Below are 57,190 nucleotides of genomic sequence, written 5' to 3'. Positions count from 1 at the left end.
GCAACAAATCCCGCCGTTAACACATGAGCATTTCGTTCGTTCAAAACATGTAGATGACTATCCGATGATAAAAAAAATAAACGCGTCATCTATGATTGAATCAACAGAACACTTCCAAACATTTACCTGTGAAGAACGACAACAATATAGTGCACACGCTATGCAGCTACCTAAAGTAGAACGTTTATCATATGATTTTTTACAACTTTGTAAAAAACGATATTCACCTGATTCTGACTTCATTTTAACGAAATGGGATGCAGCCGAGCTCGCTACTTTACTACAAGAAGCGAGCCTCTCCTTCCCTTATTACAACGACCTTGATGGCAAGTATGTAAATGAAAACGCACGAGTCTCACTATATGGATGCTTTTATAACGTAAAAGACATAGAAAACGGCGCTTACGCTTATAACAGTAGGACACATTCCATACAGCCACTTCGGTACGGAGACCTTCGTTATTCTCTGCAATCCAGTATGACGATGGATAACGTAAATCTTTTTCAAGTACCACTTTGTCTACATGTAATCGGAAATAAAGATTACTATAAAAATAAATTAGGTTATAGAGGATATCGAATTCATCAAATGGAAGCTGGCATGCTCGTTCATAAACTCGTTTTTGCAGCGACTGCGATGGGAATGGGTGGGCATCCTTTACTTAGTTTTGATACAAATTCATGCGATCAATTGTACGGGATAGATGTTGGAAAAGAAACGTCACTTATTCAAATTCCTGTTGGGGCGTATCGAGCGCGAAATTGGCTAAAAGGGTCCTTGCATAATTGAAATTGCACCCTTTGTTCACACAAAGGGTGCAATTCAAATATACACGCGTTCAAAATAATTTTCTTTATTAAACTCTAAAAAAGAATCGAATTTAACATGTGCATGGTTAAACAATAAGTTTTTCGTTAATTTTGTTGGTATCACAATACAATTTAATCCGGCCCTATAAGCTGATTCTAAACCTATTGGAGTATCTTCAAAAGCAATCGTATTAGAAGCAGAAACATTTAATTCAGATAAAGTTTTTATATAGACTTCAGGATTAGGTTTAAAATTCGTTACATCATTTGCAGTATTTATAATATCGAAAAAATCTAATAATTTTAAATACATTAAAAAACTAAGTACCCAATCTATGTCTGAGTTAGATGCTAAACCTATTTTCACGTTGCTAGCTTTTAACGATATTAGTAAATCTTTCACACCCTCTCTAGGTTTTTCATCGCTTAATAAAGAATAGAACAACTTTTTACGTTCCCTATGTAATTCTTTTATATTTACATTGTAACCTAATTTTTTTTCTAAAAACATATAGGGATTAGTTTTGTGACGTGAGCCTATATTGTTTAACCATAAATCTTTTGGAAACTCTTCATCAAAACATTTATATAGCTCTTTAAAGCTTTTATATTCATGTTTTTCCGTATCAAAAATAATACCATCAAAATCAAATATAACTGCTCTTTGCATTTCTATTCCTCCACAGTTTTTAAATTCATATAATTATTTAGTTCTTGATAGATAGATTGAGAAGTGGCTAATACTGAGCTTTTATTATTGATAGTAAGTTTCTTACCATACGCTGTTGTTATAATACCCCCTGCTTCTTCAATCAACAATTTTCCTGCTACAAAGTCCCAGGGTTGTAACCTGTCATATAAAAATATATCTAATCTACCAGCCGCAATATAAGCTAATTCTAAAGATGCACTTCCTAATTGCCTGATTCCTCGTACGTTAAATGGTTGTTTAAATGGATTGTTTTTTTGATTCCAACAAACATTAAGCAAGCACTCTTGTAGCGAGTTTTCATGTTTCATGAAAATTTTTTTATCATTTAAAAATGCCCCTTTATTTTTAATAGCATAAAAAAATTCATCTCTAGAAGGATCGTAAATTCCCGAAATCATAGGTTCATTATTTTTACATAAAGCTATGGCAATTGTAAAATTTATTTTTTGATGTACATAGTTTACTGTTCCATCTAAAGGGTCAATAATCCAAGAATAATTAGAATTCTGTACCACACTCAAATCTGTATTATTCTCTTCTGAGATTATGTTATGATTTGGATAATACCTATTTATGCTACTCTCTAAAAAACAATTAATATCTCTGTCCATACTCGTAACAATATCATTCAGCCCTTTATTTGTTACTTCTAAATTTTTTTTAGTTTCTAATGACATTTTTCCTGCCTTTTTAATAATTCTCCTTATAAATTCAATAAATTCGATATACTCCATACTTCTCCATCTTCCTTACTTATAAATTTTATAGCAGTATTATAGAGTTCTTGGATAAATTCAATTGACTCACTTATTCTGTTTGGGGTAGATAAAATTAATAGATACGCCAATTCCAACTTATATATTTGCAAATATATAAGCATGTTTTTTTGAAAAATTTCAGGATTTATACCATATCCTCGATAAAATATTTCTTTATATTTAAATTGAGGAAAGATAAACATTTCCAGAACTCTAAAGTCATATATAGGATCTCCAATTAAGGACCATTCAAAATCCAAAATACCTATTCTTTCTTCCGAGGCAAAATCAACTACGATATTATTTGGATAAAAATCCCCATGTAAGAGAGCTAAATTATTAGATTCTCTCATTTCATCTATTAAATAATGAAAATACTTTCTAAGAACAACTAAATAATTAGACATACCATTTATACAAATTCTTTGTTTCTTTATTTCACATATCCATTTATCTATTCGTATCCTTAGAAAATCTTTCCAGTTGAATACTGTAGAAGCATTTATATAACCGATTTTTTCATTTGTCCTAATAGAATGAATCTTTTTTAATGTCTTCCCCATCTTAAAAAAGATTCTTGGTAAGTTCTCTACATTATTTTCTAAATATATTCCTAAATTAGATCCTTTCATCCCTTCTGTAAGTATGAATTCAGTAGATTGATTATTATATTGAAAATTCCCATGTTGCAATATCTTAGGAACAATTAGACCATTTTCACCTAAGATCTCCAACATGAAAATTTGGCGTTTCTTTTTATGTGAAATATGATACTTATTTAACCATAGGTAGAGAATTTTATTTTTTAACTGAATTTTAAAAGCTTGATTTGAATAACTGCCTTTAGCTAATTGAATAGATTCTATTGGTTCATCTACCATTCCATTTAATAATTTTTTTAAGTCGTCAATCATCTTATCCCCCTTCTAAAGAATAAATAAAGTCCTCCCATTTCTTTTTGTAATACTCATGGTGCTTGTATATGGTTAGAGTTATCTTTATTTGGTTATTTATTACCCTTAATAGTACATCTACATTTTTATCATTGAACCATCCTTGCTCTTTTAAACTCTTATTAACCTCTAGTTCAGCTTTTCCCTCAATTTTTTTTTCTATTTTATGAATTTCTTTCACAGTTAAATACGGTTTGTATTTGATAGATATATATTGACTAATTGATGTTTCAATTAAATTTTTCACTTCTTTCGGTACCCCTGGCAAGAAAATAAGCATCGTACTATTAATAAAAATTGAAAAAGCTGGCGAAGTTCCTAAATCATTTAAGAATATTTCTGCTTCTTTTGGCACTACAAGCTGTTTAGAAATCCCTCTAGGCCACCTACAATTCCATTTTGAATAACATTTTTTGATTTGATCCCTATACATTTTCCCTAAAATCTTTGGTGGCGTATTAGATAGTTCCAAAGCCACTTGTCTTGTAACGTCCAAATCACTCCCTCCCATCCCACCTGTAATAATCACGAAATCGTTACATCTAGAAATATCAATTATAGTTTTTCTTATTAATTCAATTTTGTCATTAATAATTCTAATTTCTTGACACTTATAACCGCAGCCTGAAAAATAGTTCGTTAACCAATAACCATTTTCATCACGTACTCCAGTAAACAATTCTTTCCCCGTAATAATTATTGAAAAATTCATCATACTAGTTCTAGCTCTCTACTACTGTCTGATTGTATTTTAATTAAATGTTCTATGGCCTTTTCTAATGTATTCCCTACCACTATCTCACCGTGATCTCTAGCAATGGCAAAATTACTTTGCAGGGATTGCATTTTATGTATAATTCCTTTCCCAAATTGGAAAGTTCCATATCTTAAATATGAATTGCTTCGATATCTATCTAAAAAAGTTGCGTATGTTAAAGACGGACAATGACTATGTATGACAGATTTCATCTCAGTATTAGCATAAACTTCATAGTGCAAAGGTGTTTCACTCGAAGGTGAATTAATGCCTTTCCAATATACTTCATTATTTAAATGATCTACATGTTGTACCCATACAAGTTCTTCCATTTTAATATTTCCAAGCTCACATCCTGAGGAAGTGATTACAAATCCTTTTTCTACTCTTTTACTAATACACCCCTTTGAACCATTAGTTAAACCATACGTAACTAATTTTCCACCTACTTCTTTAAATTCTTCATATACATTCTTTATGGTACGATGCCAAGTGAAAGATTCATCTGTATCATCATTCAATACCTGAATTGATTTAAATCTAATTTTATTAAAATCATATATTATACTATCATTTACCTTTTCACCGAACGCCATCGTACAGTAAGACCCTTCTATTCTAGGATGGATCATTTTCACACCAATTTTAATTAATTTTTGAAGATTTTGTTGTAAAATTGGACTTCTCCATAGATCAATATTCATTGAAGGCGCTAAATAAATAGGTGTATTTCTTCCAATTGCTGCTGCAATACAAGAAGTAGCAAAATTATCAGCAATTCCTCCTGCTATTTTGTTTATTGTTGAATATGTTGCAGGTGCAATAACTATTAAATCTTCAAGCGGAAGTGATTCACCGTCTTTTTTATCAAATGAATCTCTGATGAAGTTTCCACTGGCCTCTTTTAACAACTCTAAATCTACCATCTGATGCGCAGAAGGAGTTAAAATAACAAATACATTCGCACCTAAATCCGATAACTCCTTTATATATCGATAAGACTCCTTAGATTTTCTAGCCCCAGTTAAAATATAATATATATTTTTACCCTTAATAGACACTGTTCTCACCTCTCCCAAGTTCTAATCCCCCATTAGAAGGAATATATAATGTATTCCCTAAAACTTCCTCTATTTTTTCAGTCCATTCTATTGAACCACCCGGTATCCAAAGACTATTAATTAGGCTGTCTCGAAATTTAATTATATTATTTTGATTCAATTCTCTATATTGACTTTCAATTGACCTTGCAATAAAGAATGCTATGAGTCTTGCTTCAGAATATTGGTTTTTAGTTCCAATTAATTCCTGGTAACTCCATCTCATTTCATTTATATCCTGATTTACTAGCAGAAATTTAAGATCATTTTCAAATTTTATTTGATTTATATTCTCGCCACCATTTTCATATATCTCAATTTTAGTCATAACTGCTGAACAGATGCGCCTAATAAATAATAAATAGTACTTATTCCATATTTCAAGGGCTTCATAATATTCATTTTCACTTAGTCCTATATAATGAAGTAAAAATTCACGACTCTTAGCCAGGGATTCTATTGTTTGTGCCATCCCTTCTGTAAAGGCTGTACTTTCTCCTTGAAATAAGAAATTATCATACCTTATATATTCTGCATGAAGGGCATGACCAAATTCATGAAAGATAACTTCTAGAATATTTAGATTTTTCAATGAAGGGTTTATTAATATTTTAATCTCAAATTTATTCTTAAACATTGTGACCGCAGGAAAATTCGACTTACCCAAATATTCTATTTGAATATTTGATTTATTTTTCAAAAATCCATAATCAGATAAAAAGTTTTTTATTTGTAATATTATTTCTGTTGAATCTATATTTAGTAATGGGTGTTCAAATTCTTTTCTACTAAATAAATGCATCAAATCAAAATGTCTTACTTTTTTCAAGCCAAGATTATCAGATTCTTTTTTATAATAATAGGTATATAGCTCTCGAGTCCGTTCTTCAAAACTCATTATTAACGCCTTGAGTTTTGGGATTTCCATCCCCTGATTTTCTAATAATAAATTAGAATAAAAATCGAATTTATTCTCTTTTGCTATTTGATTTTGAGTCTGAACTAGCTCTTTAATATGCTTCTCTAATTCTCCCCCCATCATAGGTAAATTTCCATATAAGCATTTTCTTTTTAAAGCGCTGGCTTGAAATCTCATCTCGTTTTCAAATTGATTTACAGTAAGTTTTATTTTTTTATAGTGATTACTAGCTATTAAATTTATTTTTTTTTCTACTCTAAATAAATATTCAGAGTTCAAAACTTGCTGTTCAACATATAACCTTTTAAGTGCCTTTACTTTCTGTTTCACATTTACATCTATATTACTAAATTTACACTCTACTATATTTTTATAAAAACCACTTGAATTAATTAATTCGGCTTTAATTTTTTGTAGTCTTCTTGTTTTTTGAATATCAACTTCCTCATCCTTAGCAAAATTATAATAAATATCAATATGAGCTTCTTTAATTTCAGAAAGTAAATTTTCCACATGATCAACATAACTATATAATTGTTGGTGACTATTTGGTGAGAAATCTAATAACTCTTTATATGGCATATGCATTATTTTATTATCTTTCAACAAAATCATTCCTAACTAATTTTCATATTATTAGTAGTAGCTGCATCCAAGCTTCTAAACAATTTAGAGATAACTCTTTCAATATTTTCTTCTGAAACCTCCATTTCTTGTATAATATTTCTTTCAAAGAAAGGTATTAAAACATCAGATATTTCTAAATCTTTTTTAGAATAAAAAATTTCTATATTATAATTGGATTTTTTATTAATTTCTAAAACATCCCTAAATTCATCTGGAATGATAACAGGGTTTTGAGTAATTAAATTTATAGATTTCATCCCCCCGTATAGTTCTTTAAGCTCATTTTGACTACCGTCAAAAAATATTTGTCCATCATCAATAAACATAATTCTACTACAAAGCTTTTCAATATCTGACATATCATGTGTTGTAAGGATAACAGTGACCTTTTTTTCACGATTCATTATCTTTATAAACTCTCTGATTTCCTCTTTTGCTTCAATATCTAATCCTATTGTTGGCTCATCTAAAAACAATACCTTTGGATTATGTAGCAAACTAGCTGCTATATCACAGCGCATTCTTTCGCCAAGACTCATAAGACGAACCGGCTTATTTAAAAGCGACTGCAAGTTTAAAACATCATCAAATTGTGATATTTTCCTTCTAAATTCTTGTTCCGATATTCCATATATATCTCTTAAAAGTTTGAAAGAATCTATAAGAGGAAGGTCCCACCAAAGTTGTGTCCTTTGACCAAAAACAACTCCAATTTCTGATGATATTTTTCTTCTGTCAATGTAAGGGTCAAAACCATTAATCTCAATAGCACCGTTTGATGGCATTAAAACACCTGTTAACATCTTAATAGTCGTAGACTTTCCTGCCCCATTTTTCCCAATGTAACCAACTATTTCTCCCTGTTCAATATCAAAACTAATATTTTTGACGGCATCAATTTGATTATACTTTCTATAAAATAAACTCATTGCTTTTTCAATTTTATTGGTTGTGGGTTTTGGTACCTTATAGCTTTTACTCAAGTTCTTCACTTGAATGACCTTCATAGTAACACACTCCTCTTTTATACTATGATCCTGTTGCATCGTATTTTCGTAACATTAAATTCCATATTTTCCATGTGAATATTAAATAGAAAAAACCCAATCCTGGAGATATACCAATTAATATATCGGGAAAATCTACCAATTGTTTTCCTAATATAAAGTGAATCGGTATGTACGCTACTATCCCATATGGGATTAATAAAACAAGAATCCATTTCAGATACCAAGGATATATCAACAGTGGAAATCTACTCATTTCTTTTGATACCCCAATTGTATTCTCAAATGTTTCAGTAGTATCTATTTGTTTAAAAGCCATACTAGAGTTTAAAATAAATGTACCTGCAATTGTAGCTGCTCCACCGATAGTACTATATATTAAGAAAATAACATCTATTATTGTAAAATTTATACCTATAGATAAAACTCCCCATATAAACATAATGATAGAGGATAAAGCAACACCAATCGTACTTATGGGTAAATTACTTGAAATATAATAATAAAGTGGTGAAATTGGACGAATTAAGTATTTTATAAAATTGCCATCTCTTACTTCAAAAATTAAAGTTGCCACATGAATACAAAAAATCGAGGCTATTGCCCATGACATATAGAATAATGAAATCAATAACAATATTTCCGAAAATTCCCACCCTCCAATTGTTCCATACTTAACCATCGCAAATTTTATGCCAAATAACCAAACACTTACTGACGAAAATACCCCTATCAGCTCAAGTATAAAGTTAAAATGAAATGAAAATCGGCCTTTCAAGTGAGCTAGTTTCAATGTAAAAAACAACCTTAAATGATACCTCACATTACTATCCCCCTTGAATTATCAACTTTTTAAACATTACTCTCCATAAAATTATATTTGTAATATATAACACTACTATCCATATAAATCCTGTCACTAATTCTGAAAGTACGTCCTCTTGCGATATAATTCCATTAAATATACTTGTTGGAACATAGTATAAAAATTTAAGTGGTAATAGTTGTATTACATATTGTATTTTTTCTGGATATATCCAAATTGGAAAAGGCATTCCTCCCAAAAAAAACGTCAGTGAATTAAAAAGTACCCAAACTCCACTTGTTTCAACATATTTCATCATAAGCAGACAAAAATTAATATTAATAAAGAAACCTACAAGTATACTAATTATTGTAGCTACTAAAAAAGATAAGAATACTTTAGCTTCCGGGATATACCCAGTACTTAAAAACACTACAAAACTATAAATTGGAAGTACAATAAAGAAAAAGAAGATTAAAACTGTACCTATTCTTTCAAAAAAAAGTTTCCTTATAAAATTACCTGGTCTTAAAATATCAAAGACAATATTCCCATTTCTAATTTTCTCATTAAATGGATGTCGCATTCGCATACTATGTAATTGTGGAATTAATATTGCATATGATATTGCCATATACGTAATCATCTGACTAATTGAAATTCCATCGATTTGTTCTTTTCCTTGATATAATCCCTTCCAAAAAAAGATCCAAAGGACAAAGGCTATTATCATCCCAAATACATTTAGCCAAAGATCACCTTTATATACTAACTGTTGCTTTATTCCTATTTTTGAATAAGCTATATACTTTTTCATAAACTTCACCCCATGTAACCATTGTTTTAATTAGTTACATATTCTCTTTTTATCTCTTGATATTTTTCTAAGCTATGTATAAGAGCTTTTTCTTTTCCAAGAAAATACGTATTATATTTCATGAAGCTTTCCCATACACTATCTAAAACTTCAAATTGTTTTATTTCGTGTTCTTCTTCATCTTTTAGTTGTTCGACTATATAACTTAAAGTTTCTACTGTAAATTTAGCTAGGTATTTATTCCACTCTATTAATTTCTTTAACTCTTCATGAGATTGTTGATGATTTGGATTTTCAGAAATTCGCTTTAAGCAACTAGTTCTATATTTTTGATTAATTAATATTTGGCGTCCTATTTCACCTCGAACAAGTCCACATGCATGAGCAATTGTAGCCAATTTAGAATTTTGATAAATAAAAGCTTCGCTATGATTTCGCTTTAGAGCATGTTTATCAACATTTTCAATATGTTCAGCACTTTGGTTATACAGAAATCCCTTTTTTGTGTATTCAAGATGGGATGGTGTTCCTTCAGTAACAAAAAGCACCCCACCTATCAATTTTTCAGGTTTAGAAAATAGCCATCCTTTAGTCTTACAAATTTCTTTAAGATTCACAATATTTTCTTCTAGTTCTTCAATGGTTGTTTCAGCATCAAATAATATAAATCCAGGATGTATATATATATCATATTTCTTACAAATATCAATCGCTCGCATATTAGTTTTTACTTTTGTTCCTTTGGTATATCTGTTTAATTGCGTTTGGCTAAATGATTCTAAGCCTAACAGTATGGTAGTTAATCCTGCTTCTTTTAGTATTTTGATTGTTTCGTCATCTACAGTATCAGCACGCGCGTAAAGGAAAAATTTGACATCTATATTTCTCCTCATAATTTCTCGCGCAATTTCTTTTGCGTATTTTTTCCCCTTTTTTCCTGGTCCAATAAATAGTGGATCACCAAAGTAAAAAAATTTCACACCATACTCTTTATTTACATTTTCTATCTCATCTACTACGCGCCCTGGTGACATAATTCTCCAATTATAACGTTCGTAAAAATCTGCGAAGGACTGGACCTGACAAAACGTACACTTCCCATAACATCCATAGCTACTTCGAATAAGACATAGTAAATTGTTGAATGGCTTCTTTTCTTTCTTTAAGTTTTCAAATTGATATCTTTTGTAGTAAGGTAGCTCATTCAATTCTTCTTGGCTTGATAATGGTAATGGCTTATTAATTTTAATAGATCCATTTTGTAAAAATACAGTGGCTGGAGAATCTTTCACACAATTCTCCAAAACACTACTGACATATCTCACAATTGATTGTTCTTCACCAATATTACCTAAATATAGAGAATCTACTATTCCATCTATAAGATATTCATGAAAATGATTTGGGCTTTGGATCCAAAGAGAGAGATGTGTCTCTTTAAAAGCCTCTTCTTTACTTATTAATTCAATTAATTTTTTGTTAGGTTCCCAATCATAACTATTTAGATGTGTAAATACAATAATTAGTTTGGGCTTCTCATTAATCAAATCTTGAATATTATATTCTTGAGGGTTCAAATTAAAATCATATACTTTGACGTCATAATTATGCTTCTCTAAAACTGCAGCGCCAAAAGATAAATAATGATTTTCTACTTGGAACACCTCATTTTCTACATAATGTCTCCCTGATACAAGCATTAAAATATCAGCCATTCCCTATCACCTTCCATTCCTTATTTTAACAATTTATTGATATTAATTTCTTAAACATCGTAAGCCACAACACACCTAAAACTCTCCTTATGATGTGGCTTATGATAATTTATGAATTTATGTAAATCTCAATTGATTACATAGATGTCATTTCACCCGCTAATACAAAGGCTAAAGTATGCATTGCTGTTGCATCTTCTAATGACAATTCTTCTTGACTATTCGTTTCTACTTCCTCAAGAATCGATTCTAAGTACTCTTCCATTTCTTTCACCTCCCTTCACTTAGAAGATACAACACTACATAGATGTCATTTCACCCGCTAATACAAAGGCTAAAGTATGCATTGCTGTTGCATCTTCTAATGACAACTCTTCTTTACTATTTGTTTCTACTTCTTCAAGAATTGATTCTAAGTACTTTTCCATTTCTTTCACCTCCCTTCACTTAGAAGATACAACACTACATAGATGTCATTTCACCCGCTAATACGAAGGCTAAAGAATGCATTGCTGTTGCATCTTCTAATGACAACTCTTCTTTACTATTTGTTTCTACTTCTTCAAGAATTGATTCTAAGTACTTTTCCATTTTTTCACCTCCTTTCAATAAATAAATAGTTTTATGAATTTGAATACGCCACCAATACACATTAAACGCATGTGTATAATATGAATTAATTGTACATATATCTCTTTTTTATCATTTTTATAGTATTTATGGTAATAATAAAAGACGCTAATAAAAAACCCTTCTCTAAATAAGGAGAAGGGTTTTTTTATTAAAAATACTTCTTCTTATTTTTTAGGATATACATCCTACAGGAATTAGCACCTTCTTTTAAACACAAGGTTGCTGAGGTGTCATAGGGCCAGTCCCTCTACCTCTCTTAATAAGAATTAATCTTTATATTCAATTTTATAGCTTACAAAATTTAGTATATACAAAATATAAAGAAATTGCAATATCTTTAGAAAATTATTTTTAAATAAATTTTCAGATATATATAACCTATGAAATTTTATTTTTTTATTTAATAAACTCTACTCACTCATTATTCCAGGCATTATAAATCTAACGTTAAAACTTAATACCATTTCATTTACTTTTAGGAAACATTTGTTCGAAATCGTTACTTATACCCTGAAGTATTATCAGCACTTGTTTCTTTATCTACAACCTAAAAAAGCAGCCCCCTTTGAGGCCTGCTTTTTCACTAGATTACTTTAAAAATACTCTTAATTTGTCTCGCAAATAACCAATTTTTCGTACCGTAGTTATCATTTAAACTATCTAAATTGATAGATTGTCCATTAGCAAACTTTAATTCTAACGTTGTATTTTTGTCATTTGTTTTTAAGTTGCTATTTGTAATGTTATCATACTTTAATTTTTCAATCTCAATATACTCTTCCTTCTCTTCTCCGATAACGACGTGATCTTGGAAGAAGAACAATACTTCTACTTTCTTACCGAAACAAAATACGTTTTTCGTATAAATTAATGTCGCGTTATCAAGTCCGACACATACTTCTTTCATCTCTTCAACAACGTTTCCTAAGTCTTCTTCGTTTCTTGCATTTGATTCAGCAATCCATTCTTCGATTGTATTCATGTTAATTGCCATACTGTGCCCCCTGGTTCGTTCATTGCTTTATTAAAAAATAAATACTATATGACAATATAAGCGATACGCACTATGTTTTCAAGGGTGAACGGTATATTCACAATAAAGTGAAACTTTATTTATTCCCCTTTCACAAAAAAAATAGCACTTAAAAAAGTGCTATTCCGCTCTCCTTGCTGCTTGTTGAATTGGATCCCAAACGCTGTTATATGGTGGTGCGTAACTTAAGTCGACATCTTCTAAATCGTGAATACTCATTTTATTGAAAAGTGCCATTGCGATAACATCAATACGTTTATCTACACCTTCTTCTCCAATTACTTGTCCGCCTAATAATTGTTTCGTATCGGCGTGATATAGTAATTTCAAGTGAAGTGGCGAAGCACTCGGGTAATAGCCTGCCATATTTGTTGAATCTACTTTGACCGTCTTATACGGGATGTTTAGCCCTTTTGCTTCTTTTTCATTTAAACCTGTTCTTGCGAGCGTCAGATTCATAAATTTAATAATGCCTGTGCCGAGAGTGCCTTTAAACGCTCTTCGTTTATCAACCATATTGAGTCCAGCAAGTCGCCCTTGTTTATTCGCAGTCGTTCCAAGCGGGATATGGTCATGAATTTCCTTTATTACATGGTAATGCGTTGCACAATCCCCTGCTGCATATACGTCTTGTACATTCGTTTGCATATAAGCATTTACTTCAATTGCACCTTTATGAGTTTTACGTATATTTGTCCCTTCAAGAAAATCAGTATTTGACTGTACACCGACAGATACTAAAACGAGATCTGTTTTATACGTACCTTTATCTGTTTCAATTTGTTCCACTCTCTCTTTTCCTTTAAACGCTTTTACATTTTCATTTGTTAAAATTTCAATATTATGTTTATCTGCTTCTTTATGTATATATTCCGCCATATCCGCATCATAAATTGTGCCAATATGATCGTTTCTCTCAATCATTCTTACTTTCTTTCCTAGTTCTACAAATGTTTCTGCCATCTCTAGACCAATTGCACCGCCGCCAATAATAGTTACATCCTTAACTTTATTCGTTTCTAGCGTTTTTAATATGCGCTCAGCATCCGGAATTGTTTTTAAAAGATGAACGCCTTGCAAATCTCGCCCTTCCCATTCTGGCATAACAGGACGCACTCCAGTCGCAATTAATAAACGGTCATACGGAAATTCAAATACATCTTTTGTCTTCGTATGCTCCGCATACACAATTTTCTTTTCCGTATCTACTTTCGTTACTTCATGACGTACTTTCGCATCAATTCCATATTTATCACGAAACGTCTTTACATCGCGTGCAATTAACTTTTCAGTAGAAGCAATAACACCACTAATCACATACGGTAATCCGCACTGAGCGTATGAATAGATTTCACCTTTTTCTAACGTTACAACATTTGCAGTTTCATCGTTTCTAACAATTTGCATTGCTGCACTCATACCAGCGGCATCTCCGCCAATAATGACATAGTTCACTTTACCACTCCTTCTTTTTTACATACTCTTTACGATTTCCATATTTTATAGAAATAACACCTACTTAAATTGTAAAGAAAAAGAATTTAATCTACAAGTTTGGTGCACAAAACTATGCCTTAATAGGTATCCGTCGTGTCTTATAAACAAGATGTTTAATATGCTATAACAGCAACTATTGAAAGTAGGTGAAATATACATGTGCGCCGGCCTTCTCGTCCAGCTTCCAGAGGAACCGATAGAACCGGGACCCGCCCTCCCGCTTGAACAAGAGTTTACCGTTAGTGTAACTTTATACAGTGCACGTGCTTGGTTATCTGATAATGACACTTTCTCACAAACTATTTGGAAATCGACTCGCTTTGCTTCTGCCTCACACGCTCGCAAATCCATCTTCCCAGTTGGTACTGTTAAAATTGTGAACTTTTCTGAGGATACAATAACGGTTACTATATCATCAGAATCAGATGATGCACTCAAAATAGTCGTTCCCCCTCGTTCTGAAGCTGCTTTAACGTCTAGTTCTTTATCTGATGTGCAAGCAAGTACATCAGGAGGAGCAAGTAAAGTCACATTCCTCTTTCACATCTTTTTCTCAAGGGATCCTGGTCCAGCTAAACAACCATAGAAAAGGTACAGTAATATACACTGTACCTTTTTCATGCACTCTATTCTCTTGATTTAATCAGTTCAACATTATAAGATTCCACACTCGTTAACGTTCCTGTAAAATACGGATTTTCTCTGTACCAAGACTGTTTTAAAAAATACGCTTGCATATCTTTCGTTTGAAAGCAACGTCGTATAATACGTCTTCGCTTTCAATTTATACCGATCAAATAAAAAGAAATACTTCCCGTCTTTCGTTAAAGAAAAATCTGCTCTTTCTATTCCATCCCCTCGTTTTTCACCTTGCCTCAAATATTCGTTCAATTCATTCACTTGAGACTCCCACGACTAAAGTCGCAAGCCCGAATCCTTATGGAATTACGGGTGGGATTCTTGAATGACTAAACGTTCGCAGTCCATTTCTGTTTTGAACAGCCTTCAAGATGAGGGCATCTCATTGCCCCTCCTAAACCAGACCATATAGGTGCTTAGGCTGATTGACTGTTACCATCAATCACAGTTGCATAGCGAATATTCATCGCCCCAACGATATCACGATGTGTCTCAAACCTACATGGACACTTGTATTTTCTGTCTTGTGCCTTATTCTTTTCAGCACATTTCGGACAGCTTTGACTTGTATAAGCCGGATTCACATATTCAACCTGAATACCAACTAATGCTGCTTTGTATGCAATAAATCGTGATAAACGATAGAATGACCAAGTGTGTAGGTTTTTTTCGTTTTTACGGCTTGTTCTTGCCGTCTGTCTTATATTCGTTAATTGTTCTAATCGAATGACAGAAATATGATTTGCAATCGCAAAATTAATAATTTCACGACTTATTTTATGATCTTTATCTTGCATCCATCTTTGTTCTTTATCATCCAATCGCCGAATCGCATTCACTTTTTTGTCTTTTCCTAACTTCTTACGCACACTACGAAACTTACGCTTCCTATATTTGTTTTGCCTACCATTTCCAAAGAAACGAACCTTGTCATCATCTGTAATCGCTACCGCAGGGACTTTGAGGCCTAGGTCTACTCCTAAAATTTTAGTCCCTGCTCTTTCATTTGTAGGAACCATGACAGATATTTGGGCCATCCACTTATTCGATTTCTTTGTGATGCGAAGTGTACCTAACTTATGTTTTAGCAAATCCAAATTGCGATTGTTTTTATCGATTAATAAAGCTCGGACCTTTAAACGAGTGGCCTTTCCATTTACCTTAAACGGGATTGAAATATGAGTGGCGTCAAACGAATAATTTTGATTGTTCCATATACAAACAGGCCTCTTTAAAATCGGAATGATTTTATAATTGCTTTTCTTTACTTTTGTAGCAAACAAACTTTTCGCGTCTTTGATTGCTTGATTCTTCACCGCACTTGGGATATTTGCTTCAATATCTTTTGTGCTTTTTTTCGTACTTGTCTTTGCTTTAACCATTTCCGATACAAGTGTATTTATAACTTTGATATATTCATGACTACTTTGTTCTAATAAACGGATTTGCTCTTTTGTTGGAATCAATTTCACTTTCACTGTTAGGGTCTGTGACATGCGTTTCATCCCCTTGTTTTTTGATTTTCAACATCGTGCATTTGATACATTTCTAGCAATAGAAACAAAATGAGAACGTGTCCATAAACTTTACAACTACATGAGGTGAGGAGATTTTCCTCTCAAACACTTTGAAACGTACTGCTATCATCATTGATTCTAGTTACAATGTATCATTTACTTTCGAAAAATTACAACAAAAAGACTCGAAGAAACTCCCTATATTTTGGATACTTAAAGTACCACGAACCTTGCGATTTTTAGTGGTACTCCGTATCCAACCTCACTTTCATCCCATGCCTAAAGGCAATGCTTTCTCGTTCGGAAAGGGCTGTAAGATGGATTTTCTTTTATATATGAAAATAGAGGCGTTACACTCTCTCTTGTGACAATAACGGCTGGATCATCTGCCGTGGTGATCTCAGCTAATTTCTCCCCGTCCCTCTCTTGTAAAACAGTAATAATTCTCTCTACTTGCGATGATTGTGAGTAATATGAAGATCCATACGCATATAATCCGCCCAATACTATAATAAAAAATGTTAAAAGTGTAATTCCAATTATTGTCCCTTTGCTCATTTTCTGCTTCTTTACTACAGGATCCCGCCTCTTCGTCCCGCAGTTTTGACAAAATTGCACACTGTCTTCAAAATGAGTCCCGCACTTTGTGCATACATTCATCCGTTCAACCACCTTTTCGTTAGAAGCCTGTTAATCCCCCGATAAAGGTTTGGATTATCGTTTTAATGTAAGACCAAAACACGATAAACGTTGCAATTCCGATTAAAACATTTGCGATAATAAGTGTGTACACAGGATCTAATCCGCCGTTGTCTAGTTTTAATATAGCTACAATTATACTAATTACCATATACGTTGTAGCTATCCATAGTAATATTGGTAAGAAAAAGATTAATAAAAAACTAAAAAGAAAAGAAAGAACTAGTATAGCAATAGCTGGCGTCGCTATCGTCCCCCATATACCGAATGCTTCAAGAAAAGAAAAAGATGATTTCATCATCTTACCACTTACAAAAATAATAAATCCGACAAATAAAGTTAAAATTAATAAAAAGAAAAAGACCATTACAGATTCTCCAAAGAAAGTAGGAGTAGATACATCTGGCACTAATGTCCTCGTAACAGTCGCCGCTGCGCTCATCATTCTATAAAAAATACACGCTCCTAAAAAACAAATAAGCACAAGACTTACAATTCCATTTCGCACTTCAATATTTCCACTTTCCATAATGGCCGATGGTGATTTAAAAGCATTTTTAAAGAACTGAAAATAGCCACTTGCAAATTGTTTCGCTTGCTCTACCGTTTCATTCGGACGAGTTTCCTTTACTCGTGCCGGGCGCGATAGCTGCCCTTCTTCCTGCCCACCACTCGCTACCACTTCTTCCGTTAACGAATGTCCACAATTCCCGCAAAACCTTGCTTCCGCTGCATTTTCAGTATTACATGCCGGACATTTCATTCTCTCATCCCTCCTTAAGCATATACCTTATAGGGTGTTACAAATTCAATATATGACTTTGTACATAAAACATGACTACAAGAAAAAGAATATGAAATCCTTCTTTTAAACGAAACTATGTGTGCTAGTATTATAGAAAAATAATGGTATTATGAAACAGAGCAAATAAAGTGAAACTTTAAACAGATTGGATGAAGACAGTGGAATTTGTAAACTCGATTTTTCAAACACTCCTTACAAGCGTGATCCAATTATTTTCTTTAATTGGTGTCATCATTGTAATTGGATTTATATTAGGTTATTTAGAATCTCTCACACGAACGTATTGGTCGAGAGCTTTTGGTAGGAAAGGCTTTCTTTTGACTGCGTGGATTGGTGTTCCTATTCATGAACTTGGACATGCAATTATGTGTCTATTATTCCGCCATAAAATTGTAGCAACGCAGTTCTTCCCGACAGATACAAGTCAAGGAGCTTTAGGTTACGTCCAACATCAATACAATCAAAAAAGCGTATATCAACGAATCGGTAATTTCTTTATCGGCATCGGTCCTATTATTTCTGGTATTACTGCCTTAATACTTTTAATGCGCTATTTCGTACCAGAGTCATATTATTTATTTAATACGAATCTGGAAAAAACTGTTGCATCGACTTCTATTAACTTAGACATGATCCAAAACATGCTACTATCGACATTTGTATTATTGAAAAGCTTATTTACATTTAACAATTTATTGAATCCTTCATTTTGGTTATTTTTATTTATCGCTATTTGTATTTCTGCACATATCGCTTTAAGTAAACCCGACATTAAAGGATCAATAGACGGTGTTATCGTCATGTTTATCATGTTATTTTTATTCAATATAATTGCAGGACTTTTTCAGTACGATAGTAACCAACTCATCGGAAAAATGATGAAGTATAATATGTATCTCATCGCGTTTTCTAGTGTGGCGCTTCTTTTCTCTTGTATTTCTACACTTGTGAGTTTTGTGTTTTATAAAATAAGAGGAGGGCGTTCATTGTGAACGCCCTCTTCCCATCAATTATTTCTCTTATAATCACAATGCTCAACCGGAACACGAGCATGCCCTTCTTCATCCGTACACCATGACTGTGACTGAAAGGCAAGAAAAATACCAATCCACTCTTCCTTCTTCTCAAAGTGAATCAATATCCCACCGTCTTGCCATTTGCCATCATCACCTTGCCATTTCTCTACATTCCCTTGATTCATATGAATATCGTGTATACCGTTTCCAGGTGTAAAGTGGAAATACGAATCCGGAACCTTTTCTTCTGGTCCCCACCTTTCACCAAACGCATAAATAATCGCCTTTTCTTCTATTGCTCGCTTTATATAACGCTCTATCTTTTCATTTAAATCATTATCAACTCCTGCTTTTTCAGCAGGTAAAGGAATCATTTGCTTTGAATCAAATAAATTACCTCTTACATAATCTAAAGCTATTTTCGGTTCATTATTTTTTATTTCTGTAAAACCGAACGGTAATGTCGGTAAAATATGAATCGCCTCTGATCGAATATCGTCGCTCGCAAAATATAAAACTTCCGATGGATAACTTTGCGATTTCACGTTAATTGCAATGCGATAATCTACTCCTGCTTCACCTTGTAAATGAACTTGATAATGAGGTGTTTTGCCTTTTCCAATCTTAGATTGTATAACTGTACCTTTTAATACACCGTAGTTTTTTAAGGGCATACCTTTCATCTCCTATTCATTTAGTAGAAGCTTTTCATATTTAAAACATTATCCAGTCATAAAGAAAATCCTCCTATGTTAGGAGGATTTTTAATTTCTCAATATATACCAAAAGAAAACTTCCACTACTACAAGTAACACCGCACCAAAAATCATTAACGTCGTCTTCTTTAATAGTTCATTTTCACGATACGGGATATTGCATAAATACGCGCCTAGTGTAATCCGTGATGGACAAGCGATTGTCGCTACTGATGATGCGGTGTTTTGGAGCGTTGTGACGTATTGCCACGGGAGTGCTACGTTTTGGGCTGTTTGCATTTGTAGCTTTATAAACATCGCATTTGATCCTGCGTTACTACCAGTTAAAAAACCGCCAATTCCGCCTATGAATGGAGCAACGAAAACGAAAAAGGTACCAAAGGTTTCACCAGCTGTTTTTGCGAGTAATGAATGCATACCAGATGCGCCCATTAGTTCTGAAATTGCAATGAACATCGTCGTTGTAATAGCGAAAGGAATCCATTGTTTTATCGTTTGCGAGAGTGATTGTTTAATAACATTAGATGGAATGCGGAAGAAAATAATTGTAAATAAACAAGTCATGGCGAGCCAAAATCCTGGCGAATATAGTAGCTCTAGTTTGTAAGAATATGATTTTAAATCGAGAACTGCATATGACCTAAGAAAATCATGTAATGCTGGAACGAGGCGAGAAAGTAAAATACAAACTGTTAAGAATATATAAGGACTAATAATTTTTATAATCGATACTTCTCTCTCCGTAGCCGCCGCATGTTCTGTTAAAAGGTTTTGCTCATCTTTTCCTTTTAACTTAATGATTAAAAAACCAAATGAAATGGTAACGATAGAACTTAATATCCCTGCTAGTTCAACACTTACGTATGCGTTAGAAAGATAGATTCCGAGAGAAAATAATAGAAAGAATCCTACTCCTTCCTTCCACTTTTCTATAACTGCCTGCCAGCCACCGACAACGTATAAAGAAAGGAAGATAAAGTATGCGAAAATCGGGATGCTTAATAATGCTGTATTTGTACCAAGAGTTGTGAGCGGCATGTTAATAAGCTGAGAACCGATAATCGTACCCGTTGCCATTGCGCCCCATGAACTTGCAAGTAAACCGATAAACGATAGTAGCACAGCTTGAAACGGTTTATAACCGAGCGAAAGAAAAATAGGTGCTGCGACCATAAAACCAATTCCGAATCCACTCACTGATTCAATAAGTGGACAAATACCAAAACACATAAGAAGCATTTGCAATAATCGATCGCGCGTGACTTGTTCTAGAAATCGTGCTACTTGATCGATGTATCCCATTTTGTTCATGAGGTGAAATAAAAAAATACCGAAAAATAAAACGTATCCGACAATGAAACAAATTAACCACCCTTTAATTGTTGCGTGTACAGTTTCACTTATCCCTAATTGAAACGTTGGCGAGAGTAAAACGATTCCGACAGAAACGGTATAAGAGATTAATGAGGCTCTTAATGACGTTTGTTTAAACAAAAACAAACAAATAAAAATCATCATAATCGGGATAAGTGCCAACAATATGGCCATGCTATCATCTCTTTTCGTAAAAATTGCAATTTTTAACTATTATATAACAGATGTTATGATTTTCAATTATTTTTATAACAGATTTAAAAAAGGAGCCGCTTGGCTCCTTTTTTGAATAACTAATATTTTATCTTTTATCCTGAAAAACAGTCTGCTGTCCAATCATTTTTTCTAGCACAACAAACACAATATAAGCACATATTACTTGCAATACAATATTCCCAAGTTTTATTAATTCAAATGAATGGATCCATTGGAATAATTCACTTAATAATACAATCGAAACGATACTAAATAGTTCTATACTAACCGAAAATATACATACTTCTAAAATAGATTGCTCTTGTATTCGATTTAATTGGGAAAAGATGAATACATATCCTAAAAACAGAGCCATCAACTCTATTTTCGTCATGCTAATGAGCCAAGCGTATAATGGTACAGTTAAAAGAAGATATAATAGTTTACGTCTTAGCATGCCTTCTCACCCTCTAAGTTATAAGTATTTTCTGTATATTTTAACATTTATTACACAAAAGAAACAGAAGAGACTTAAGCCTCTTCTGTTTCTTTTACTGCATGTATTAACTCACAAATTTCTTCTCGCTTTTCATTTTCTAACAGCTCAATGACTTTACTTCCAACGACAACGCCGTCACATATTGTAATCATTTCTTCAATTTGCTCTCGTGTTGAAATACCGAATCCTGCGACTACTGGTAAGTGGACGTGTGCTTTTACTTTTTCTAAGTAACTACGAATCTCATCTTTAAAATTTTGACGTACTCCCGTTACGCCCGCTACTGTAACGGCGTAGACGAATCCTTGTGATTCACTCGTAATTTTTTCGATTCGTTCAATAGGGCTCGTTACGGTAACGAGTGGAATTAAAGCGATATTCGCCACGCGAAGGAGCGGTGCAATAATGTCTTGTTCTTCATACGGTAAGTCTGGAACGATAATACCGTCCACCCCTGCTTCAAGACAGCTCTCAATGAAACGTTCCTTTCCGAATGCGAGTACTGGATTTAAATATGTCATAAGTACAAATGGAATTTGAACTTCTTGCCTCACCTCTATTAATGCTTGAAAAATACCTTTCAATGTTACACCGCTATCTAATGCTCTTTTTCCTGCCCTTTGAATAGTTGGACCGTCTGCGACTGGATCTGAAAATGGGATACCAATTTCAACGATGCTTGCTCCTGCTTCATCAAGAAAACGAATTCTTTCTTTTAACTTTTCAAGTCCACCATCTCCGCCCATTACATACGGAATAAATGCTTTCTTGCCATTTTCAAACGCTGCTATAATTTTTTCTACTCCCATTTTTTACACCTCTTCCATATAACGTTTTATACTCTCTACATCTTTATCACCGCGGCCGGATAAACAAATGACAAGTCCTTCGTCTTTCTTCATTTGCGGCGCTAGTTTTAAAGCGTATGCAACAGCATGTGAACTTTCTAATGCCGGGATAATCCCTTCTTTTTTCGTTAATAATTGAAATGCTTCTAACGCTTCTTCATCTGTAATGGAATGATAAGAAACGCGGCCAATATCTTTTAGCAAGCTATGTTCTGGCCCAACACCTGGGTAATCCAGCCCTGCCGAAATAGAGTGTGCTTCTTGAATTTGCCCTTCTTCATTTTGCAGAAGGTACATCATCGATCCGTGTAAAACACCGACACTTCCTTTCGTTAAAGTGGCTGCGTGCTTTTCTGTGTGAACACCTTTTCCAGCTGCTTCAACACCGTAAAGAGCAACTTCTTCATCGTGTACGAACGGATAAAACATTCCCATTGCATTACTACCACCGCCAATACAAGCAACGACTGCTTCTGGTAATTTTCCTTCTAACGCTTCGTATTGCTTTTTCGTTTCTTTCCCAATTACACTTTGGAAATCACGAACAATTTGCGGGAATGGATGTGGCCCGAGAACTGATCCCATAATGTAGTGCGTATCGTGTACATGTGAAACCCAGTAACGAAGCGCCTCGTTTACCGCATCTTTCAACGTGCCGCTACCTGCCGCAACGCTTTCTACTTTTGCTCCGAGTAATTCCATTCGAAACACGTTTAATTTTTGTCGTCTCACATCTTCTTCTCCCATGAAGATGACGCATTCTAAACCGAAAAGTGCACATACAGTAGCTGTTGCAACTCCGTGTTGTCCTGCTCCTGTTTCAGCGACAACTTTCTTCTTACCCATTCTTACCGCAAGAAGTGCTTGACCGATTGTATTGTTAATTTTATGAGCTCCCGTATGGTTCAAATCTTCACGTTTCAAATAAATCTTTGCTCCGCCGCAATACTTCGTCATATTTTCAGCGAAATAAAGCGGTGTTTCTCTTCCAACGTACGTTTGTAAATAATGATCTAATTCCTTTTGAAACGCTTCATCTTGCATCGCTTCTTTATATGCTTCTTCTAGTTCTAATACGGATTGCATTAACGTTTCTGGAACGTATCGTCCTCCGTATATACCGTAATGCCCTTTTTCATCTGGATATGCATAATTCATTTGGAACACTCCTTCGCTTTTTTAATAAATTGTTTTATTTTCTCCAAATCTTTCTTTCCTTCTGTCTCTACTCCGCTGCTCACATCGATCATATATGGCTGAACGGTTCGAATTGCTTCTTCTATATTAAGGATGTTTAATCCGCCAGCTAATATCGTTTTCTCTCGCAATGCTTTTGGCATATGTGCAAGTAACTCCCATGAGAATGTCTTTCCGTTTCCTCCGTGGAACTTTTCTTTCGGGCTATCAAATAACAAATAATCTGTATCGTATTTTTTCGCACATTCAATATCTTTCTCTAAAGCTACTCCTACCGCTTTTATAGACGGAATATTCAATCTTACGATTTGATCATTGTCTTCATCCCCATGTAGTTGCACATGCGTTAACCCGCACTCCTCTGCAATTTTCTGGATCACTTCTACTGATTCATTTACGAAAACACCGACCTTGAAAACGTGGGCTGGAATTTCCCCAATAATTTCTTTCGCTTGCCCTGGAGTGATTTGGCGTTTACTTTCTGCAAAAACAAATCCGATTGCATCTGCGCCATATTCACACGCACTTTGCGCTGTTTCCATATCAGTGATGCCGCAAATCTTCACTTTCATATGCTCACCTTACAGTCTTCGAAAAAGTTACTTATAGAAGATGATGTCATAAGCGCTTCTCCGACTAATACGCCTTTTGCACCAGCTCGTTTGACGCGAATGATATCTTCTTTTGAATGAATGCCGCTTTCACTAATCCAAAGTAGGTTTTCCTCATTCAGCCGTTTTCCGAGCTTTTCAGTTTGGCTTAAATCTACTTCAAATGTTTTTAAATTACGGTTGTTAATACCGATAACGTGCGGATTTAATCGGATTGCAATTTCTAATTCCTGTTCATCATGAACTTCAACAATCGCTTCTAATCCTTTTTCTAGCACGTAGTTATAAAGCTCGTTTAATTTCTCTTTTGACAATGCTGCAACAATTAATAAAATAAGATCTGCACCAGCTTCATACGCTCTATCAATTTGGATTTTATCGATTATAAAATCTTTACATAAAAGCGGAATGTTACTTTCTGCTCTTGCCGTTTGTAAGTCGTGAAACGACCCTTTAAAAAATTGACCGTCTGTTAAAACCGAAACTGCTCCAGCACCGCATTCTTCATATGTTTTCACTTGTTTTGGCACATCAACGTGTAAATTAATATCGCCTTTTGATGGAGACGCTCGCTTTACCTCTGCTATTACAGTAAACTGCTCTAAAGCTTTTACAAGTGAGTGTGTTTTCCTTTTTTCTTTCACTGGTGAATATGTTTCATATAACTCCGCAACTTCTACTTTCTTTTGCACTACAATTTTGTCTAAAATCGTCCCCATTTTAATTCACCCTTTCTAATTTTTCATGGCTTGCTGCAATTAATAAGTTTAGTTTGGCTAATGCTTTTCCAGAGTCAATGCTATGTGCCGCTAGTATAATTCCTTCTTCAATCGTTTCTGCTCTTCCATTTGCGAAAAGGGCTAGACCTGCATTTAATAAAACAGTATCGCGATAGACACTCTTTTCTCCGCTTAATACTCCGAGCGTAATCTTTGCATTTTCTTTTGAATTCCCACCTCTAATTTCTTCATTTTTCACTCTTGAAAAACCATACTTTTCTGGATCAATACTCATTTCTACTATTTCATTATCTTTTAAAACGACGACATGATTTTCTCCCTGTAATGATGCTTCATCTAAAAAGCCACTTCCGTTTACGACGAGCGCTTGTTTTCTGCCAAGTTTCTGCAATACTTCCGCTACCGGCAATAACATATCTCGCTTATAAATACCGACAAATTGTGTTTCTAAATTAACCGGATTCGTCAACGGTCCAATTAAGTTAAAGATCGTCGGAACGTTTAATTCTTTTCTTATTTTCATAATGCGTCTTAATGCTGGATGCATCGCTGGTGCGAATAAGAAGGCAATACCTACATTCTCTAATAAATAGTCAATCTCACCCGGCGTGCAGCTTATGTTTACACCGAGTTCTTCTAATAAATCAGCACTTCCTGTTTTACTAGAAACAGCGCGGTTTCCATGTTTCGCAACCTTTACACCAGCTCCGGCAAGTACAAATGCCGATGTTGTACTAATATTGAATGTTTGTGCACCGTCACCACCCGTTCCGCAATTGTCCATCGCGCCTTTTATATGATTTGAAAACGGTAATGCCTTTTCTCGAAGAGCACGAACGAGACCGTATATTTCTTCTGCTGTTTCGCCTTTCGCTTTCAACAATACTAAGAAAGCTGCAACTTCACTTTCCAATATGTTGTCACTTAATAAAAGAAGTCCCGCTTCATACATTTCTTCTTCTGTTAAATGTTGTCCCTCTACTAATTTTCGAAGATAACTGTTCATACTCTCTCCTCCTCTTTCACTTCTGCTAAAAAGGCACGTATTAACTTTCCGCCTTCTTCTGTTGCAATTGATTCTGGGTGAAACTGTAATCCGAAGAGCGGATAATAGTTGTGACGAACTGCCATGATTTCTCCGTCATCCATCGCTGTCGCAAGTATGTCAAAGCATTGTGGTAAACTATTTTGCGCTGCGACGAGTGAATGGTAACGCATTGCCGTTAGCGGCTGCGTAACGTACGAAAAGATTGACGTTCCGTTATGTTTCACACGCGACGTTTTTCCATGTTTAATGCGCTCTGCCCTAACAATTTTTCCTCCAAATGCGGATATGATTGCTTGATGGCCAAGACAAATTCCTAAGATGGGAACGTTCTTATAAAAGTGACGAATAACATCGATACAAATTCCAGCATCTTCTGGTTTCCCAGGTCCTGGTGATAGCACAATTCCTTTCGGCTTCATCTCCTCTAATTGTTCAATTGTTATTTGATCATTTCTTACGACAACAATTTCTGCCTCGTACTCGCCTAACAGTTGATACAAGTTATATGTGAATGAATCATAATTATCGATAAGTACAATCATTTCATAACCTCCAAAAGCGCTCTCGCTTTATTTAATGTTTCTTCATACTCAGCAACCGGGTCTGAATCGTAGACGATACCCGCTCCTGCCTGAACGTACGCTTTCTCATCTTTCACAACCATCGTTCGAATTGCTAGCGCCATATCAAGATTTCCTGAGAATGAAATATATCCAACTGCTCCGGCGTATACATTTCTTTTTTCATGCTCTAACGTATTAATAATTTCCATCGCTCTAATTTTCGGAGCACCTGATACTGTACCAGCTGGTAAACAATACGCTAATGCGTCAAATCCACTCGTTTGTTTTCGCAATGTTCCGTAAACTTCAGATACAATGTGCATAACGTGAGAGTATTTTTCTACTTTCATATATTTATCTATCGTCACAGAGCCAATTTCACTTACTCTGCCAATATCATTTCGTCCTAGGTCCACAAGCATCATATGCTCTGCTCGCTCTTTCTCATTTCCTAACAGTTCTTTTTCGATTTCCTCATCTTCCTGCTTCGTTTTCCCTCTCGTCCTCGTACCGGCAATTGGGTTTGTCATCACCTTATCGTCTCTTACTGATAGTAAACTTTCTGGTGAAGAGCCAAGTACAACATAATCTTGAAAATCGATATAGAACATATATGGTGATGGATTTGCAATTCGAAGTTTCCGGTATAATGCAAATGGATCTCCAATACATTCACTTTGCAAACGCTGGGATAATACAACTTGAAAAATATCTCCGGACCGAATGTATTCTTTCGCTGTTTCTACCATTTCACAAAATTCTTTTTCAGTTATGGACGAAGTGAATGATAACGTTGATTGTATTTCATTTACTTCCGCTTCTTCTCCCTTTAACACTTCCTCTTTGTATACTTGCAATCTTTCGTATACTTCTTCATAAGAAGCTGAATCGTCTTCCCTGCATACATATACAAACGACAACTTTTGGCGTAAATGATCGTAAACGGTAGACTCACGATATAGTAAAAGGTGTACTTCTGGAATATTTAATGGATCGTGTAAATCTGCTCCAATGTTTTCATACTGCCGAATGACATCATAGCCAATATAACCAACTGCTCCTCCGCAAAATGGGAACGGACTGTCTACTTGCAATGGTGCGATTACCTCTTCTAACACTTGCAGTACGTTAGCTTGCAACTTTTCTGTTTGCCCATATGTCGTTCGTTCGACTTCCATACCAACGCTTTTCACTTCTCCATAAGGATTACACCCTAAGTAAGAATAGCGCCCTTTATCTTGATGAAGCTGCGAGCTTTCTAGTAAAAACTTTTTCTTCCCCTTCATACGTCTATATAAAGAAATTGGCGTAATGCTATCTCCTTCTTCTTCAGCGATTACTAAAAATGTGTTTCTTTGTTCTTTTTGCTTCATAAATTCCTCTTTTGTCATCATGCCTTTCACCTCACTCTGAAAAATAAAAAAGTCCCCTACATATCGAAATATGTAGAGGACGATAAATTTACCGTGGTACCACCTCAGGTTGGACGCAAAAGCATCCCGCTTTATTCAGGTACAAAATATATACCTTATCCTTTTAACGGCGGAACCCGGGTTGCCTACTGAATAGAAATTGTTCAGCATACCTCTCGTAAGCCCATTCCGTATATGGCACCGTACCGGGCTCCCACCTGCTCCCGGCTCTCTGTAACGTCTCCAAATATACGTACTCTTCTTACTTAAACGATTTAGCTTATTTAATTTTTTATACACAAAAAGGGAGTACTCATCCTATAGAAAGGACGGGTACTCCCGTGGTGCCACCTTAATTCGTTACGAATGTAACGCACTTTGCCGTATCAAAAATAATACGTGTCTCTTATATCGATGAGATCATGTCGCCAAAGCCTACTTCTTTCGTTTCGGTTTGGAAGCTCCGAAGCCCATTCCACATCAATTCCATACTGATTCGCACCAACCATCAGCTCTCTGACATGTTCATCATGTGTACTCTTCTTCATCAACGCTTGCATTTTTTTAAGTTGCACTCATTATAGACCTAACTTTTTTCACAAGTCAATACTTTTTTCAAAAAAATATTTCTCTCTTCTTTCAATATTATATTGACAAAACAACGTGTTTTTATGTAAATATAATAAATACTCTATTAAAATTAAGGTTTTTTTGTCTGAAATTTATATATTAAAAAAGTAAAAAGATGTCAAAAAACGCTTACATTTCTGAAAATTCGTATTTCTGTATGGATTTTTCAGAATAATCATGATAGATTATAAATATGCATAACGCATCAAAAGACATGACAAAAGGAAGGGGAACTACATGAGTACGCAGATGTTAACTTTAACTTCTATCTCTATTTACATGCTCGGGATGTTAGTAATCGGCTATTTCGCCTACAAACGAACGTCCAACTTAACAGATTATATGCTTGGCGGGCGCACACTAGGCCCCGCAGTAACAGCATTAAGTGCTGGAGCATCCGATATGAGTGGTTGGCTTTTAATGGGATTACCCGGTGCAATGTTTAGCGTTGGATTAAGTAGTAGTTGGATTGCGCTCGGCCTAACACTAGGCGCATACGCAAACTGGCTTTATGTCGCTCCTCGCTTACGTACCTACTCTGAAATGGCAAACAACTCTATTACTATCCCAGAATTTTTGGAACACCGCTTCCACGACAAATCTCATATGCTACGCTTAGTATCCGGACTTGTTATTATGATTTTCTTTACTTTTTATGTAGCTTCAGGACTAGTTTCAGGTGCTGTATTATTTGAAAATTCATTTGGTATGAACTATCATGTTGGATTATTCATTGTCGCAGCAGTTGTCGTGGCTTACACATTATTTGGTGGTTTCTTAGCAGTAAGTTGGACAGACTTCGTGCAAGGAATCATTATGGTAATTGCTCTTATTCTTGTTCCTATCGTAACAATTATGAATTCGAACGGACTTGGACCTGCGTTTGATACAATTCGATCTGTAGATCCAACACGTTTAGATATTTTTAAAGGTGCCTCTACTTTAGGAATGATTTCTTTATTCGCATGGGGCCTTGGTTATGTTGGACAACCTCATATTATCGTACGCTTTATGGCTATTTCGTCTGTAAAAGAAATTAAAAGCGCACGAAGAATTGGTATGAGCTGGATGATTTTCTCTGTTGTCGGAGCTATGTTTACTGGTCTGATCGGTATTGCTTACTATTCACAACAAGGGTTGACATTATCTAATCCAGAGACAATTTTCCTTGAACTTGGAAAAATTTTATTCCATCCACTTATTACTGGATTTTTATTAGCAGCGATTTTAGCAGCGATTATGAGTACAATCTCATCTCAGCTTCTTGTTACTTCTAGTGCTATAACAGAAGATTTATATCGTACATTCTTTAAACGTTCTGCTTCTGATAAAGAGCTTGTATTTGTCGGTCGTATGGCTGTACTTGTTATCGCCTTAGTCGGGTGCGCATTAGCGTTTAAACAAAATGATACGATTTTAGCTCTTGTTGGATATGCTTGGGCTGGATTTGGTTCTTCATTTGGACCCGCTATTTTATTAAGCTTATATTGGAAACGTATGACGAAATGGGGCGCACTTGCTGGCATGATTTCAGGTGCAGCCACAGTAATTATTTGGACACAGTTTAAATTCTTAAAAGATTTCTTATATGAAATGATTCCTGGTTTCGCTATTAGTTTAATAGTGATCGTAATTGTTAGTTTACTAACACAGCCTTCAAAAGAAGTTGAAGAGAAATTTGAGGATTTTGAAAAACAACACCGTAATAATCTATAAAAAGAAAGCTCTGCTGTTATCGCAACAGCAGAGCTTTCTTTTTACAGTTCGACAATCTTCTTCTCAAATTTAACAAATTCTTTATGTTTCGTTAAATTTAATATAACACTGCTCCTTTATAGTATTAGTATCAGCACTTATACAGAAAGGGGACTCCAACATGTTAGCAGCTTTCCAGCAACAACACATAAGAAAATTTTCACCTATTACAAATACTTCTGCTTCTCGTTTAAACATTCAACCTAATCCATCCAAAATTTCAATTGCTCCTTCTGTTATATCTGTAATTGGTATTCATATACAGAAAAATAAGCTTAAAATAAAAACCGGACAAAGTGCCGATTTATCAGCTTCCGTTTTGCCAATGCAGGCAAAGAATCAAGAGCTTATTTGGACAAATATGAACTCCGACGTCATCACCATCTATCCGAAAGGTGAGACAGTAACGATTACTGGAAAAAGTGCAGGAAGAGCAGTCGTAATTGTCACAACTGCTGAAGGAAAATTCCGCGACTTATGTGTCGTTCACGTGCAACCTTATATGACAAATCCAAAGTAACATAAAGAGAGTAGATATGAATCCACTCTCTTACTTTATTTCAATCCCAGGATTTTTTCTTTTTAACAACAAAATAAATTCTTCTTTATTTCTTGGAGAAATAAGTTCTGTTTCATATGATCCGTAAACAATTTCTAATCGATCGAATGATAAAGTGAAACTTTAATCAGTGGGGGGGGTGTTCATCCCCCACTGATTATTAGTTGAACCAATCGGGCGTTTACGGGCAGTTGACCTCACACCTAACTTCTTTGCTTCAGCCGAATTTTGAGGTGGGAGTTTTACTGCTCGTTAATGCGGGATAATGCACGAGCTGCTATTGGATTTTTCGTATTTGAAATTTGTTTTATATCTGGTTCTGGTGCAAAAACTTAAGGACAATTGCAATGAATCTATAAATCTTGGACATACTGTTACTATTACTTTAAAAAGGGTACGTGATTGGTATGGAAAAGGAAAATGTATTCAAATGGAAGCATTATCTGCCTGATATTATTTTGTTAACAGTAAGATGGTACCTACGGTACAACCTCAGTTTTCGTGATTTGGTGGAAATGCTAGAAGAACGGGGGTTATCCATTTCTCATACAACGATTATGCGTTGGGTTCATCAGTATGGTCCTGAATTGGACAAACGAATCCGTCGTCACCTCAAACAAACAAATGACTCTTGGAGAGTCGATGAAACATATATCAAAGTAAAAGGTCAATGGATGTATCTGTATCGTGCTGTTGATTCGAAAGGAAACACAATTGATTTTTTCCTAAACAAAACAAGAGACCAGAAGGCTGCAAAGCGCTTTTTCAAGAAAGCTTTGCGGTCTTTTCATGTTTCAAAACCACGTGTTATAACAGTCGATAAGAACCCGGTTTATCCTATAGCAATTGAGCAGTTGAAAAAAGAAAAAAGCATACCTGATGGTATGCAACTTAGACAACAAAAGTACTTGAATAACATAGTAGAACAAGATCATCGCTTTATAAAGAAGCGAATCCGTTCTATGCTAGGGCTCAAATGTTTTGACACAGCTACATCTATTCTTTCTGGAGTAGAAGCCATGCATATGATTAAAAAAGAGCAGCTTGATTTACGGGACCAGTCTGTCCAAAATCAGAAAGAATTCATCCATCAATTGTTTGGACTTGCAGCATAAGATACGATTCCGTTAGGAATATATGTGCTTTATTCTCTTGTATTTTATTTTTGCACCAGAACCCTTCAAGACCTTAGCTTGATGGACATGTGGCGGCACACCTAATTATCTTTTTCTCTATAAATAGAGTTTAGATTCATTCTAGCAAACGAAGATTTATCAACTTTCATCTTTTGGTATTTTGCTTCAAACGATGATCTTTCCCCACTTTTTTTCTTATCATTAGAAATAAAGCGTGTATTGTACTGTTCTTTTATACCTTGAATCATAAGGTGTAGAACAAATATTGAAATTGTAAAAAATAACAACGGAGCTAGTACAAGCCAAGGTGCCATTAATAATTCATTTTTATTTAATCCAATTAAACTTGACCACTCATTCGTAAGTGAAAACACTTTTAAGTCACTTGACATTCGCCTTCCGCCAATCAAAATTTCAAAAAATGCTAAATGAATCAATAAAGTAAATAATTGAACAAACTGTTGCAGGAAAAGAATAACAAGTATTTCCTTTAAGTAAAGCCAAATATGCCTTCGAAACAAATAGAATTTTGAAGCCCCTAACAAAACTGAACTTATAATGTATTCATTTTTCATGAACAGATTTATTTCTTGACTAATATAAATAATAACCGGTGGTAACGTTACGATACAAAGGATAAAGAATTGTTTCCCAATAATAGACATGCTAAGCCCAGTTTGCTGGCTTTCCAACATTAATGGAGCCATCCACATAATACCCCACAGCACTGTTGGAATGAAGAAATAAGGTTTAAATACTTTTTGAACAAAACTTTGCAACTTAGATGATGTATAGGCTAAAGCCCCACCTAATAATGTTCCTATTAGAATTTGAATAAGACAAATCCCCAAAACAAATAAGATAGTAAATTTCGCTCCAATGATCAATTGAAAAAACAAATTATATCCACTTCTATCTGAACCAAATGGAGGCATAATTAACGGATTGAATGGTGCAGCTTGAATGACATCCCCATCTTCATTTTTTAATAACAGTTGCGTATTGGAATATAAATCTTTTCCAAACCATGTAAATAAATAACTGATGATTACAAGTCCTATAAAGTAGGAAACCCCGAACCAAAAACGTCTGGAACGAATAATGCTATGACTCATTTGCAATTCCTCCCGTAATACGATTTACTCGATAATGAACAGCTATGAATATTAAATAGAATGGAATAAATAACAGTAGTGTCCACCACACCATCGTTAAAGGAGTTAAAGCGCCTGGTTTCACCAAAAATGACATATATCCGTGAATGTTGAAAGCTGCCTCTACCATTAAAAGACTTGAAATCATAAATAAGAAAATAGATTGCAGATGATTGAGTAAGTGATACATTATATTTCGAAATAAATGAACAAATAAGATATATCTGTTACTTAACCCCTTTGCACGAGCAAATTCTACATAAGGTTTATGCTTTTCATCCAATAAGAACAGAACAATGATTCGAAAAAGATGAAGCGTAGGAACAATAGTCATACAAAGGATCGGTAGAAAATACACTTGCTTACCATTCATTGCATAAATATTAACTATATTTGACCCTGTTTGTTTAAATACCCATACGAAAAACAGTTGTAGTACAAATATTAATAACAAATCAGGAATGGATTCAATAAAAATTAAACACCGTTCAATTCCCTTTTTTATTCTAGAAGATGATAGTAAATAAAAAAATGAGAGACAAGTAGCAAATAAAACAGCCAAACAAGTGGATACAGCCAGAATAGTAATCGAATAAACATAAGGATCCAAAATATTTTCTAGGAAAGGGACTGGACGCATTAAGGTTCTATTAAAATATAAAATATCTGCTGGAGAACAAAGTTGTTGTAAATAAGCAATAAAACTAAGCGTGTTTCCTTTCAAAAAGATAAACGGTAGATAACTAATAACAATGATTACTACTATACAAATAAAAAATTCAATAATTTTCTCACTTAAAAACTTCTTCATTCCAACCCCCTTAATGATTGTCGAAAAATACACAATCTTTAAATAATTTTACCTGGAGATTTCCATACATTCAAATTTATCTTTTTTACTCCACTCCTCTTTCATTATTAAAATTTTGTTACGATTATAAAACATATGCCTCTAAGGGGGAGTGTCACATCGCAATCAGGCTAAGGTTTTACACTACCCAAAAAGCAAAAAAGGCGTTATCCTTTCTGTAAAATTATAAGAAAGGATGGCGTTTTTTTATGAATCTTTCAATTCTTGATGAACTTCAACCGATTGCTGAAGAATTACAACGACATATGTCTTCTCATGTTCTAGAACACCTAGCCAAAGAAAAAGGATTCGTCCAGCGAAAGAGTAAATATCAAGCACAGGAGTTAGTCGCTTTATGTGTATGGATGAGTCAAAGTGTAGTTTAGTTTAGAAAACTTTGCAACAGGACCATTCTGTATATGTCAAGTGAATATATGGATAGTTACTATTTATCAAGAGAGATTCGCACGTTAATTTTTATCTGTTTTATTTTTCGAATACTCTAAATCTTCTTCTTCTACTTTTAATTCAGCAGAATTAGTAATTTCAATCATTCCTACTTGAGTTTGGAATCTATTTAGAAAATCAGTTACTAATTTAATTAATAAAAAGAAAACAATCATTTGAATAATCATACAAGTCCAAAGAAGATAATCAGACCAGTTCAAGTTCATCGCTCCTTTATTTGTTTTGCTAATTTTAAAAAGTTATTCATGCTCGAACGAATAAAAAATAGTGAATTTAAAATAGAAATAAAGAAAAGTAAAAAAATTGATATTAAGACTGATAGTACTGCATTACTATTAAAAATAAGATTAGGGTCTTTTGGATGAATTAATACAGCGTTTAAGCTGAGAAGATTTGTTTGGTTCTTTAAAAGAAAATAAACTACAGTTAATAAGACTATATTACGAAATACTAAAAACCAAGATAAATGGTGATTACCTGCTATTCCTCCACAACCACATGATATAGTGGTTCTTTTCTTTAATAAATTGATTACGATACCTGTAGTGTACAAAACTAATAAAATAAATAATACTAATCCGGAAATAACAGGAAATAAGCCTAGTAATAGCAAACTGGCACAAGAAAATTCTAAAATGACTTCAAAAATAGAAAAGGATTTTGCTAATTTTTGAGGAATAATTTCATATTCCTTTACAATGATAACATGTTTTTTAAAATCTGAAATTTTACTTATAGCAGTTGATAAGAAGAGAATGCCGATCATTACTCTTAATATTAAAATGATTTCACTCACGTGTAATTCTCCCTCTATAATTAGTAGTACATCAATATTTTAAGTTGCTTATTCGTAAATTCTAGATACTATTTCACATTTTATAGAAATAGCATCTAGTCAGTTTCTAAGGGATTACCGTTCGGAATATTCACGTATCTTGTTGTCATAGAATTCTGCTTGAGTGGTATATAGTTCATGATACTTTCCCTTTTGCAATACTAGCTGTTCGTGGGTACCAAATTCAACTAACTTTCCATTATCTAATACAATGATTTTATCTGCTAGTTTAGCTGCTGACATTTTATGTGAAATCAAAAGTGTTGTTCTTTCTTCTGTTAATTGTTTGAATTTATCGAAAATTACCCTTTCAGATAAAGGATCTAAAGCTGCGGTAGGTTCATCTAAAATCATAATAGGGCTATTTTTAAATAAGGCTCTCGCAATCGCTACTTTTTGCCATTGTCCACCGGAAAGTTCTTCTCCCTCATATAAAAATCGACCTACATATGATTGATATTTATTTGGAAACTTTGTTATATCTGTATGGATTCCTGATTGTAGAGCAACATCCTGGATTTTTTTCTTATCGTTTCTTTCTGATATATTTCCAAAAGCAATATTTTCTTCAATTGTAAGGAAATATTTGGTGAAATCCTGAAAAATAACAGTGATGTTATCTCTAAGGGAATTTAATTGAATTTTATTTATAGGTACGTCATCAAAATAAATATTTCCAGATGTAAGAGGATATAGACCAAGTAAACATTTAATTAAAGAGGTTTTTCCCGATCCGTTGTGACCAACAATCGCTATTTTCTCTCCAGGTTTAATTGAAAATGATACATTCTTTAAAACTTCTTTTTGACTATTTGGATAGGAAAATGATACATTTTCAAATCGAATCCCTTGGTATAACTTACTAGGAAATGTGATTGTGTTTTTAGTATTAGATTCATTTTCTTCAAATGAATCTATATAGTTAAAATAATCATGAATATATAGTGTATCTTCATATAGTAGTGCAATACTTGCAGAAATAGAATGTAAAGAATTTTGAGTACTATGCACAGCTTGTCCAATAGAAACAAATTCTCCGATTTTAACAGCTGACTTTTTTATTAACCAAATAATGATTCCTGCAGAACTGCAATATGAAATAGCTATGATACCATCTAAAAATATTTCAGCTTTGCTTTTTGTTTTCAAGAAAGACAGAGAGATTTTCATATTTTCTGTATATTTCCGCTTCCATCTATCTATAAAATGGGGATATAAATTAAACACCCTTACTTCTCTAGCCGATTCTTTTTCCATAATCAAATTCTCAATATAACTAGCTTCTCTAACAATAGGAGTTAAATCTTTTTGGAGTTGAAAGCCCTTATTTCCCAAATAAGATTTGATTAAAAGAGTTGGTATGAAAGCAAAAGTACTAATCAAGGCCAAGCTCCAATGAATTGAAATTAAAAAAATAATTAAAGACGTAAGAGCTATTAATGATTGTATTATGGAAAATAAATTATTAATTGGTGACAAAAGGCGAGGTCCTGTATTTGATCTAACACGATTGGTGTAATTGTAAAAATTAGGATCATCAAAATTAGAATACGGTATTTTGATAGATTTATTAGCAATTTGTTCTGTTAGCAATCTATTAAGTTTAAAAGATAACTGTTGTTCGAGATACGTTTGAAATTGTTTAATAACTGTTTCCAATATTAAAAGCATGAATTGTGATATAAGCAATACAATGGCTAAAGTATTACTTTCACTTTTATTTTCTATTAATAGTGCTATGTTATTTATTAATTCTTTTGTAATTAAAATTGTTCCAACCGGTAGCATTCCTAAAATTAATATAAAAAAGCTAGAATAAAATAACCAAAGTTTATCAACCTTCCAAATCAGCTTGAATATTCTTAGTATGTATGAAATTAACATATTAAAATCACCACTTCTTTTAATTTCTTTGTAGGTTTCTTTTTGTATTGGAAAGATAGAATTTTGTTATATCATTAGTATTTTCAAATAGCAGAGAGAAAGGTGCATTGATTTTGTTATTCTTAATATTATGATTAAAAGAGAAATAGGAGATACAGGAGATCAGTAATAAAAAGTTCCCCTATCAAATGTATAGCATGTTGTGCCTCAAATTTATAATATCTGGAACAAATTTTTTATAAATTTCAACCTGAAGTTACTTAAATAAGTTTATCTGCTATTGTCGAATTTCTTGTAATAATTCCTTGTGAATCGATATGTATAAAAGCTGGGAAAGCAAATACTCTTAACTTTTTTTGTTGAACAATAGATAACGGATAAACAGGCATGGTACTTTTAAAATGGACATGTTCAACAAATTGATTGTAAAATTCTTTGTTTTTAGAATCTATGTATAAAATTAGGTTATGAGACTTATGTTTGTTGTTATCAATTATTTCGTCTAACTTGTCATGACAAAACATACATGTTGGGGACATTACCATAATAATAGATTCTTTATGGTGCGTGTAAGAACTAGGTAATTCCAAAATTTTTTTTATATCTTGCCCTATTAACGGATCCTTGTATTCACCAGAGAGATAAACTTTAGGGAGCTGGTGTATTACTTGTTTTAGTTTAGTGATTTTTAAAACTAATATCAAAAGTAAAGATATCCATAATAAAAATAAAATAAAATATATAATCATATGATGCACCTTTCTAGATATAGTAGAGCCCAAAGGACGAATGTACATTCGCCCTTGGGTTTCTACATAGTTTAGCAACAACCATTTTTGATTATTTTTCCATTTATAAACGTATATCTCTGTGGATACATATATCCATCTTTCCCTTTACATAAAATATAAGAGTCACATCCAGTTTCAGTATATTGCGGCTTATCAACTTCGACTTTTTTAACTCCAAATAATTTTTCTAGTAAATTACTCATAGAAAATTCCTCCTTTAATGTTATATATTACAAATGAATAATAACACAAAATAAACAAAAAGTTAATTGAATTTTATGCTTTTATCAAATAATCAGAAAACTACTACGGTACAAAAATAAAATAGATGTTTAAAAAATGGTATTAATTAGAATTTATACTTTTTATCCTGTATGATAGAAATAAGGATATTCTGGTATTTTTATAGTTAAGAAAAGGCTTATTATAAGAGGGGGAGATCAGATGACGGAGAAAGAAGAAAATAGGTTCTGGTGCAAAAACTTCAGGACAATTGCAATGAATCTATAAATCTTGGACATACTGATACTATTACTCTAGAAAGGGTGCATGATTTGGTGGAAATGATGAAGAAACGGGGGTTATCCATTTCTCATACAACGATTATGCGTTGGGTTCATCAGTATGATCCTGAATTGGACAAACGAATCCGTCGTCACCTCAAACAAACAAATGACTCTTGGAGAGTCGATGAAACATATATCAAAGTAAAAGGTCAATGGATGTATCTGTATCGTGCTGTTGATTCGAAAGGAAACACAATTGATTTTTTCCTAAACAAAACAAGAGACCAGAAGGCTGCAAAGCGCTTTTTAACGAAACCCGATCTAATAGTAATTGTTTCTTCTCCAACAATATATTTTGTTAAAAACCAACTCCAACTAAACAGTATAGCTAATTGAATTATAAAAAATAAGAGAAAATATTCTCTCCCTGCAAATATTGGAGCGAAACAGGCGCCTAAAACAATGAAAAAGATTGGATATAACCATACAGCTTTTTTTGATGGAAATTCCATTACGCTCTCTCCTCTCTTGATTTAAGTCAATGACTTCTCCTCCTTCCCTTATTAAAATAAAAGTAATATTGAAATAGGAGGACGACATATGAATGAACGAAAGTTTGCCTTATTTACTGGTGCTTCTCTTCTTATTATGGCATTTGCTGCATTTTTTTCTTACGGTTTTGTTCACGGAAATCTCGTTGTACAAGGAGATGCGAGCACGACACTCCATAATATTCAAACTTCAAGTTCACTTTTCAAAGCAGAAATTTTCGGATGGATTATCATTTTCATTACGGATATTATCGCCTCGTGGGCTCTTTATTTCTTTCTAAAACCTATCCATACTAGCCTCTCATTACTAGCTGCCTGTCTTCGTCTTATGTATACAGCTATACTTGGGATTGCTATATTCAATTTAATATTTGTATTACTTCTTTCAAAAAACACAGTTGCTAATTCAGAAGCATATACAATGTTATTTCTAGAAGCTTTTGAATACATTTGGTCTGTAGGATTAATCATTTTCGGCTTACATCTTCTCACCTTAGGATACGTAACCTTTCAATCTAAAAACATACCGAAAACTATTAGTATATTACTGCTCATTGCTGCAATCGGCTATATCATCATTAACGTAATGAATACGATGTTTTCACAATATGATGCGATTATTTCCATTCTTAACGTTGTCTTTCAACTACCGATGATCGCAGGTGAACTAGGATTTAGTATATGGCTATTGCTTAGAGGTGGAAAAAACTCTACTGTTTGAGTCGTTTCTTAATTCTGCTTAATGATTCTGGCGTAATACCTAGATAACTTGCCAATTGATATTGAGGAACACGATCGATTAAATGAGGTCGTTTTTGTAATAATGATTTGTAGCGCTCTTCTGGTGTCGATGCAATAAATAATGTAAGTTCTTCTTGTACTTCACCAAAATTGTATTCAATCATTTGGCGCGTCATTTCTTCTAACTGTGAATATTTCTTATACATGTCCTTTTCACTATACAGATCGCCAACTACAACTAGACAATCTTCTAGGCACGTTAACGTATGTGGGGATAATTTATCTTGCTTATGATGATTGAAATTTGCGATTGCTTGTTCTTCTGTATAAAAATTTGATGTAACTTCTTTTCCAGATTCATCTATACAATGTTGCCTCACGCATCCTTTTAATACAAAATAACATTTAGATGGAACATCTCCTTGCCCTAGAAGCACTGTTCCTTTTTTATACTCTTCAATTTGTAATTCTTCTACGATCATGCGCTGCTGTTCTTCACTTAATGTTGTAAGATTTGTCATGTATTTCATTAAAATCTCTTTCATTTGGTCTCTCCTTCCCCCTCTATATTTGTATGAGAAACGTATGATGTAACTCCACTATATATTATCTTTTTTCATGCTACATGGCGGTAATTCCCCCTATTAATCTGTTTTATTTTCTGCATGGAACAAAAAAAGAGAAGTTACCAATAACTTCTCTTTTCGCATATTAGAATAAACTCGTTATAATTCCTGTGTATAAGCCGGTTCGTTCACCACATTTTTTGCTGTTCGTTTTTGTTGCTGTAGTAAGAAAACAGATACACCAAACAATACGAGCATGCTACCGATAATTTGCATTGCATTTAATTTTTCTCCAAGTAAGAAGAACGCTAGTATAGATGCCCCAACTGGTTCTCCTAAAATGCTCATTGAAATCGTTGTTGCATTTACGTAATTTAATAACCAATTATTAATGACGTGTGACACTGTCGGTACAATCGCAAGTAAAAGAAAAATACTCCAATCCCACTTCGTATAGCCTGTAAATGGCACTTGAAGTATAACGTTATAAATCGCTATAAATATACCAGCGAAGGCAAATACAGTGAAACTATAAATCCAATGAGATACTTTCTTTACTGTCGTTTGTCCGATAAATAAATAACCGACAACTGCTATTACACTTAAAAAGGATAATATATCCCCATAAATTGCTTGCTTACTTAGCCCTAAATCTCCCCAGCCAATACACATTACGCCTAGTATCGCAATTCCCATCGTCGCAATTGCTGAATAGGTTGTTCTTTCTTTAAATAAGAAAAAACCTCCCACTAAAGATACGATCGGTTGAAGTGCTAAAATAATCGTCGAACTAGCAACTGTCGTATGCTTTAAGGATTCAAACCATAGAAGAAAATGAAGAGCTAAAAAGAAACCAGATCCAATTAAAAATCCCCAATCTTTTATTTGAATCCTACTAAACTCTTCCCGTTTTTTCCAAACGATCGGCAGCATAATAAGTACGATAATCCATAATCGATACATACTTAAAATGGAAGATGGTGCTGAGGACATCTTTGCAAAAACAGCTGCGAATGAAATTGCTATAATGGAAATTGCTAGTGGTAGTGCGATTGATCTTTCTTGTTTCAAATCCTGTCTCCCCTCTCACCTGTAAAAAATCCCACTTCATTATATCCGTTTTCTTTCACAACTTAAATACTAATTTTTTAGATTCTTCGTACCATTATGGTAAAATAGAAATTAAGGCACCTATTAGTGATTATTTCTTTCCTTTTCACTACAAGCGTCGCTCTTACAATCATTACAGTAAATTTTTATTTAGGGGGATATACATGAATCAAACAATAGGGAGAATTGAAGAAATTTCATTTTTTAGTACATCACTTCAAGAGGAGCTTACACTTCTTGTTTATTTACCAGTAAATTACACACCTCTCCATAAGCATACGGTTGTTATTGCACAAGATGGTAGAGATTATTTTCAGCTTGGTAAAGCCCACCGTGTAATTGAGCGTCTTCGTGAAACTGAAGAAATCGACCGCACAATTATTGTCGGTATTCCATATAAAAATGTACACGATCGTAAGGAAAAATATTTCCCAAATGATGTAAAGAATGCTGCTTACATTCGTTTCCTTGCTCATGAGCTTGCCCCATATATTGATGCAAATTATCCAACGTATCAAATGGGTAAAGGACGCGTTTTAATTGGAGATTCTCTCGGCGGTACAGTTTCCTTCATGACCGCACTTATGTATCCGCATACATTCGGTAAGGTCGTTATGCAATCACCATTTGTTGATGAAACAGTCATGAACTTAGCAAAAGATTTCAAAAATCCGGGGGCGCTAGATCTTTATCACGTAATTGGGACCGAAGAAACAGCTGTCAAGCGTACAGACGGACAAGTATCTGATTTCGTAGAACCAAATCGCGAGTTAAATAAACTACTTACAGATAGAAATTTCATCACGCATTATGAAGAGTTTGAAGGGAATCACACATGGAAATATTGGCAAGCAGATTTACCGAAAGCATTTTCTCACATTCTATCAATGAAATAATAGAGAGCGGTATTCAGAATAATTTGATATAATAGATAAAGAGATTTATTCTCAAAATCTAACTAGACTTGCAAAGGGAGGAATTGGAACATGAAATTAGGAATTGTAATTTTCCCATCAAAAATGATTCAAGATAAAGCGAACGGATTACGTAAACGTTATGATCCGCATTACGCATTAGTTCCGCCACATATTACATTGAAAACACCCTTTGAGACGCAAGATGAACAATTAGAATCGATTGTGAATGAGTTACATACAATCGCAAATAAAACGAACCCTTTCACCCTTCATGTTGGGAAAGTCGGTTCATTCGCACCTGTTAATAATGTTCTTTATTTTAAAGTAGAAAAAACACCTGAACTTACTTTCTTAAATGAAGAAATGCATAATGGTTTCTTTACACAAGAGCGCGAGTACTCTTTCGTACCTCATTTAACAATCGGTCAAGACTTATCAGACGCAGAGCACGCTGATGTATTAGGTCGATTACGTATGAAAGATTTCTATTATGAGCAACCAATCGATCGTTTCCACCTTCTATACCAATTAGAAAATGGAACGTGGACTGTACATGAAACATTCCACCTTGGAAAGGAGAGCAACTAATTTGCACGCACAAATCGTACAAACGGACGAACAACTAAGAGATGCATTCTCTGTACGTAAGCAAGTATTTGTGAATGAGCAACGTGTTTCTGCAGAAGAAGAGTATGATGAGTTTGAAGAAATTTCAACACACGTTGTTATATATGATAATGATGTTCCAGTTGGTGCTGGTCGCTTCCGCATCGTTGATGGAGTTGGAAAGATGGAACGCATTTGCGTACTAGCTTCCCATCGCAAAAAAGGCATTGGCAAAATCATTATGGATGCACTTGAAGCGTATGCGAAGGAAGAGTCTCTACCGAAATTGAAACTCCATGCTCAAACACATGCTGAATTTTTCTATAAAAAGCTAGGATACGTGACGGCTTCTGATGTGTTTATGGAAGCAAATATCCCGCACGTCGTAATGATAAAAGAATTATAAAGTGAAACTTTAATCAGTGGGGGTTTTGTTCATCCCCCACTGATTATTAGCCTTCACCAATCAGGCGTTTACGGGCACCTGAATTTTGAAGTGAGAGTTTTACTGCCCGCAAATAGCGGGGTAATTTTGTAGCAGGAGGTAACCCCTCCTGTTTTTTACATTGCTATTTTCTTTTTCTTCCGCTAAAGTTAAATGTTGATGCTATAGTTTTGAAGGTGAATATATGACACAAGAAAAATTTTCACAAAAATCGTTAACACACGCTGGTATTCCGCAAGCGACGTATCATATTCCGAAAACATCTACCCATTTAATTATGGAAGAAGATGCAGATGCGGCGTATTTCCGCGCTTTAGAACAGCAAGGTGTTTATTTAAATGAAAAACAGTTAGAAGCAGTGCAAACGACAGAAGGACCTGTCCTTACACTAGCTGGTGCTGGAAGTGGTAAAACATCTGTTTTAACAACTCGCGTTGGTTATTTAGTTAATGTAAAACATGTCCATCCGCGAAATATTTTGCTGCTGACGTTTACACAAAAAGCAGCTGAAGAAATTCGAAGCCGTGTAGCGAATTTACCTGGTATGAATCATGCCGCAAGTAGCTATGTCGTTGCTGGTACATTCCACTCTGTCTTTTTAAAATTGCTTCGTAGTCAAGGATATAATCAGCAAATTTTAGCAAATGAAAAACATAAACAAATTATGATAAAGAAAATTTTGAAAGAATTGCGCTTAAAAGACGATTATGATGCCGAAACGATACTCGCTATGATTTCACTTGAGAAAAACAAATTGAATCGTCCGAAAGATGTAAAAGCGAAAACACCGGTTGAACAAGAGTTCAAAGAAGTATACGAACGTTTCGAAGAGGTAAAACAACGACACAATTATATCGATTTTGACGACATCTTATTAGAAATGTATTATATGTTAGAAAATAACGCTCCCCTGCTTACTCAATTACAAGAGCGTTTTCATTACATTGAAGTAGATGAGTTTCAAGATACGTCGTATGCACAATATGAAATTGTAAAATTGTTAGCCACGCCGAGAAATAATTTATTTATCGCAGGTGATGACGATCAAGCGATTTACGGCTGGCGAGGGGCAAGTCACCAAATTATTTTATCTTTTCCAAAGGAATTTGATAATACAACGATTATCGCACTTAATACGAATTATCGATCTAATCCATTTATCGTCGGACTTGGAAATGAAGTTATTAAGCTAAATCAAGAACGTTTTGATAAAGAGCTATATTCTGTTCGTGAAGAAGGTGTACAACCATTTTACGCACGACCAGCTACAACTCTTGATGAAGCAAATCAAATTTTGCAACTCATTCAGGAAAAAGTAGATAGTGGTGAACGAAATTATAAAGATTTTTGTTTATTATATCGTACACATTCTGTAAGCCGTTCTTTACTTGATCAGCTTACAATTCATAAGATTCCATTTATTAAACATGGAGCGAGCCAATCGTTCTACGAACATTCTTTAATTAGGCCCGTATTAGATCACTTACGACTCGTGCTTGAACCGTTCCGCCTCGAATCACTTTCAAATATATTACCAACAATGTATATTGGCCGTGATGAGTGCATTTCATTTATTGAACGTGAACAATGGAAATATGGTGAGGGCCGTTTCCCTTCTCTTCTTCATTTTCTATTACTAAACCCGAGCTTGAAACCTTTTCAAGTTAAAAAAGTAAATGAGCGAATCGATTTTATTAAGTTTATAAAAGAACTTGAACCGAAAAAAGCATTGAAAGAAATTATTCATGGTAAAGGAAAGTATTTAGAGTACTTACAAAGTAATGATCGTTCTTCCTTTACGATGCATAAGGACATACAAGAAGAAATGTTAGAAGAATTGATGGAATCAGCAACTCGCTTTACGGATATTCCGGCTTACTTACAATTTATTAACGAGGCCATTCAAGGTCAAAAAGAAATGGAAGCATTAAAAACAATGCCGCAAAAAGATGCCGTATCGCTTATGTCAATTCATAACGCGAAAGGCCTTGAGTTTCCATGCGTCTTTTTACTCGGAGCAAGCGATGGTATATTGCCGCATACTTCTTCTTTAAAAGATGCAAATGACCGTGTAACTGAGACTTCTGAAGCATTAGAAGAAGAAAGACGATTACTCTATGTCGCCATTACACGCGCAAAAGAAGAACTTTACATTTCCTCCCCGCAATTTTTCAGAGGAAAAAAACTAGATATATCTCGTTTTTTATATACTGCGCGAAAAGATTTACCTGAAAAGACACCCATTAAATAAGGGTGTCTTTTTGCATATCACGTTATGTACATCCCCTCTATATAAATTCCCTGTTTCTATCCTGAGAATTAACGTAATATCAATCATATCCCGTTCATATTGTAATAGTGTATGTCAGAACTCACGATAAGGAGTGAACATAATGAGCTGCAATTGTAATGAAGATCATCATCACCATGATTGTGATTTCAACTGTGTATCAAATGTCGTTCGTTTTATACATGAACTACAAGAATGCGCAACTACAACATGCGGATCTGGTTGCGAAGTTCCATTTTTAGGAGCACATAACACTGCATCAGTAGCGAATACACGTCCTTTTATTTTATACACAAAAGCTGGAACACCTTTTGAAGCATTTGCACCATCTGCAAGTCTTACTAGCTGCCAATCTCCAATTTTCCGTGTAGAGAGTATAGATGATGATGACTGTGCTGTATTGCGTGTATTAACTGTAGTTTTAGGTGATGGTACCTCTGTACCACCTGGTGACGATCCAATCTGTACATTTTTAGCTGTACCAAATGCAAGATTAGTATCAACCTCCTCTTGTATTACTGTTGATTTAAGTTGCTTCTGCGCTATTCAATGCTTACGCGATGTTTCTATATAAAACTGAATACTAATTTAAGCATGGATTGGGTGGCAGATGATTCTGCCACCCAATCCATGCTTAAAAGGTATTATTATGTATTTTTTATAAAATTGGGAACTTGTCTAGAACATAGAACCTGTCCTTTTCATTAACTGAAAGTAGAAACAGATAAAGGAGTGAAAAACATGTTCTCTTCTGATTGCGAATTTAATAACATTGATTGTGAGGCGAAACCAGCTAGTACACTACCTGCCTTCGGTTTTGCTTTCAACGCTTCTGCACCTCAGTTTGCTTCATTATTCACACCACTACTATTACCTAGCGTAAGTCCAAACCCAAATATTACTGTTCCTGTAATAAATAATACAGTAAGTGTCGGAGCTGGCATTCGAATTCAAGTAGCTGGTATTTATCAAATCAGTTATACATTAACAGTGAGTCTTGAAAATGTTCCTGCGCCACCAAATGCCGCTCGATTCTTCTTAACATTGGACACACCAGATAACATTATTCCAGGATCAGGAACGGCAGTCCGGGCTAACATTGTCGGTACTGGTGAAGTAGACGTTTCCAGTGGTGTTATTCTTATTAACTTGAATCCTGGCGACTTGATTCAAATCGTACCAGTTGAATTATTTGGAACTGTAGACATTCGTGCTGCAGCATTAACAGTTGCACAAATTAGCTAGTAAAAAGCGGTATTTCTTAATTGAAATACCGCTTTTTATTTTTACAATAAAAAACACTCACAGTAACATGAGTGTTTCATTCTTCATATTGTTTTATTTTATTTTTCTTTTTCCCACAGTTGCATCCCTTTTTTTTCACAAACCCTTGTTGCTGTAACTGTTCTTGATATGCCTGTTGGTGTGCTTGTTGCTGTTGCTGTATGTTATACCACTGCTGTAGATCATATGAATTTTGCCTTGGATTATTGCTCACAGCAAACATCTCCTCTACTGTCAATTCTGTCTATTTACTATATGAACAACTCCTTATTTCCGTTCCCGCATCCTCTTAAACTCCGCTTTTTCTAACATCATGAAGATTTATCACGATTGGTGCGGGCTAATAACAAGCCGGCAATGCCCCCACTGATTAAAGTTTCACTTTATTATTCTCCCATAAAATATCCTGTAATTGTTTCAATGATCGCTGCTGCACCTGCAATGGCTAATAATGCTAGTACAGGCTCTGCAACAATAGGAATCCATTTATATAAAACTAATAAAAAAGCACTAACCCACACACCTGTACACCAATAGCAGCTTAATAATTCTCCAATCCACTTTCTTAATCCTTTCCCTTTCACCTTTGTAAAAGTCGATACACTTCCATCAGGCTCTGTAATCTCTAACTCATCAATAAACGGTCTTCGCAAAAAAGCTGTAATTTTATCATAAACAATAAGACGAGTTAACCTAAATGCAGCTAGCGCAAAAATAAAAAATAAAAGCCAGCTTGTAAATAACATAATTCCACCTTCCCTATCCTCTTTAGCCTATTTAAAAAAAAAGGTCTTAAGATTGTGACCAAATCTCCCCCACTCCAATATCTTATTAATGTAAATACAAACAAGAAGATAAGGAGTGACATTAATGAGTTGTAACGAAAATAAACACCATAGCTCTTCTCACTGCGTAGTTGACGTCGTAAAATTCATCAATGAACTACAAGATTGCTCTAGTTCAACATGTGGTTCTGGTTGTGAAATTCCATTTTTAGGAGCACACAATACAGCAGCAGTAGCAAATACACGCCCTTTTATTTTATACACAAAAGCTGGAACGCCATTTGAAGCATTTGCACCATCTGCAAGCCTTACTAGCTGCCAATCTCCAATTTTCCGTGTAGAAAGCGTAGATGACGATAGCTGTGCTGTCCTACGTGTGTTAACTGTAGTATTAGGTGATGGGTCTCCTGTACCACCTGGCGACGATCCAATTTGTACGTTTTTAGCTGTACCAAATGCAAGATTAATCTCGACATCTACTTGCATTACTGTTGATTTAAGCTGCTTCTGTGCTATTCAGTGCTTACGCGACGTTTCTATAGTTAAGTAAACTAAAAAACTATTGGGGTGGTAGAAGCTTTCTACCACCTTTACATATTTAAAAACCGGCCATATCAATCGTTTTGATGTCTTCTATAGATAACCGAACATCTCTCATACTATTTGGTGGCATAATGGATACAATGCCATTACGATAAGATATAATCGATCCTATATATGAGACGGTAGTCGTTCTTATCCTACATCTTACTTTCGGAATGTAATGAGGACGATTTAATAAAAAATGAATTTTTTCTTCATTATTCATATCCTTAAAGGATTTATTGTAAGGGACCGTTCTCACTTGCTCTTCCTCTACTTTTTCTTCCACCTCCACTTGAGGCTCCTCTCGTGGTTCTTGTTTCTCTTGTTCTACCACTTCTTCCACAGCACTACTTACAATACTTACAATACTTTCATTTCTATTACTTTGCTCTTTTTGATCCTCATCTTCAAAATTCGTTAAAATAATTCTTTTTATTTTCGGTGCAGCGAGTTCTAAATTTACTTGTGCAATATATAACAACGGTTTTCCAACTGTTGAACTTTTATTTTTATTCTTCACACTCGTCCCTCCCACTTCCATACGTAGCTGGATAAATCGTGTACTATTATAGTTATATTCATAACGTGGCTAGAACTTTCGTTAAAAATCGTTCTTTCTGGGAACAATTAAAAAGGACAGTCTCAACGTTTAGAGACTGTCCTTTTTAAACTTTAATTCCTATTATATTTATCCTAAAATATGATATCCTGAATCAACATGAATGTTTTCACCTGTTACTCCGCGTGCTAAATCACTGAATAAGAATACTGCTGTATCTCCAACTTCTTCTGGAGTCGTCGCACGACGAAGTGGTGCGCGCTCCTCAATTTCTTTTAAGATTGAGTTAAAGTCGCCTACACCTTTCGCAGATAACGTACGAATTGGTCCTGCAGAAATAGCGTTAACGCGAATGCCATGTTGTCCTAAATCGTTCGCTAAATATTTCACGCTAGCTTCTAATGAAGCTTTCGCAACACCCATAACGTTATAGTTTTTCACAACGCGCTCGCCGCCAAGGTATGTTAAAGTTAAAATATTTCCGCCTTCTGTCATCACTTTCTTCGCTTCTCTTGCTACAGCTGTTAAAGAGAATGCACTAATATTTTGTGCAAGTAAAAATCCATCGCGAGAAGTATCTACAAATTCGCCTTTTAAATCATCACGATTTGCAAAAGCAATACAGTGTGCAACACCGTGAATTGTACCAACTTCTTGCTTAATAGTTTCAAAGCAAGCTGTAAGTTCCTCATCATTCGTTACATCACAAGGTAATACAAGTGATTCTTGTCCTTCTAATGTTTCCGCTAGTTCACGAACGTTTCTTTCTAAACGCTCTCCTGCATATGTGAATATTAATTTTGCACCTGCATTATGCAAAGAGCGAGCAATTCCCCATGCAATACTTCTTTGGTTCGCAACGCCCATAACAACAAATGTTTTCCCTTGTAATAGTTCCATGATATATCCTCCCAGAAATACTTATACTTGTTATTAGTACCTGATACTATAATTATAGTACCATAAAACCTCTTAAAGGCAAACAAAAAAGTCACTAACATAAATTTTTGTTAATGACTTTTTGTTTCTATAAAAAACCTTTCTAATCCTTCTTCCCAAGTAGGCATTTGTAAAAAACCATTTAATCGTAGCATGTTATGTTGAAAGATAGAATATTTTGGTCTCGCAGCCGCCGATCCGAATTCTTCAGTTGAAACAGGTAATACATTCACTTTCATATTTGCATACGAAAATATTTTTTGGGCAAATTCAAACCAAGAACATGATCCTCTATTGGATACGTGATACGTACCGTATAAAGAAGTGTGAATGAGCTTATTAATCATCATATTTAAATCTGCCACGTACGTAGGAGAGCCAATTTGATCCGCTACAACAGATATGTTTTCTCTCTCTTTTCCTAATCGTAGCATCGTTTTCACAAAATTATTTCCATACTTACCATACAACCACGATGTACGAACTATAAAATATTTATTATGTAACTCTTTTACGAACTGCTCTCCTGCAAATTTAGAAGCTCCATATATATTTATCGGTGCTGGATTATGAAATTCATGATAGCCATCCGGTTTGTCACCTGGAAATACATAATCGGTACTGACATACACTAACTTAGCCCCTACTAATTGTGAAGCAACCGCTATATTTCGAGCTCCAATCGCATTTATTAAGTAAGCAAGATCCTGTTCTTTCTCAGCACCATCTACCTTCGTATACGCTGCACAATGAACAATTGTATGTGGCTTTATTTCTTGTACCACTTGCTTAATTCGGGATATATTTGTTACATCTAATAACTTTTTATCAAATGGATATATGTCATATTCCTCAGAATTCAACTCTTCTTGTAGTTGCTTCCCTAGCTGACCGTTCGCTCCCGTTATGATAATCCGTTCTTTCATCTACATGCCCCTTACTTTTCTTTTAGTGGTTTCCACCAGTCCACATTGTTTTTATACCATTCCACCGTTTCTTTCAATCCTTGTTCGAACGTATACTTCGGTTCCCATTCAAACTCATTCTTCATTTTTTGTGCATCAATCGCATAACGACGGTCGTGACCTAAACGGTCTGTTACAAATTCAATATCTTTTTTCGTTTTTCCTAAAAGTTTTATAATTTGTTCCACAACATCTACATTTGTTTTTTCGTTATTCCCGCCGATATTATATACCTCTCCTACACATCCCTTATGCAAAACGGTGTCAATTGCACTACAATGATCCGTTACATGCAACCAATCCCTTACATTCAATCCATCACCATATAATGGTAGTTTCTTTCCTTCAAGCGCATTCGTAGCCATTAACGGAATTAATTTCTCAGGATATTGGTACGGTCCGTAGTTATTAGAACAACGCGTTATAATAACTGGTAATTGATACGTTTCATAATAAGATAAGGCTATCATGTCGCTACTCGCTTTACTTGAAGAATACGGACTATTTGGAGCTAACGGGGTTTCCTCAGTAAACTTTCCTGTTTTCCCTAAAGAACCATATACTTCATCTGTTGATACTTGCACGAGTTTAATATGTGAATATTTTTTCACTAACTCCAACAGCGTGACTGTACCTATTACATTCGTATCATAAAAAGGAATTGGGTTTTCAATACTACGATCCACATGTGATTCAGCTGCGAAATTTACAATTACTTGCACGTCACGTTCCTTAACAACATGTTCCAGCAGCTCTCCATTTTGGATTTTCCCTTTTACAAATGAGTAGTTAGGATTTTCTTGAATAGACTTTACATTATTTAAATTCCCGCTATATGTTAATGCATCGTAATTAATGATTTTATATGTTTCATAGTTTTTTAACATATAGTGAATGAAATTACTTCCAATAAATCCAGCTCCACCTGTAACTAATATATTCATAAACAACTCTCCTACTTAAAAACTATCTTCATATTCCTGAAGTAATGGTAATATTCGATCCTTATCGGACAAGATAGGATTTGTTACCGGCCATGGAATTGATAATTCTTTATCTTCCCAAAGCAAACCGGAATCGTGATTAGCACTATAATACTCATCTACTTTATACATAACAATTGTATGAGGTACAATTGTACAAAAACCATGAGCAAATCCTTTTGGCACTAATAATTGCCTATGATTATCTGCGCTTAAAATATAACCTCTCCACTTTTTAAATGTAGGTGAATCTTTTCGCAAATCAACGATAACATCATATATTGCACCTTGCATAACTTGAATGAGTTTCGTTTGTGCTTTCGGATTTTTTTGAAAGTGTAGCCCTCGAATCGTCCCCGAATGCGCTGAATAAGATACGTTATCTTGCACAAATGAATGCGTAATCCCTAACGATTCTAGCATCTTCTTATTATAACTTTCAGTAAAAAAACCTCGCTCGTCTTCAAACAATCTCGGTTCTAACAATTTCGCATTGGTAAAATTTGTTTCTACAACTTTCATATTTTCACCTATTCTCCATTAAACTGTTTCCCAAAGTTTATATCCCGCGCTAACGTATTCGCTCTTTGAAGAGAAGCATGCGTTCCCGCATCAGTCCACCAGCCGCTCATTTCATTATAAGTAAGTACTCCTCGTTTTAAATACCAATTATTTATATCTGTAATTTCAAGTTCCCCTCTTGCGGAAGGTTTTAATTCTTTTATATAAGAAAAGACTTTCGAATCATACAAATAAATTCCCGTAACAGCATAAGAACTTTTCGGCTCATTCGGCTTTTCTTCAATTTCAATTATTTTTCGGCCTTGAATATGCGCTACACCAAATCGCTCGGGATCTTCTACAGATTGAAGCAGCACTTTAGCCCCTTCTTTTTGACTTGCAAACTCTTTAACATACGGGCGAATATCATCTGAAAAGATATTATCTCCTAATATAACTACCATCCGATCATTTCCTACGAAATCTTCACAAAGTCCTAGCGCCTGCGCAATCCCGCCCGCCTTATCTTGCACACGATACGTAAAGGACACACCAAATTCTTGACCACTTCCTAGGAAGCTCACAACATCTCCCATATGCTCTTTACCGGTAATAATCATAATATCTGTAATTTCACATCGCTTCAGCTTATATACCGCATGATAAATCATCGGATACCGCCCAACGGGAAGTAAATGTTTATTTGTTACTTTCGTTATTGGATATAATCTCGACCCTGTCCCGCCTGCTAAAATAATCCCTTTCATCCTTCATCTCTCCCTTATGATGGAGATAGCACATCTTTATAATGTTCCACAAAAATTTCCCGGTATTTCTCATATGTATCCGCATCAAACTCATCTCCGTTGTAATGAATACACCATAGATTTGCTTGATTAGGGATACCAATTAAATATCCAGCCTTTTGAAATTCTAAAGACTGTGACACATCATAGAAATGGAATCCTTGAAACAAATCCTCTCGCCACGGAATATCATACTGCGTTGCCATGAGTAAACCATCGATTGCTTGCATTGACATAAAAGATTGATTTCCATAAAACCCCTGATCCAAATTTAATAATTGATAATTCTGTCTTCTGTATTCAATCACTTTCCCTACTAAATTTTTCCCTTCCCACCATATCCCGTTACTCGGTAAAAACTGAGCACCAGCTACTCCAATTAAACCAAGCTTTTCATTTTCTTTAAAAAGAGAAATAAGTGTATAAAACATATCACGATTAATAAGGTAAGTATCTTGATGTATATATACTTTATATTTCGCCGGATATGAAAGTGCTCGATTGTACGCACTTGCCATACTTTTCGCATCTCGTATCGGAAAAATTTGCACTACATAGCCAGGGGGAACAAAAATGTTTCTTATTTGTCTCTCACATTGCTCGAAAAGCTCTTCATTATTTACACAAACAACGACTAATATTGTATGATTTTTCATTTTCTAGCCCTCTATTCTTCCTTATTCACATCTGACATATAGTTCTCTACAAATACTTTTCTATACTTTTCATAGTTCGTCATATTCACATCAAAATGATAATGAATACACCAAGCATCACGCTGCACAGGGACACCGACTGTATACCCAGCTTTTTTAAATTCAAAAGATTGGGATACATCATAAAAATCAAACCCGTCAAATAAGTCCTCTCGCCACGGAATATCATATTGTGTCGCCATCAATAAACCGTCAATACATTCCACAGGAATAAACGTTTTTGATTCATGAAATGGTTGCTCTAAACTAGCCATATAAAATAACTCGTTCATGTAACCAATTACTTTCCCAACTATCCCTCTTCCTTCGTTCCATACACCGTGCGGGGGAACATACTGGGCTCCAACCATCCCAATCATCCCAAGATGCTCGTGTTCTGTAAATAATTGAATTAATCCAAATAAAAAAGCCCCATTTACAATAAAAACATCTTGGTGTAAATACACTTTATATTTCGCTGGATTCGAAAGTGCTTGATTGTATCCGCTCGTCATACTTTTTGCACCGCGAATCGGCATGAATTGTACACTATATCCTGGAGGTACTGCCAATTTCAATATATGTCTCACGCATTGTGCATACAATTTCGAATCATTTACACATGTCACCATCAAAATCGTTTTATCAGGATTATTCATAGTTGTGATTTTTCTGCTTCAATAATATATTGAAATACAACCGTCTCAGCCATGAAGCCACTTCCAAGACGATACTTTTTACAAATTCCATATAACTCTTCAATAAGTGGCTCATATATTTTATGATCAACATATACACGATCTACTTTACTAATAGAATATCCTGCTTTTAAAAACATTCTTAGCATTTCATTAAAAGTAAAGAAACGAATATGCGTTTTATCTAATAAGCCATATTCTGTATACGTCCAATTTCCAGCGAGTAAGGGAGCTAATACTGAAATGTGCGCAACGTTTGGTACGCTAGCTAAAATCACACCATTTTCTTTTATATATGGCTTTACTTTCTTTATGACAGCCCACGGATCAAATAAATGCTCTAATACATCCCCGAATATGACACAATCAAATTGTTCCTTCTCATAAGGAAGATCCATTGTTTCTATATCACCTAAAATAACATGATCTAATTTTTCTTTCGCTTTTTCGGCAGCCTCTGGGAACGCCTCAATTCCTGATACACGTGCTCCATTTTCTTTTATAGCCGCTCCTAATGCACCGCTCGAGCAACCAATATCAAGAACTTCTTGCCATTCCTTTTTTATATGCTTGAATAAATTAGGGTTTATCGCATTATAATAATGTTCAGATTTTTCTTCGTATAAAGAACTTTTCTCCCGATTCATTTCACACACTCCTTATGCAAATTGAATTTGAAATAGAAACAAAAGATATTCTACAAAGGATGCCATCTCTATTGGTTGCATTACCGATACTCTAATATATAGCCATTCTACTATCATTAGAATAGCGACAAGTCATTTCCTAAAAATAGAACAAATTACATTTTATATTGTTTATCATAGACGCCTCTAAAATATTTACGATTATATTCAATCGCAGCATTATTCGGAACATAAGAAGCTGCCAATTCATTATAATAATAAGCTTTATCTTGATCTCCTAATCTGCTATAACAAATACACATTTGTAAATATGGAATCCACGTATAACTAGCCGGACTGTGAAAAGGACTATCCTCTGCTAGCGGCACTTCAGTTGCTAGCTTAAACCAAAATATCGCTTCATTATACTTTTGTTGTTCCATATATATATATCCTATTCTTGTACAATTCTCTCCCCTAGGAATACCATAACGAAACGACTTCGTACAAGTTTCAACTGCCTTCTCCCAGTCTCCTAACTTCGCATAACAATCTCCTAACTTACCACATGCATAAATTTTCTCTTCATGCCATCCTTCCTCTTGATTAAGAAATGTTTCATACAGAAGAACCGCATCGTCGTATTTTTGATTATCCATGGATTCATTACCGTAATAAAATAAATCTCTCGGGCTTAATTCTTCTCCAGCTGCTACAGCATTTTGAAAAATTTTCAAATTACGATTCGTTATTTCTTTTTCTTTCTTATGTGTAATGGCGACATTACTATTGTAAATTTCACCAGAAACAGCTAAATACTCATGCACCTTTCCAAACCATTGAAATTGTTTTTCACGCTTTACAAGTCGATATCTTCTTGTGCAATATAAAGGTTTCCCATTAGAATCCATTACAAGATAATAAGGCATAGAAACAGCGTCAACTTTACCATCTAACTCTCGTTTTAATGTTTTCAGTGATTCTTGAGCTTCCTCTAATAACACATCATCAGCATCTAACCATAATATATATTCTTGCGTTGCTTTTGAAAACGCAAAATTTCTAGCTGCCGCAAAATCATCAACCCACGGAAAATCGTGTATGTTAGAAGTGTATTTTGCTACAATTTCCTTCGTTCGATCAGTGGATCCTGTATCAACTACAATAATTTCATCAACAATTTTTTCTACCGCGTCCAAACATCGATCTATTGTATTTTCCTCATCGCGAACAATCATACATAGACTAATTGTAATTCCTTGCTTGTTCAACATAATCACCCTCTTCCAACTCAATCATATGTTATACATACAATAAACTTTCCATTTTTTTAACTTGTTCAAGCTATTTAAGATTTCTTTTTAATAATTCAAATGTCCGTGTCATTTTCTTGCGATTTTGCATCTACTATATAATGAAAGCTTTATGGAGGTGAATTTATGTCAAATAATAATTATTCAGATGGCTTAAATCCTGATGAATTCTTATCAGCTAGTGCATTTGATCCTAATCTTGTAGGTCCAACTTTACCACCAATACCACCGTTTACACTTCCAACCGGGCCAACTGGGCCTACTGGGCCTACTGGACCTACTGGACCTACCGTACCTACTGGGCCTACTGGACCTACTGGACCTACTGGACCTACTGGACCTACTGGACCTACTGGACCTACTGGACCTACTGGACCTACTGGACCTACTGGACCTACTGGAGACACTGGACCTACTGGGCCAACTGGAGACACTGGCGCAACTGGACCTACTGGGCCAACTGGAGACACTGGCGCAACTGGACCTACTGGGCCAACTGGAGACACTGGCGCAACTGGACCTACTGGGCCAACTGGAGACACTGGCGCAACTGGACCTACTGGGCCAACTGGAGACACTGGCGCAACTGGACCTACTGGGCCAACTGGTGCCACTGGACCTACTGGGCCGACTGG

63 protein-coding genes, 8 pseudogenes, 1 riboswitch and 2 other annotated features (1 of these 74 cut by a window edge) are annotated in these 57,190 nt (G+C 34.6%); of the genes and pseudogenes, 17 read left to right on the top strand and 54 right to left on the bottom strand.

The features are described 5' to 3' along the window. A protein-coding gene (locus tag ABH959_RS21360) for a SagB family peptide dehydrogenase (RefSeq protein WP_404493138.1) crosses the window boundary here: on the top strand, window positions 1-790 show its 3' portion. The gene continues 773 nt to the left of window position 1, outside the view; only the last 790 of its 1,563 coding nucleotides appear in the window; its start codon lies beyond the left edge, outside the window; its stop codon occupies window positions 788-790. A gap of 33 nt (window positions 791-823) precedes the next feature. Here the strand turns inward: ABH959_RS21360 and ABH959_RS21355 are convergent, their stop codons facing one another. The 15 genes from ABH959_RS21355 to ABH959_RS21285 form a co-directional block, all read right to left on the bottom strand. Beyond that, the gene (locus ABH959_RS21355; protein ID WP_404493136.1) at window positions 824-1,480 is read right to left on the bottom strand and encodes an HAD family hydrolase; all 657 of its coding nucleotides are present in this window, start codon (window positions 1,478-1,480) and stop codon (window positions 824-826) included. Between the two features lie 2 nt (window positions 1,481-1,482). Beyond that, window positions 1,483-2,256, bottom strand: coding sequence for an inositol monophosphatase family protein (locus ABH959_RS21350; protein ID WP_113937726.1), 774 nt, complete (start codon window positions 2,254-2,256; stop codon window positions 1,483-1,485). Then, window positions 2,226-3,194 (bottom strand): aminoglycoside phosphotransferase family protein, encoded by a 969-nt coding sequence (locus tag ABH959_RS21345; RefSeq protein ID WP_113937725.1) that lies wholly within the window; start codon window positions 3,192-3,194, stop codon window positions 2,226-2,228. The genes ABH959_RS21350 and ABH959_RS21345 overlap by 31 nt, the downstream gene beginning before the upstream one ends. A 1-nt stretch (window position 3,195) precedes the next feature. After that, window positions 3,196-3,948 carry a molybdopterin-binding protein gene (locus ABH959_RS21340; RefSeq protein ID WP_113937724.1) on the bottom strand — a complete coding sequence of 251 codons (753 nt, stop codon included), beginning with the start codon at window positions 3,946-3,948 and terminating at the stop codon, window positions 3,196-3,198. Next, window positions 3,945-5,060, bottom strand: coding sequence for a class II aldolase/adducin family protein (locus tag ABH959_RS21335; protein ID WP_235661788.1), 1,116 nt, complete (start codon window positions 5,058-5,060; stop codon window positions 3,945-3,947). Before ABH959_RS21335 ends, ABH959_RS21340 begins: the two co-directional genes overlap by 4 nt. Then, a complete protein-coding gene (locus tag ABH959_RS21330) occupies window positions 5,041-6,615 on the bottom strand; it encodes a hypothetical protein (protein WP_113937722.1) in 1,575 nt (524 codons plus the stop codon). The genes ABH959_RS21335 and ABH959_RS21330 overlap by 20 nt, the downstream gene beginning before the upstream one ends. 11 nt (window positions 6,616-6,626) lie before the next feature. Beyond that, window positions 6,627-7,643, bottom strand: a complete 1,017-nt coding sequence (locus tag ABH959_RS21325) for an ABC transporter ATP-binding protein (RefSeq protein ID WP_181777942.1) — start codon at window positions 7,641-7,643, stop codon at window positions 6,627-6,629. Window positions 7,644-7,665: 22 nt separating this feature from the next. Beyond that, window positions 7,666-8,466, bottom strand: coding sequence for an ABC-2 family transporter protein (locus ABH959_RS21320; protein WP_404491166.1), 801 nt, complete (start codon window positions 8,464-8,466; stop codon window positions 7,666-7,668). A gap of 4 nt (window positions 8,467-8,470) precedes the next feature. Next, the gene (locus ABH959_RS21315) at window positions 8,471-9,265 is read right to left on the bottom strand and encodes an ABC transporter permease (RefSeq protein ID WP_113937719.1); all 795 of its coding nucleotides are present in this window, start codon (window positions 9,263-9,265) and stop codon (window positions 8,471-8,473) included. Between the two features lie 26 nt (window positions 9,266-9,291). Then, a complete protein-coding gene (locus tag ABH959_RS21310) occupies window positions 9,292-10,980 on the bottom strand; it encodes a B12-binding domain-containing radical SAM protein (protein ID WP_113937718.1) in 1,689 nt (562 codons plus the stop codon). A gap of 136 nt (window positions 10,981-11,116) precedes the next feature. After that, window positions 11,117-11,245 carry a hypothetical protein gene (locus ABH959_RS21305; RefSeq protein ID WP_258550642.1) on the bottom strand — a complete coding sequence of 43 codons (129 nt, stop codon included), beginning with the start codon at window positions 11,243-11,245 and terminating at the stop codon, window positions 11,117-11,119. 34 nt (window positions 11,246-11,279) lie between these two features. Continuing rightward, a complete protein-coding gene (locus ABH959_RS21300; protein WP_258550641.1) occupies window positions 11,280-11,408 on the bottom strand; it encodes a hypothetical protein in 129 nt (42 codons plus the stop codon). A 34-nt stretch (window positions 11,409-11,442) separates the two neighbouring features. Further along, on the bottom strand, window positions 11,443-11,571 hold the full coding sequence (locus ABH959_RS21295) for a hypothetical protein (RefSeq protein ID WP_404491169.1): 129 nt from the start codon (window positions 11,569-11,571) through the stop codon (window positions 11,443-11,445). 203 nt (window positions 11,572-11,774) lie between these two features. Beyond that, a riboswitch (SAM riboswitch) is annotated at window positions 11,775-11,879 on the bottom strand. A gap of 317 nt (window positions 11,880-12,196) precedes the next feature. Continuing rightward, the gene (locus tag ABH959_RS21290) at window positions 12,197-12,607 is read right to left on the bottom strand and encodes a DUF3908 family protein (RefSeq protein WP_113937717.1); all 411 of its coding nucleotides are present in this window, start codon (window positions 12,605-12,607) and stop codon (window positions 12,197-12,199) included. 159 nt (window positions 12,608-12,766) lie between these two features. Then, entirely contained in the window at window positions 12,767-14,101 is a 1,335-nt protein-coding gene (locus ABH959_RS21285) for an FAD-dependent oxidoreductase (protein WP_113937716.1), read from the bottom strand. 199 nt (window positions 14,102-14,300) lie between these two features. Here ABH959_RS21285 and ABH959_RS21280 point away from each other — a divergent pair, with 199 nt between their 5' ends. Then, the gene (locus ABH959_RS21280) at window positions 14,301-14,729 is read left to right on the top strand and encodes a hypothetical protein (RefSeq protein ID WP_002135033.1); all 429 of its coding nucleotides are present in this window, start codon (window positions 14,301-14,303) and stop codon (window positions 14,727-14,729) included. A 40-nt stretch (window positions 14,730-14,769) separates the two neighbouring features. On the opposite strand, the gene ABH959_RS21275 is transcribed toward ABH959_RS21280, so the two are convergent. From ABH959_RS21275 to ABH959_RS21255, 5 genes and pseudogenes are all read right to left on the bottom strand, one after another. Beyond that, window positions 14,770-14,880, bottom strand: coding sequence for a YARHG domain-containing protein (locus ABH959_RS21275; protein ID WP_235661787.1), 111 nt, complete (start codon window positions 14,878-14,880; stop codon window positions 14,770-14,772). 1 nt (window position 14,881) lies between these two features. Further along, window positions 14,882-15,049 (bottom strand): annotated as a pseudogene (locus tag ABH959_RS21270) (zinc ribbon domain-containing protein); the annotation flags it as partial. Between the two features lie 149 nt (window positions 15,050-15,198). Beyond that, window positions 15,199-16,278 (bottom strand): RNA-guided endonuclease InsQ/TnpB family protein, encoded by a 1,080-nt coding sequence (locus tag ABH959_RS21265; protein ID WP_113937715.1) that lies wholly within the window; start codon window positions 16,276-16,278, stop codon window positions 15,199-15,201. Between the two features lie 333 nt (window positions 16,279-16,611). Next, window positions 16,612-16,959, bottom strand: a pseudogene (locus ABH959_RS21260) (TcaA second domain-containing protein); the annotation flags it as partial. 19 nt (window positions 16,960-16,978) lie between these two features. Then, on the bottom strand, window positions 16,979-17,761 hold the full coding sequence (locus tag ABH959_RS21255) for a zinc ribbon domain-containing protein (protein WP_113937714.1): 783 nt from the start codon (window positions 17,759-17,761) through the stop codon (window positions 16,979-16,981). Window positions 17,762-17,961: 200 nt separating this feature from the next. Here ABH959_RS21255 and ABH959_RS21250 point away from each other — a divergent pair, with 200 nt between their 5' ends. Next, the gene (locus tag ABH959_RS21250; protein ID WP_113937713.1) at window positions 17,962-18,795 is read left to right on the top strand and encodes a hypothetical protein; all 834 of its coding nucleotides are present in this window, start codon (window positions 17,962-17,964) and stop codon (window positions 18,793-18,795) included. A 14-nt stretch (window positions 18,796-18,809) separates the two neighbouring features. Here the strand turns inward: ABH959_RS21250 and ABH959_RS21245 are convergent, their stop codons facing one another. The 10 genes from ABH959_RS21245 to trpE form a co-directional block, all read right to left on the bottom strand. Beyond that, a complete protein-coding gene (locus tag ABH959_RS21245) occupies window positions 18,810-19,493 on the bottom strand; it encodes a DUF2278 family protein (RefSeq protein WP_113937712.1) in 684 nt (227 codons plus the stop codon). Between the two features lie 90 nt (window positions 19,494-19,583). Further along, window positions 19,584-21,083 (bottom strand): L-lactate permease, encoded by a 1,500-nt coding sequence (locus tag ABH959_RS21240; protein ID WP_113937711.1) that lies wholly within the window; start codon window positions 21,081-21,083, stop codon window positions 19,584-19,586. Between the two features lie 127 nt (window positions 21,084-21,210). Then, the gene (locus ABH959_RS21235; protein WP_002086916.1) at window positions 21,211-21,561 is read right to left on the bottom strand and encodes a DUF4029 domain-containing protein; all 351 of its coding nucleotides are present in this window, start codon (window positions 21,559-21,561) and stop codon (window positions 21,211-21,213) included. Between the two features lie 74 nt (window positions 21,562-21,635). Continuing rightward, entirely contained in the window at window positions 21,636-22,412 is a 777-nt protein-coding gene (gene trpA, locus ABH959_RS21230) for a tryptophan synthase subunit alpha (protein WP_002011422.1), read from the bottom strand. 3 nt (window positions 22,413-22,415) lie between these two features. Next, window positions 22,416-23,609 (bottom strand): tryptophan synthase subunit beta, encoded by a 1,194-nt coding sequence (gene trpB / locus ABH959_RS21225; RefSeq protein WP_002086917.1) that lies wholly within the window; start codon window positions 23,607-23,609, stop codon window positions 22,416-22,418. Beyond that, entirely contained in the window at window positions 23,606-24,220 is a 615-nt protein-coding gene (locus tag ABH959_RS21220) for a phosphoribosylanthranilate isomerase (protein ID WP_113937710.1), read from the bottom strand. Before ABH959_RS21220 ends, trpB begins: the two co-directional genes overlap by 4 nt. Further along, on the bottom strand, window positions 24,217-24,978 hold the full coding sequence (gene trpC, locus ABH959_RS21215) for an indole-3-glycerol phosphate synthase TrpC (protein WP_113937709.1): 762 nt from the start codon (window positions 24,976-24,978) through the stop codon (window positions 24,217-24,219). The genes ABH959_RS21220 and trpC overlap by 4 nt, the downstream gene beginning before the upstream one ends. A gap of 1 nt (window position 24,979) precedes the next feature. After that, complete coding sequence (gene trpD / locus ABH959_RS21210) at window positions 24,980-26,005, bottom strand: anthranilate phosphoribosyltransferase (protein ID WP_113937708.1); 1,026 nt, start codon at window positions 26,003-26,005, stop codon at window positions 24,980-24,982. Continuing rightward, entirely contained in the window at window positions 26,002-26,589 is a 588-nt protein-coding gene (locus ABH959_RS21205; protein WP_404493131.1) for an anthranilate synthase component II, read from the bottom strand. The genes trpD and ABH959_RS21205 overlap by 4 nt, the downstream gene beginning before the upstream one ends. Beyond that, entirely contained in the window at window positions 26,586-28,004 is a 1,419-nt protein-coding gene (gene trpE / locus ABH959_RS21200; RefSeq protein WP_404493129.1) for an anthranilate synthase component I, read from the bottom strand. Before trpE ends, ABH959_RS21205 begins: the two co-directional genes overlap by 4 nt. 51 nt (window positions 28,005-28,055) lie before the next feature. Next, window positions 28,056-28,302: a binding site (T-box leader), on the bottom strand. Between the two features lie 42 nt (window positions 28,303-28,344). Then, window positions 28,345-28,582 (bottom strand) — a binding site (T-box leader). Between the two features lie 307 nt (window positions 28,583-28,889). Between trpE and putP the strand changes: the two genes are divergently transcribed. Both putP and ABH959_RS21190 read left to right on the top strand, forming a co-directional pair. Next, on the top strand, window positions 28,890-30,368 hold the full coding sequence (putP, locus tag ABH959_RS21195) for a sodium/proline symporter PutP (protein ID WP_113937705.1): 1,479 nt from the start codon (window positions 28,890-28,892) through the stop codon (window positions 30,366-30,368). 160 nt (window positions 30,369-30,528) lie between these two features. Next, window positions 30,529-30,927 carry an Ig-like domain-containing protein gene (locus ABH959_RS21190; RefSeq protein ID WP_113937704.1) on the top strand — a complete coding sequence of 133 codons (399 nt, stop codon included), beginning with the start codon at window positions 30,529-30,531 and terminating at the stop codon, window positions 30,925-30,927. 30 nt (window positions 30,928-30,957) lie between these two features. On the opposite strand, the pseudogene ABH959_RS21185 reads toward ABH959_RS21190, so the two are convergent. Beyond that, window positions 30,958-31,080, bottom strand: a pseudogene (locus tag ABH959_RS21185) (PH domain-containing protein); the annotation flags it as partial. Window positions 31,081-31,373: 293 nt separating this feature from the next. Here ABH959_RS21185 and ABH959_RS21180 point away from each other — a divergent pair. Further along, complete coding sequence (locus tag ABH959_RS21180) at window positions 31,374-32,081, top strand: IS6 family transposase (protein WP_113937703.1); 708 nt, start codon at window positions 31,374-31,376, stop codon at window positions 32,079-32,081. Window positions 32,082-32,182: 101 nt separating this feature from the next. On the opposite strand, the gene ABH959_RS21175 is transcribed toward ABH959_RS21180, so the two are convergent. Beyond that, the gene (locus tag ABH959_RS21175) at window positions 32,183-33,217 is read right to left on the bottom strand and encodes a hypothetical protein (protein WP_113937702.1); all 1,035 of its coding nucleotides are present in this window, start codon (window positions 33,215-33,217) and stop codon (window positions 32,183-32,185) included. After that, window positions 33,207-34,067: an ABC transporter permease subunit gene (locus ABH959_RS21170; RefSeq protein ID WP_113937701.1), complete on the bottom strand. Its 861-nt coding sequence runs from the start codon at window positions 34,065-34,067 to the stop codon at window positions 33,207-33,209. Before ABH959_RS21170 ends, ABH959_RS21175 begins: the two co-directional genes overlap by 11 nt. Before the next feature lie 248 nt (window positions 34,068-34,315). Between ABH959_RS21170 and ABH959_RS21165 the strand changes: the two are divergent. Continuing rightward, window positions 34,316-34,486, top strand: a pseudogene (locus ABH959_RS21165) (IS4 family transposase); the annotation flags it as partial. A gap of 90 nt (window positions 34,487-34,576) precedes the next feature. Here ABH959_RS21165 and ABH959_RS21160 read toward each other — a convergent pair. From ABH959_RS21160 to ABH959_RS21140, 6 genes and pseudogenes are all read right to left on the bottom strand, one after another. Next, complete coding sequence (locus tag ABH959_RS21160; protein WP_113937700.1) at window positions 34,577-34,774, bottom strand: hypothetical protein; 198 nt, start codon at window positions 34,772-34,774, stop codon at window positions 34,577-34,579. 2 nt (window positions 34,775-34,776) lie between these two features. Continuing rightward, complete coding sequence (locus ABH959_RS21155) at window positions 34,777-35,370, bottom strand: MauE/DoxX family redox-associated membrane protein (protein WP_061676103.1); 594 nt, start codon at window positions 35,368-35,370, stop codon at window positions 34,777-34,779. Between the two features lie 114 nt (window positions 35,371-35,484). Continuing rightward, complete coding sequence (locus ABH959_RS29425; RefSeq protein ID WP_420196574.1) at window positions 35,485-36,255, bottom strand: ABC transporter ATP-binding protein; 771 nt, start codon at window positions 36,253-36,255, stop codon at window positions 35,485-35,487. Between the two features lie 186 nt (window positions 36,256-36,441). Further along, window positions 36,442-37,293 (bottom strand): annotated as a pseudogene (locus tag ABH959_RS29420) (ABC transporter transmembrane domain-containing protein); the annotation flags it as partial. A 260-nt stretch (window positions 37,294-37,553) separates the two neighbouring features. Continuing rightward, a complete protein-coding gene (locus ABH959_RS21145; RefSeq protein ID WP_061676105.1) occupies window positions 37,554-38,042 on the bottom strand; it encodes a hypothetical protein in 489 nt (162 codons plus the stop codon). Window positions 38,043-38,113: 71 nt separating this feature from the next. Continuing rightward, window positions 38,114-38,287, bottom strand: coding sequence for a hypothetical protein (locus ABH959_RS21140; RefSeq protein WP_154696180.1), 174 nt, complete (start codon window positions 38,285-38,287; stop codon window positions 38,114-38,116). Window positions 38,288-38,635: 348 nt separating this feature from the next. Here ABH959_RS21140 and ABH959_RS21135 point away from each other — a divergent pair. Further along, a pseudogene (locus ABH959_RS21135) lies at window positions 38,636-38,935 on the top strand (IS6 family transposase); the annotation flags it as partial. Here ABH959_RS21135 and ABH959_RS21130 read toward each other — a convergent pair. Continuing rightward, a pseudogene (locus tag ABH959_RS21130) lies at window positions 38,890-39,102 on the bottom strand (PH domain-containing protein); the annotation flags it as partial. The pseudogenes ABH959_RS21135 and ABH959_RS21130 overlap by 46 nt on opposite strands. 88 nt (window positions 39,103-39,190) lie before the next feature. Between ABH959_RS21130 and ABH959_RS21125 the strand changes: the two are divergent. Continuing rightward, window positions 39,191-39,862 carry a DUF4386 domain-containing protein gene (locus ABH959_RS21125; RefSeq protein ID WP_113937698.1) on the top strand — a complete coding sequence of 224 codons (672 nt, stop codon included), beginning with the start codon at window positions 39,191-39,193 and terminating at the stop codon, window positions 39,860-39,862. Here the strand turns inward: ABH959_RS21125 and ABH959_RS21120 are convergent. Continuing rightward, complete coding sequence (locus tag ABH959_RS21120; protein WP_061674952.1) at window positions 39,852-40,427, bottom strand: Crp/Fnr family transcriptional regulator; 576 nt, start codon at window positions 40,425-40,427, stop codon at window positions 39,852-39,854. The genes ABH959_RS21125 and ABH959_RS21120 overlap by 11 nt on opposite strands. A 180-nt stretch (window positions 40,428-40,607) precedes the next feature. Further along, the gene (locus ABH959_RS21115; RefSeq protein ID WP_113937696.1) at window positions 40,608-41,519 is read right to left on the bottom strand and encodes a DMT family transporter; all 912 of its coding nucleotides are present in this window, start codon (window positions 41,517-41,519) and stop codon (window positions 40,608-40,610) included. A 203-nt stretch (window positions 41,520-41,722) separates the two neighbouring features. On the opposite strand from ABH959_RS21115, the gene ABH959_RS21110 reads away from it, so the two are divergent. The 6 genes from ABH959_RS21110 to exsF all read left to right on the top strand — a co-directional run bounded on the left by ABH959_RS21110 (window position 41,723) and on the right by exsF (window position 47,061). Continuing rightward, window positions 41,723-42,454: an alpha/beta hydrolase gene (locus ABH959_RS21110; protein ID WP_002030493.1), complete on the top strand. Its 732-nt coding sequence runs from the start codon at window positions 41,723-41,725 to the stop codon at window positions 42,452-42,454. A gap of 90 nt (window positions 42,455-42,544) precedes the next feature. Further along, window positions 42,545-43,063: a YjcG family protein gene (locus tag ABH959_RS21105; RefSeq protein WP_113937695.1), complete on the top strand. Its 519-nt coding sequence runs from the start codon at window positions 42,545-42,547 to the stop codon at window positions 43,061-43,063. A 1-nt stretch (window position 43,064) separates the two neighbouring features. Beyond that, window positions 43,065-43,487, top strand: coding sequence for a GNAT family N-acetyltransferase (locus ABH959_RS21100; protein WP_044437812.1), 423 nt, complete (start codon window positions 43,065-43,067; stop codon window positions 43,485-43,487). 223 nt (window positions 43,488-43,710) lie between these two features. After that, window positions 43,711-45,777 carry an ATP-dependent helicase gene (locus ABH959_RS21095; protein ID WP_002135005.1) on the top strand — a complete coding sequence of 689 codons (2,067 nt, stop codon included), beginning with the start codon at window positions 43,711-43,713 and terminating at the stop codon, window positions 45,775-45,777. Between the two features lie 142 nt (window positions 45,778-45,919). Further along, window positions 45,920-46,390 carry a spore coat protein CotY gene (gene cotY / locus ABH959_RS21090; RefSeq protein WP_113769138.1) on the top strand — a complete coding sequence of 157 codons (471 nt, stop codon included), beginning with the start codon at window positions 45,920-45,922 and terminating at the stop codon, window positions 46,388-46,390. Window positions 46,391-46,557: 167 nt separating this feature from the next. Next, entirely contained in the window at window positions 46,558-47,061 is a 504-nt protein-coding gene (gene exsF / locus ABH959_RS21085) for an exosporium protein ExsF (protein WP_113937694.1), read from the top strand. Window positions 47,062-47,137: 76 nt separating this feature from the next. On the opposite strand, the gene ABH959_RS21080 is transcribed toward exsF, so the two are convergent. Both ABH959_RS21080 and ABH959_RS21075 read right to left on the bottom strand, forming a co-directional pair. Next, a complete protein-coding gene (locus ABH959_RS21080) occupies window positions 47,138-47,323 on the bottom strand; it encodes a hypothetical protein (protein WP_002064286.1) in 186 nt (61 codons plus the stop codon). Between the two features lie 163 nt (window positions 47,324-47,486). Beyond that, window positions 47,487-47,846: a DUF1360 domain-containing protein gene (locus ABH959_RS21075; protein WP_000899658.1), complete on the bottom strand. Its 360-nt coding sequence runs from the start codon at window positions 47,844-47,846 to the stop codon at window positions 47,487-47,489. Window positions 47,847-47,970: 124 nt separating this feature from the next. Here ABH959_RS21075 and exsY point away from each other — a divergent pair, with 124 nt between their 5' ends. Then, window positions 47,971-48,435: an exosporium assembly protein ExsY gene (gene exsY, locus ABH959_RS21070; protein WP_002135000.1), complete on the top strand. Its 465-nt coding sequence runs from the start codon at window positions 47,971-47,973 to the stop codon at window positions 48,433-48,435. A gap of 48 nt (window positions 48,436-48,483) precedes the next feature. On the opposite strand, the gene ABH959_RS21065 is transcribed toward exsY, so the two are convergent. The 10 genes from ABH959_RS21065 to ABH959_RS21020 form a co-directional block, all read right to left on the bottom strand. Beyond that, on the bottom strand, window positions 48,484-49,011 hold the full coding sequence (locus ABH959_RS21065) for a CotO family spore coat protein (protein WP_181777941.1): 528 nt from the start codon (window positions 49,009-49,011) through the stop codon (window positions 48,484-48,486). A 147-nt stretch (window positions 49,012-49,158) separates the two neighbouring features. Further along, window positions 49,159-49,929 (bottom strand): enoyl-ACP reductase FabI, encoded by a 771-nt coding sequence (gene fabI, locus ABH959_RS21060; RefSeq protein ID WP_002011384.1) that lies wholly within the window; start codon window positions 49,927-49,929, stop codon window positions 49,159-49,161. 110 nt (window positions 49,930-50,039) lie between these two features. Beyond that, a complete protein-coding gene (gene rfbD, locus ABH959_RS21055) occupies window positions 50,040-50,894 on the bottom strand; it encodes a dTDP-4-dehydrorhamnose reductase (protein ID WP_002134996.1) in 855 nt (284 codons plus the stop codon). An 11-nt stretch (window positions 50,895-50,905) separates the two neighbouring features. Further along, window positions 50,906-51,877, bottom strand: a complete 972-nt coding sequence (gene rfbB / locus ABH959_RS21050; protein ID WP_404493122.1) for a dTDP-glucose 4,6-dehydratase — start codon at window positions 51,875-51,877, stop codon at window positions 50,906-50,908. A gap of 15 nt (window positions 51,878-51,892) precedes the next feature. Further along, window positions 51,893-52,438 carry a dTDP-4-dehydrorhamnose 3,5-epimerase gene (gene rfbC, locus ABH959_RS21045; RefSeq protein WP_404493120.1) on the bottom strand — a complete coding sequence of 182 codons (546 nt, stop codon included), beginning with the start codon at window positions 52,436-52,438 and terminating at the stop codon, window positions 51,893-51,895. Between the two features lie 8 nt (window positions 52,439-52,446). Next, window positions 52,447-53,184 carry a sugar phosphate nucleotidyltransferase gene (locus ABH959_RS21040; RefSeq protein ID WP_215555590.1) on the bottom strand — a complete coding sequence of 246 codons (738 nt, stop codon included), beginning with the start codon at window positions 53,182-53,184 and terminating at the stop codon, window positions 52,447-52,449. A 14-nt stretch (window positions 53,185-53,198) separates the two neighbouring features. Further along, a complete protein-coding gene (locus tag ABH959_RS21035; protein ID WP_002134989.1) occupies window positions 53,199-53,879 on the bottom strand; it encodes a glycosyltransferase family protein in 681 nt (226 codons plus the stop codon). A gap of 11 nt (window positions 53,880-53,890) precedes the next feature. Next, window positions 53,891-54,577: a glycosyltransferase family protein gene (locus tag ABH959_RS21030; protein ID WP_002134988.1), complete on the bottom strand. Its 687-nt coding sequence runs from the start codon at window positions 54,575-54,577 to the stop codon at window positions 53,891-53,893. Next, the gene (locus ABH959_RS21025) at window positions 54,574-55,263 is read right to left on the bottom strand and encodes a class I SAM-dependent methyltransferase (RefSeq protein WP_404493118.1); all 690 of its coding nucleotides are present in this window, start codon (window positions 55,261-55,263) and stop codon (window positions 54,574-54,576) included. Before ABH959_RS21025 ends, ABH959_RS21030 begins: the two co-directional genes overlap by 4 nt. Window positions 55,264-55,418: 155 nt before the next feature. Continuing rightward, window positions 55,419-56,516, bottom strand: a complete 1,098-nt coding sequence (locus ABH959_RS21020; protein ID WP_002064275.1) for a tetratricopeptide repeat-containing glycosyltransferase family 2 protein — start codon at window positions 56,514-56,516, stop codon at window positions 55,419-55,421. Between the two features lie 165 nt (window positions 56,517-56,681). Between ABH959_RS21020 and bclA the strand changes: the two are divergent. Further along, a pseudogene (gene bclA / locus ABH959_RS21015) lies at window positions 56,682-57,190 on the top strand (collagen-like exosporium glycoprotein BclA); the annotation flags it as partial.

The sequence above is a fragment of the Bacillus sp. RC51 genome, assembly GCF_044908115.1.
GTDB lineage: Bacteria > Bacillota > Bacilli > Bacillales > Bacillaceae_G > Bacillus_A > Bacillus_A mycoides.
This window is presented reverse-complemented; position numbering and strand designations above follow the sequence as displayed.

What these genes read in the sequence shown, in the direction of transcription:
- ABH959_RS21355 (WP_404493136.1), bottom strand. Translation starts at nt 1,480, where the DNA reads ATGCAAAGAGCAGTTATATTTGATTTTGATGGTATTATTTTTGATACG.
- ABH959_RS21350 (WP_113937726.1), bottom strand. Translation starts at nt 2,256, where the DNA reads ATGGAGTATATCGAATTTATTGAATTTATAAGGAGAATTATTAAAAAG.
- ABH959_RS21345 (WP_113937725.1), bottom strand. Translation starts at nt 3,194, where the DNA reads ATGATTGACGACTTAAAAAAATTATTAAATGGAATGGTAGATGAACCA.
- ABH959_RS21340 (WP_113937724.1), bottom strand. Translation starts at nt 3,948, where the DNA reads ATGATGAATTTTTCAATAATTATTACGGGGAAAGAATTGTTTACTGGA.
- ABH959_RS21325 (WP_181777942.1), bottom strand. Translation starts at nt 7,643, where the DNA reads ATGAAGGTCATTCAAGTGAAGAACTTGAGTAAAAGCTATAAGGTACCA.
- ABH959_RS21315 (WP_113937719.1), bottom strand. Translation starts at nt 9,265, where the DNA reads ATGAAAAAGTATATAGCTTATTCAAAAATAGGAATAAAGCAACAGTTA.
- ABH959_RS21310 (WP_113937718.1), bottom strand. Translation starts at nt 10,980, where the DNA reads ATGGCTGATATTTTAATGCTTGTATCAGGGAGACATTATGTAGAAAAT.
- ABH959_RS21305 (WP_258550642.1), bottom strand. Translation starts at nt 11,245, where the DNA reads ATGGAAGAGTACTTAGAATCGATTCTTGAGGAAGTAGAAACGAATAGT.
- ABH959_RS21300 (WP_258550641.1), bottom strand. Translation starts at nt 11,408, where the DNA reads ATGGAAAAGTACTTAGAATCAATTCTTGAAGAAGTAGAAACAAATAGT.
- ABH959_RS21295 (WP_404491169.1), bottom strand. Translation starts at nt 11,571, where the DNA reads ATGGAAAAGTACTTAGAATCAATTCTTGAAGAAGTAGAAACAAATAGT.
- ABH959_RS21290 (WP_113937717.1), bottom strand. Translation starts at nt 12,607, where the DNA reads ATGGCAATTAACATGAATACAATCGAAGAATGGATTGCTGAATCAAAT.
- ABH959_RS21280 (WP_002135033.1), top strand. Translation starts at nt 14,301, where the DNA reads ATGTGCGCCGGCCTTCTCGTCCAGCTTCCAGAGGAACCGATAGAACCG.
- ABH959_RS21275 (WP_235661787.1), bottom strand. Translation starts at nt 14,880, where the DNA reads ATGCAAGCGTATTTTTTAAAACAGTCTTGGTACAGAGAAAATCCGTAT.
- ABH959_RS21265 (WP_113937715.1), bottom strand. Translation starts at nt 16,278, where the DNA reads ATGTCACAGACCCTAACAGTGAAAGTGAAATTGATTCCAACAAAAGAG.
- ABH959_RS21255 (WP_113937714.1), bottom strand. Translation starts at nt 17,761, where the DNA reads ATGAAATGTCCGGCATGTAATACTGAAAATGCAGCGGAAGCAAGGTTT.
- ABH959_RS21245 (WP_113937712.1), bottom strand. Translation starts at nt 19,493, where the DNA reads ATGCCCTTAAAAAACTACGGTGTATTAAAAGGTACAGTTATACAATCT.
- ABH959_RS21240 (WP_113937711.1), bottom strand. Translation starts at nt 21,083, where the DNA reads ATGGCCATATTGTTGGCACTTATCCCGATTATGATGATTTTTATTTGT.
- ABH959_RS21235 (WP_002086916.1), bottom strand. Translation starts at nt 21,561, where the DNA reads ATGCTAAGACGTAAACTATTATATCTTCTTTTAACTGTACCATTATAC.
- trpA (WP_002011422.1), bottom strand. Translation starts at nt 22,412, where the DNA reads ATGGGAGTAGAAAAAATTATAGCAGCGTTTGAAAATGGCAAGAAAGCA.
- trpB (WP_002086917.1), bottom strand. Translation starts at nt 23,609, where the DNA reads ATGAATTATGCATATCCAGATGAAAAAGGGCATTACGGTATATACGGA.
- ABH959_RS21220 (WP_113937710.1), bottom strand. Translation starts at nt 24,220, where the DNA reads ATGAAAGTGAAGATTTGCGGCATCACTGATATGGAAACAGCGCAAAGT.
- trpC (WP_113937709.1), bottom strand. Translation starts at nt 24,978, where the DNA reads ATGGGGACGATTTTAGACAAAATTGTAGTGCAAAAGAAAGTAGAAGTT.
- trpD (WP_113937708.1), bottom strand. Translation starts at nt 26,005, where the DNA reads ATGAACAGTTATCTTCGAAAATTAGTAGAGGGACAACATTTAACAGAA.
- ABH959_RS21205 (WP_404493131.1), bottom strand. Translation starts at nt 26,589, where the DNA reads ATGATTGTACTTATCGATAATTATGATTCATTCACATATAACTTGTAT.
- trpE (WP_404493129.1), bottom strand. Translation starts at nt 28,004, where the DNA reads ATGATGACAAAAGAGGAATTTATGAAGCAAAAAGAACAAAGAAACACA.
- putP (WP_113937705.1), top strand. Translation starts at nt 28,890, where the DNA reads ATGAGTACGCAGATGTTAACTTTAACTTCTATCTCTATTTACATGCTC.
- ABH959_RS21190 (WP_113937704.1), top strand. Translation starts at nt 30,529, where the DNA reads ATGTTAGCAGCTTTCCAGCAACAACACATAAGAAAATTTTCACCTATT.
- ABH959_RS21180 (WP_113937703.1), top strand. Translation starts at nt 31,374, where the DNA reads ATGGAAAAGGAAAATGTATTCAAATGGAAGCATTATCTGCCTGATATT.
- ABH959_RS21175 (WP_113937702.1), bottom strand. Translation starts at nt 33,217, where the DNA reads ATGAGTCATAGCATTATTCGTTCCAGACGTTTTTGGTTCGGGGTTTCC.
- ABH959_RS21170 (WP_113937701.1), bottom strand. Translation starts at nt 34,067, where the DNA reads ATGAAGAAGTTTTTAAGTGAGAAAATTATTGAATTTTTTATTTGTATA.
- ABH959_RS21145 (WP_061676105.1), bottom strand. Translation starts at nt 38,042, where the DNA reads ATGATTATATATTTTATTTTATTTTTATTATGGATATCTTTACTTTTG.
- ABH959_RS21140 (WP_154696180.1), bottom strand. Translation starts at nt 38,287, where the DNA reads ATGAGTAATTTACTAGAAAAATTATTTGGAGTTAAAAAAGTCGAAGTT.
- ABH959_RS21125 (WP_113937698.1), top strand. Translation starts at nt 39,191, where the DNA reads ATGAATGAACGAAAGTTTGCCTTATTTACTGGTGCTTCTCTTCTTATT.
- ABH959_RS21120 (WP_061674952.1), bottom strand. Translation starts at nt 40,427, where the DNA reads ATGAAAGAGATTTTAATGAAATACATGACAAATCTTACAACATTAAGT.
- ABH959_RS21110 (WP_002030493.1), top strand. Translation starts at nt 41,723, where the DNA reads ATGAATCAAACAATAGGGAGAATTGAAGAAATTTCATTTTTTAGTACA.
- ABH959_RS21105 (WP_113937695.1), top strand. Translation starts at nt 42,545, where the DNA reads ATGAAATTAGGAATTGTAATTTTCCCATCAAAAATGATTCAAGATAAA.
- ABH959_RS21095 (WP_002135005.1), top strand. Translation starts at nt 43,711, where the DNA reads ATGACACAAGAAAAATTTTCACAAAAATCGTTAACACACGCTGGTATT.
- cotY (WP_113769138.1), top strand. Translation starts at nt 45,920, where the DNA reads ATGAGCTGCAATTGTAATGAAGATCATCATCACCATGATTGTGATTTC.
- exsF (WP_113937694.1), top strand. Translation starts at nt 46,558, where the DNA reads ATGTTCTCTTCTGATTGCGAATTTAATAACATTGATTGTGAGGCGAAA.
- ABH959_RS21080 (WP_002064286.1), bottom strand. Translation starts at nt 47,323, where the DNA reads ATGTTTGCTGTGAGCAATAATCCAAGGCAAAATTCATATGATCTACAG.
- ABH959_RS21075 (WP_000899658.1), bottom strand. Translation starts at nt 47,846, where the DNA reads ATGTTATTTACAAGCTGGCTTTTATTTTTTATTTTTGCGCTAGCTGCA.
- exsY (WP_002135000.1), top strand. Translation starts at nt 47,971, where the DNA reads ATGAGTTGTAACGAAAATAAACACCATAGCTCTTCTCACTGCGTAGTT.
- ABH959_RS21065 (WP_181777941.1), bottom strand. Translation starts at nt 49,011, where the DNA reads ATGGAAGTGGGAGGGACGAGTGTGAAGAATAAAAATAAAAGTTCAACA.
- fabI (WP_002011384.1), bottom strand. Translation starts at nt 49,929, where the DNA reads ATGGAACTATTACAAGGGAAAACATTTGTTGTTATGGGCGTTGCGAAC.
- rfbD (WP_002134996.1), bottom strand. Translation starts at nt 50,894, where the DNA reads ATGAAAGAACGGATTATCATAACGGGAGCGAACGGTCAGCTAGGGAAG.
- rfbB (WP_404493122.1), bottom strand. Translation starts at nt 51,877, where the DNA reads ATGAATATATTAGTTACAGGTGGAGCTGGATTTATTGGAAGTAATTTC.
- rfbC (WP_404493120.1), bottom strand. Translation starts at nt 52,438, where the DNA reads ATGAAAGTTGTAGAAACAAATTTTACCAATGCGAAATTGTTAGAACCG.
- ABH959_RS21040 (WP_215555590.1), bottom strand. Translation starts at nt 53,184, where the DNA reads ATGAAAGGGATTATTTTAGCAGGCGGGACAGGGTCGAGATTATATCCA.
- ABH959_RS21035 (WP_002134989.1), bottom strand. Translation starts at nt 53,879, where the DNA reads ATGAAAAATCATACAATATTAGTCGTTGTTTGTGTAAATAATGAAGAG.
- ABH959_RS21030 (WP_002134988.1), bottom strand. Translation starts at nt 54,577, where the DNA reads ATGAATAATCCTGATAAAACGATTTTGATGGTGACATGTGTAAATGAT.
- ABH959_RS21025 (WP_404493118.1), bottom strand. Translation starts at nt 55,263, where the DNA reads ATGAATCGGGAGAAAAGTTCTTTATACGAAGAAAAATCTGAACATTAT.
- ABH959_RS21020 (WP_002064275.1), bottom strand. Translation starts at nt 56,516, where the DNA reads ATGTTGAACAAGCAAGGAATTACAATTAGTCTATGTATGATTGTTCGC.